We start from the raw sequence: 57,671 nt of genomic DNA, 5'->3' as shown, positions 1-57,671 counted from the left end.
GAATATGTGGCCAGAGAGTTAATCAGACCAATGTTCGGACCTTCAGGCGTTTCGATAGGACAAACACGACCGTAGTGCGTCGGATGCACATCGCGCACCTCAAAACCGGCACGCTCACGGGTCAGACCACCGGGGCCTAACGCGGAAACACGACGCTTGTGAGTCACTTCGGACAACGGGTTGTTCTGGTCCATAAACTGGGACAACTGGGAAGAGCCAAAGAACTCTTTCACAGCCGCAGCCACAGGCTTGGCGTTAATCAGATCCTGAGGCATCAGGCCTTCGGATTCCGCCATGGACAGACGCTCTTTCACTGCACGCTCGACACGCACCAGGCCAACGCGGAACTGGTTTTCCGCCATTTCGCCCACGGAACGCACACGACGGTTACCCAGGTGATCGATATCATCCACAACGCCTTTACCGTTACGGATGTCCACCAACGTTTTCAGAACGTCGACGATGTCGTCGTTAGACAGAGTGCCTTCACCGGTGTCTTCTTCACGCGCCAGACGACGGTTGAACTTCATCCGTCCAACGCTGGACAGGTCGTAGCGCTCCTGGGCAAAGAACAGGTTCTGGAACAGGGCTTCTGCAGACTCTTTGGTTGGCGGCTCGCCAGGACGCATCATACGATAGATTTCGACCAGGGCTTCCAGCTCGCTGCGGGTAGGATCTACGCGCAGGGTGTCTGAAATGAACGGGCCACAATCCAGTTCGTTGGTGTACAGCGTTTCCAGAGTATCCAGGCCAAGCTCTTCAACTTTTGCCAGAACTTCTTCAGTAATTTCGCTGTTACATTCAAACAGCAACTCGCCGGTGTTGGTATCCGCCAGGTCGCGCGCCAGGCTACGACCCAACAGGTATTCACGCGGCACCTGCATCTCATCCACACCCGCCTTCTCAAGCTGGCGAATATGACGGGCGGTAATACGACGGCCTTCTTCAACAATCAGGTTGCCTTTACCATCTTTAATGTCAAACGTAGCTACATCACCACGCAGACGGGCAGGCACCAGCTCAAAGCTGTAGTCACCATCTTTGATCGCAAATTTACTGGTGTCGTAGAACATCTCCAGCATCTGCTCAGAGGTATAACCCAGAGCGCGAAGCAAAATGGAAGCAGGTAATTTACGGCGACGATCGATACGAACGTACACCAGATCCTTGGGATCGAATTCAAAATCCAACCATGAACCACGGTAAGGAATTACTCGCGCAGAGTAGAGCAATTTACCCGAAGAGTGGGTTTTGCCTTTATCGTGATCAAAGAACACACCGGGTGAGCGGTGAAGCTGGGAAACGATTACTCGCTCGGTACCATTGATGACAAATGTACCGTTGTCTGTCATAAGCGGAATTTCGCCCATGTAGACTTCTTGCTCTTTGATATCTTTAATCGTTTTGTTCGATGATTCTTTATCGTAGATGATCAAACGAACTTTCACGCGCAGAGGCACAGCATAGGTGATGCCGCGTGATTGACATTCAGTAACATCGAATGCCGGCTTGCCCAACACGTAACTTACGTATTCCAGGGCAGCACTTCCCGAATAACTCACTATCGGGAACACAGATTTAAATGCAGCGTGCAGACCAACGTCCAAACGCGCCTCAGGCGACAAGTCTGCCTGAGTAAACTTCCGGTATGAATCCAACTGTATCGCCAGGAGGAACGGTACATCCATGACGTGCGGCAGCTTGCCGAATTCCTTGCGGATACGTTTTTTCTCAGTATATGAGTAAGCCATCAGTATTCCCCAGCTTGTTCACGGATAAGGCTTCATCTCGCCACAACGATTCGACTCAAGATCAGTCAACACACTCGCGTGGTATTTATCTTCGCAGAAGAGCATTCCCGGACCGAACCCGCTGTAAATCCTGCTGCCTACCGGTATACCCTGATAGCAACTGACCCTACAATGCACGGACAATCCCACTCTCTACTATGACCGTTCAGACGCTGAAAACTGAATCGTACAAGCCACGCCCTACACCTAGACAGGTATTGCGCCACTTCACCACTACATCATCAATTTAAAACATCCACCGCCAGTCACGGACGGCAAAAAGGCCGGCGGGCAACGGCCCACCAGCCTTAAAGTCACACAGCCTTTATTTTCAAAAGTCCGTTAGACCTTAGCGTTGTCTGCAACTGAATTACTTCAGCTCTACAGAAGCGCCTGCTTCTTCCAGCTGCTTCTGTGCATCTTCAGCCGCATCTTTACCAGCGCCTTCCAATACAGTAGCAGGTGCAGATTCAACCATAGCTTTGGCTTCTTTCAGGCCCAAACCGGTGATTGCACGAACAGCTTTAATAACGTTAACTTTCTTTTCGCCAGCGCCAGTCAGCACTACGTCAAAGTCAGTTTTCTCTTCAGCAGCACCACCAGCGTCACCGCCAGCAACAGCAACAGCAGCAGCAGCCGCGGTTACGCCGAATTTCTCTTCCATTGCTTCGATCAGTTCAACAACGTCTTTAACAGACATCTCAGCAACTGCATTGATGATATCGTCTTTAGTCAGAGACATAAGTCTATTCCTACAGTTTGTAGAGCAATTACGGTCTAACAGATAGAACCAAGCTCGATAAATCGTTTAAACAAACAAGCACTTTGTAACCGGTGGATAATTCCAAACCGTAACTTAAGCTGCTTGCTCTTCTTTTTGGTCGCGGATGGCTGCAATGGTACGAACCAATTTGCCAGCTGCTGCTTCTTTCATCACGCTCATCAGTTTTGCAATTGCTTCGTCGTATGTTGGCAAAGTTGCCAGCATTTTGATATCAACTACAGAACCTTCAAAGGCGGCTGCTTTCAGCTCCAACTTGTCGTTTCCTTTCGCGAACTCACCAAAAATGCGCGCACCGGCGCCTGGGTGTTCGTTAGAGAAAGCGATCAGGGTCGGGCCGATAAAAGTGTCGGTCAGACACTCGTAATCAGTACCTTCTACTGCGCGACGCGCCAGAGTGTTACGAACGACTTTAACCCAAACGCCGTTCTCACGAGCCTCTTTACGCAGGGCGGTCATAGCCGTCACAGATACACCACGTGCATCGGCAACAACCGCTGACAAAGCGCCCTTAGCAGCTTCCTGGACCTCAGCGACAATCGCTTTTTTGTCTTCGAGTCCTAATGCCACAAGATTACTCCTGGATTTGATTAGCTCAACTCAACCCACATAAGGTCAGGCGAGGAGCGCCAATCGTTATTTCAATCCCAACCTTAAACTTCAAAGCCGAGACGTTTCGGTGATCAAATCCAGCGAAGCCTGATCTCTTCAACCTCCAGCAAAACCAAGCGGCTCTGCTAGACTCAAATAGATCAAACCCCTAAAAACTGAATTGGGTCTCACCGTCTGCGCAGGACATTAAGAGCCCCAGTTGTTCGCCGCCAGTGTTTCACGACGCGCCGCTGAGTCTCACCTGCGGTCTTTGACGGCCTGGCCGCTCCTCGCCATCCACTCAGAGAGCGGAAAGTGAAGGTCCGGCCAGACCCCAAAGTACGTTAACCAGTCTGCTCAAATATCCGTTACTTAGATATCCAGAGTCGACTGATCCAAAACAACACCTGGCCCCATAGTGGTGCTCAAGGAAACCTTTTTCAGGTAAACACCCTTGGCAGAGGCAGGTTTTGCTTTTTTCAAATCTAACAGCAGTGCTTCCAGGTTTTCTTTCAACGCTTTCACATCAAAAGTCAACTTGCCGATAGCACCGTGAACGATACCACCCTTGTCTGCACGGTAGCGAACCTGACCTGCTTTTGCGTTTTTAACCGCAGTTGCAACGTCTGGAGTCACGGTACCGGTCTTAGGGTTAGGCATCAGGCCACGTGGGCCCAAAATCTGACCCAACTGACCGACAACGCGCATGGCAGCAGGATCGGCGATGACTACGTCAAAATCCATGTTGCCCGCTTTAACGTCAGCAGCCAGTTCGTCCATACCAACAATGTCAGCACCCGCTTCTTTAGCGAGCTCAGCATTGGCACCCTGAGTGAATACCGCTACGCGGACTTCCTTACCAGAACCATTTGGCAAAGTGGTCGCACCACGTACGGATTGATCGGATTTACGCGGATCAATACCCAGGTTGATGGCGACATCAACAGTTTCACCAAATTTAACAGCAGACACTTCTTTCAACAGTGCTACAGCTTCATCGATACCGTACTGTTTGGTTGCGTCCAGCTTTTCGCGGATAGCGCGTTGGCGCTTAGATAACTTAGCCATTAAACCACACCCTCAGTTTCCAGACCCATCGCACGGGCTGAACCCGCAATAGTACGTACTGCAGCGTCCATGTCAGCAGCAGTCAAATCCGGCTTCTTGGCGGTTGCAATCTCTTCCAGCTGAGCGCGAGTAATCTTGCCCACTTTCTGAGTGTTTGGACGGCTGGAGCCGCTCTTGATACCCGCTGCTTTTTTCAACAGGAAAGAAGCAGGAGGAGTCTTCATGGTGAAGGTAAAGCTGCGATCGCCGTAAACACTGATCACAACAGGTACCGGAGCACCGTTCTCCAGGTTTTGAGTCTGGGCGTTAAACGCTTTACAGAACTCCATGATGTTCACACCTTTCTGACCCAGTGCAGGGCCAACGGGTGGACTTGGGTTGGCCTGACCAGCAGGCACTTGCAGCTTAATATAAGCTTCAACTTTCTTAGCCATTGTTAATACTCCCAAAGTTGGGTGTTAGCGCCTCGAACTGCCTGTGGCTCAGACAATTGTCTTAGGCTCCCCTACCTCCGAAACCCATAATAGATTTTCGGAGACGCGAAAGCCCTCCTCTACCAGCGGCAGAAGAGGGCCAAAATTTCCTTTTGAACTGATTAGGCCTTTTCGACCTGACCAAATTCCAACTCAACCGGAGTTGAGCGTCCGAAGATCAACACTGCAACGTGCAGGCGACTCTTCTCGTAATTAACCTCTTCAACAACCCCATTAAAGTCATTGAAAGGTCCGTCAATAACACGAACCATTTCGCCCGGCTCAAAGATAGTCTTGGGCTTGGGCTTATCAACTGAATCATCCACACGCTGCAAGATTGCATTGGCTTCTTTTTCAGTAATTGGGGCCGGCTTATCCGCCTTGCCACCAATAAACCCCATCACACGCGGGGTTTCTTTAACCAAGTGCCAACTGTCATCAGTAAGTTCCATCTGCACCAGCACATAGCCGGGGAAGAACTTACGCTCTGACTTGCGCTTTTGACCGCCGCGCATTTCAACCACTTCTTCAGTCGGAACAAGAATATCGCCAAACTGGTCTTGCATACCTGTCAGCTCTACGCGCTCTTTTAATGCCGCAGCTACTTTCTTCTCGTAGCCCGAATACGCATGAACTACATACCAGCGTTTAGCCATGTCCGCCTCTAACCAATAATGAGGGATGCCAGCCAACCCAAAAAGGTGTCCAGCAACCAAAGAACGATCGACATCACGATAACAACAGCAACCACGATCAACGTAGTTTGATTCACTTCCTGACGAGTCGGCCAGACCACGCGGCGAAACTCTGCGCGCGCCTCAAGCAACAAATTCCAGAAAGTACTGCCCTTGGCGGTGTTTATCGCAACAAACATCGCCGCCGCACCACCAGCAACCAAAGCCAGCACACGGTAAAGAACAGCCACTTCGGAGTAATAGGAGTTGCCAACTACGCCTGCAGCAACCAACAGCACCACCAGCAGCCACTTAAGACCATCGAGGCGGTATTCTTTGGCTTCAACATTTGCGCTCATACTCTTGCAGCAACCTTCATTATTACTCTGAAATAAATATGGCAGGCCAGGAGGGACTCGAACCCCCAACACCCGGTTTTGGAGACCGGTGCTCTACCAATTGAACTACTGGCCTAGAAAATAAAAGCCGAACCCGAGATCAGAGCAAACCGCTCCAGCCCCGGCACCCGGCCTTTAAATCACCGATTACTCGATGATTTTAGCTACAACACCAGCACCAACGGTACGGCCACCTTCGCGGATAGCGAAACGCAGACCTTCGTCCATGGCGATTGGGTGAATCAGGGTAACAGTCATCTGAATGTTATCACCTGGCATTACCATTTCAACGCCTTCTGGCAACTCACAAGCACCAGTTACGTCAGTGGTACGGAAGTAAAACTGTGGACGGTAACCTTTGAAGAATGGAGTGTGACGACCACCTTCATCTTTACCCAGCACGTAAACTTCGCCTTCGAACTTGGTGTGTGGAGTGATTGAACCCGGCTTGGCCAGTACCTGACCACGCTGAACTTCTTCACGCTTGGTACCACGCAGCAGAACACCACAGTTCTCGCCCGCACGACCTTCGTCCAGCAGCTTGCGGAACATCTCTACACCCGTACAAACGGTCTTGGTGGTGTCTTTGATGCCCACGATTTCAATTTCTTCGCCGACTTTGATGATACCGCGCTCAACACGACCGGTAACAACAGTACCACGACCCTGGATGGAGAAAACGTCTTCGATTGGCATAATGAAAGCACCATCGATCGCACGCTCAGGCTCAGGAATGTAAGAATCCAGAGTCTCAACCAAAGTTTTAACCGCAGTGGTACCCAGACCATCGGTGTCTTCACCGTTCAGAGCCATCAGGGCAGAACCGGCGATGATTGGAGTGTCGTCACCTGGGAATTCGTACTGGTCCAGCAGCTCACGCAGCTCCATTTCTACCAGCTCCAGCATTTCGTTGTACTCTTCAGTACCGAAACCGCCACAGTCTTCAGCCAGCAGGTCAGCTTTGTTCAGGAAAACTACGATGTAAGGTACACCAACCTGACGAGACAGCAGGATGTGCTCACGAGTCTGAGGCATTGGGCCGTCAGTCGCACCACAAACCAGGATAGCGCCGTCCATTTGAGCAGCACCGGTGATCATGTTCTTAACGTAATCGGCGTGTCCCGGGCAATCTACGTGCGCGTAGTGACGAACCGGAGAATCGTACTCAACGTGAGACGTTGCGATGGTGATACCGCGCTCACGCTCTTCAGGAGCGTTATCGATACCGTCAAAAGCAACGGCTGAACCGCCCCATACTTCCGCACATACGCGAGTCAGAGCTGCAGTCAGAGTAGTTTTACCGTGGTCAACGTGACCGATGGTGCCCACGTTTACGTGTGGTTTTGAACGTTCAAATGCTTCTTTAGCCATTACGAGGGCCTCCTCAAATTACACACTCGCTGAGCGCAGCCGCCCAAAACAGGACAAGCAATACACCCAAACACACAAAAACGCCGTAAAGATACCTTATCTTTCACGACGCAAATACTGGAGCTCTTGAGCGGATTTGAACCGCTGACCTCACCCTTACCAAGGGTGTGCTCTACCAACTGAGCTACAAGAGCTTAATTCTTGCTTATAGCAGAACCTGGAGCGGGTAGCGGGAATCGAACCCGCATCATCAGCTTGGAAGGCTGAGGTTCTACCATTGTACCATACCCGCTAAACTTACCTTTTTAGCCCTACAGAGCTAGGCCTTGCGCGCCACTGTCGAAACACCTACTCTTTAGAGCTTATGCATCGACAGAAAATATGGTGCAGGGGGGTGGATTCGAACCACCGAAGCTTTCGCGTCAGATTTACAGTCTGATCCCTTTGGCCACTCGGGAACCCCTGCCAAAAAAAGAGGCGTTATTTTCCGCCTGTTTCCGGCAACTGTCAACCGATAATTCCAGAGAATTCACACGGTTACAGCAACAAGATAAAAAAATTTGGAGCTGGCGAGAGGAGTCGAACCCCCGACCGGCTGATTACAAGTCAGCTGCTCTACCAACTGAGCTACGCCAGCCCAAATCACCGAATCACGACCCCAAAGTTGGGACTCGCTTTAAGTGAGGGCGCGATTCTAGTGAAACTTTTCCCCGGACGCAACAGGTGAACAGAAATTTTGTCGTTTCTCCAGGCCGTCTTCCCGATTCAACAGCTCAAACCAGCGCTCATCAGCCACTTTTTCGGCCTCTCCCACCCCCAAAGACACCCAGATCTCTTCAAAAGTCCGGGGAATTGGCCGGACAGCCGCCTCATACCCGAGCGATAAAATCACCGCCAAGCGCTCTTCCGCCCTGGCGCGACTGCTGAAAACACCAAATGAGATACCATTTTCCAGCTCCCCCTTGGGGATAACGTAACTGTCGATATTTTTCGCCTGCATTTCATGCAAGCGCCGCAAAGCCGCCTTGCGGGAAGGTTCAGGGCTTTGGTACACCCAAAAATTGGGGTCGCCAGGCACCTCCACCTTGCGCACCTGAGCCGACACCTCCAGCGCCTGCAGGTTTTCCACCAGATATTCAGCGGGCAACATATCCTGAAAGGGGCCAACGTAAGTACAGAGGGGCCGGGAGTCGACAGCCAGCCCATCACCAGGCTGCCCTGCAGCAGACTCCGCAGCGACGCCTGCCCCCGCCTCGGCCCCAGACGCCTGAGAGACATCGATCCGCTCGCGCGGCAAAATATCTTCCGGCTCCAACTCGCCAAGCAACACCAACCGCTGCACACCAGACTCTACCGGCACCGCTGACTTGGGCGGGGCCAGATCAACCGCCGCCGGCCGAAACCACAGCACACCAAACAACCCCAAATTCACAACCACCAACGTTAAAAATATTGCACGCATAACATTTCCCAAAAACCGCCCGCCACCGAACCGGCACCTGCCTTCAAATCAACCCTTGACCACGATCCAGCGGACGGGATTCAGCCAGCGACAAGCCGTCAAGCACCAAATCCTCCACCACCAGAACCTCCATTTTGTCCGCCAGCAAAGCAACCAGCAGAGGGGCATCCCCTCCCGTCAAGAGGACTTTCCAGTGCTGGCCGCCTCCCCCTTGCGCCAACTGGCGCGACCAAACTTCGTTCACCAGCCCCGCCACCATAAGCGGTAACCCCGAACTGACGGCCGACACCGTATCGCGCCCCGGCAAACCCGACACCTGCCAATCCGGTACCACCCGCACCCGCGCCGTATCCTGAAACAACGCGGCATTCATTAATCGCAACCCCGGAACAATATAGCCTCCCCGGTGCTGGCTGCCACACAACACATCGACGGTTACCGCGCTGCCGCAGTCCACGACCACAACCCCGTCGGCCTGGTAGGCAGACGCCGCCAGCACGGCCAGCCAGCGATCGACGCCGAGCACTGCTGGGTTGTCATAGCCAACGTCCACCCCCGCAGCCCGCGGTGACACTACGGCAAACCGGGCCTCAACGTCGAAACACTGCCGCGCCCACTGATCAATGGCCACCGCCACTTCCGCAGCCGCCACCGACGACACCAGAACCGACTCCACGGCCGCTCCGGCCAGTGCGACCGCCAATTGCGCAAGCAGCTCGGGTGGCCCGGAGAAGTCAGACCAGACCAAAAAGCCTCGCGCCTTCACCTCATTTTGTGAACACAAGCGCCATTTCAGGCGGGTATTACCCACATCAATTTGCAACTGTGCACGACACAATGCCAAATCCGACATCAATCCGCTGCCCTCAAAGACACTTCACCGCCGTTAAACTCCTCAACAGTATCACCAATCGCCAGCCGCAATGCGCCCGAATTGGTCACACCCAGAGCCACGCCACTAACGACCTCATTGCCGATCATTAAGGTCACCTCCCGACCGGCAAACACATGCACCGCCTCCCACTCATCCCGACAAGCGGTGAACCCGGCCACATGGTAACCGGCCAACAGTGGCAGTAACTCATCCAGCACCGCCGTCGCCAGCTCATTGCGGGACAATTGCGGCAGAATCTGACTCATGTCTGCCCACGGCTGATCGATCCCCTCTGCGGATTGAGCCGCCATGCGGACATTCAGCCCCAACCCCACAACCACCTGGCAGACACCCGCCGGATCTCCGGTCATTTCCAGTAACACGCCCGCCAGCTTGCGCCCCTGCCAGAGCACATCGTTGGGCCACTTGAGACCGACACCCTCAGCCCCCAGACGCCTCAGGGCTCTCACCAGAGCCACCCCCACCGCCAGACTCAAGCCCTCCAGCGCGGCCGCGCCGCCATCAAACTCTGCAACGACCGAGCAGTACAAACTCTGCCCAAAAGGGCTGACCCAAGTGCGCCCGCGGCGACCGCGACCGGCGGTCTGGTGCTCCGCCAGGCACACATAGCCATGCCCGCCGCCAACACCGGCGCGCGCCATCGCCTGCACATTGGTCGAATCCACGCTCTGGCGCACATCCAACTCGGACAAAAAGCTTTTCGCCGCCCCGGCCAAACCCGACTCAATCCGCTCCGGGTCCAGCAATTCAATCCCGCCCGGCAAACGATAGCCCTTGCCCTTCACCGATTCCAGCGGGATCCCATAGGCCTCCAGCTTTTGCAAATGCTTCCACACCGCCGTACGGCTCACCCCCAGCAACTCACCCAGCACCTTGCCGGAATGAAACTCACCGTCGGCCATTAATGTCAAAATCGCCTGTAAATTCATAACTCAGTCTTTTGCCCCTTGCGACAAAACATCCAACAACCCTTTCAAATCCTGACGCAAAGCCCCGACATCAAGCCCCAGTGACCCCAGCGAGCCGGCCGCCTGACTCACCCAACTGGCCGCCGTCGCCTCCAGCGCACAGCCCTGCTCCGTCGCAGCCACCAACACCCGACGCTCATCTTCATCGTCGCGCCGCCGGGTCACCAGCCCCTGCTGCTCCAGCCGCTTCAACAATGGCGTCAAGGTTCCGGAGTCCAGCCGCAAGCGAGCCCCCAGCATCTTCACAGTCGGCTCCTGCGGCTGAGACTGAGCCCACTCCCACAACACCATCATGACCAGATATTGGGGGTAGGTTAAACCAAGCTCCTTGAGCATGGGCTGGTAGGCTTTTGTCATCGCCCGGGAACCGGCGTACAACATAAAGCAAAGCTGCTCATCCAGGCGAATCAAATCATTATTTCCCACAGGGACTGCCCACCTTATCTCTCATACACTCAATCATCGTCACCCCACCGCCCGGGCATCAACCCAGCCACGGCGCCCAGCGCCCAGCGCCCAATGCCCAATGCCCAATGCCCAATGCAGAGACCAGCAGTACCTGCGACAAGCCCAGGCGCACTCACCCCCATCAAACACAGTCAATTACAACAAGGCCTCAATGGCCGACTCCAGGCTTTCAGGCTTATCCTTGGGCGCAAAACGCTTAACCGACCCATCACGCCCAACCAGAAACTTGGTGAAGTTCCATTTGATGGATTCGGTCCCCAGCAGCCCTGGCGCCTGAGATTTCAACTGACGGAACAAGGGATGGGCATTGTCACCGTTCACCTCCACTTTCGCAAACAGCGGGAAAGTCACCCCGAAGTTGCGCTCGCAAAAACTGTCAATCTCCGCACTGTCGCCTGGCTCCTGCTTGCCAAACTGATTGCAGGGAAACCCCAGAATCTCCAGACCACGATCTTTGTATTTTTTGTACAACGCTTCCAACCCCTTGTACTGGGGAGTAAAGCCACATTTGCTGGCGGTATTCACCACCAGCACCACCTTGCCCTCATAATCGGCCAGCGAACGCTCTTCGCCGGACAAAGTTGCAGCCGAAAATTCCGTTAACAAACTCATTACAATACCCTCTTAGTAACATATAAATGCAAAATTAAATTGTGCACAATTAAAATAGTCTAAAAAGTGGTCTGTGGCAATGGGAAAATAGTAGCGAGTACAGCCTTGCAGGAGGTTGAGACCTCCTGCAAGGCTGTAGGCGGAATCAGTTCAAAACCACGGAGACGTTGTCGATCAGGCGCGCGCCGCTGGTGAACATGGCCCCCAGAATGGTGAGCTCGGAATCGTCGACGGCGGCGGCTTCGAGGGTTTTGCTGTCGGAGATGGTGAAGTAATCCACCTTGAAACCGGCCTCTTCGATCTGCTGCCTGGCCTCGGCCTCGAGCACTTCAAAATCGCGACGCCCGCTGACAATTTGATCGGCAACCCAGTTGAGACTCTTGTTCAACTGACTGACCCGGGGACGCTCTTCGTCGGTGATAAAGCCGTTGCGGGAGCTCATCGCCAAACCATCGGCTTCGCGGTGGATCTCACCGGCGGTGATCTGCACCGGCATACACAGGTCTTCCACCATGCGACGAATCACCGCCAGCTGCTGGTAGTCTTTCAAGCCAAAGACCGCCTCATCCGGTTGCACGATGTTGAACAATTTGGTCACCACCGTCGTCACGCCCTCAAAGTGCCCAGGGCGACTGGCACCACACAACACATCGGTCATGGTTGGGCAGATGACGCGGGTCTGGGTATCCATGCCATTGGGGTACATCTCAATGTCGTCGGGGTGAAACAGGTAATCACAGCTCGCGTCCCGCAAGCGCTGGCAATCGTTTTCAAACGTGCGCGGGTATTTGTCCCAATCCTCATTCAGGCCAAACTGAAGACCGTTGACAAAGATCGAGCACACCACAATATCGTTAGTCTCGCGAGCGCGCTCAATGAGTTGGATGTGGGCATCATGAAGATTCCCCATGGTCGGCACAAAACCAATGCGCTTGCCTGCCATGCGCTCTTTTTTCAAGGCGTCGCGCAGCGAAGCAATGTGATGGAAAATTTGCATGATCAGCTCTCTCTTTGGCAATTCCAGCAAGTTAAACAGGTTTCAGGGTCGGGCGATTTGAGGATCCCGCGGCGCACACCCCAGCGCCAGAGTCAGGCAAGAAGGTAAAATCAGAAGTCGTCAGCCTGACTGAAATACTCAGGCGCAAGGTTTTCAAAGCGTGTGAACTTGCCCACAAAGGCCGCCTTACTGGTTCCCACCTCACCGTTGCGCTGTTTACCCACAATCAATTCAGCCACCCCTTTATCCGGGCTCTCTTCGTTGTAGTATTCATCGCGGTAGATAAACAAAATAACATCGGCGTCCTGCTCAATTGCACCGGATTCCCGCAGATCCGAGTTCATCGGCCGCTTGTTCGGGCGCTGTTCCACCCCGCGATTCAGCTGCGACAACGCAATCACCGGACAGGAATACTCTTTCGCCAGCGCCTTGAGGGAGCGGGAGATCTCTGAAATTTCCTGAGTCCGGCCCTCACTCTTGCCCGCCACCTGCATCAGCTGCAGGTAATCGAGCATGATCATGGCTGGCCGGCTTTTCTCCTCCAGCTCTTCCTGCGTCAACCCCGGCTGCTTTTGCTGCAGCTCCACCAGGTAGGAGCGCGTAACACGCTTGACCCGAGCCCGCACCTCCTGCGGCGTTAACCCCGGGGTATCATCAATGAACAACGGCTTGTTCTTCATTTTGGCCACCGCCGCCGACAGCTTGGGCCAGTCCTCCTCGGTGAGAGAGCCGTCGCGCAACTTGCCGGCATCAATCCGACCGACCGACGACAACATCCGCATGACCAGCGAATCGGCCGGCATCTCCATGCTGAACACCAGTGACGGCTTGTCCTGGGTCATCAGTGCCGCCTCAACAAAGTTAAGTGCCAGCGCCGTCTTCCCCATAGAGGGGCGGGCGGCCAGAATAATCATTTCCCCGGGCTGCCACCCGGAGGTGCGCTCATCCAGTGCCGTCAGGCCCGTCGACAGGCCCGTGATCGTGGCGTCCGAGCGAAAGCGCTCATCAATCTTCTCTACCGACACCTTCAACAGCGAATTGACGTCCTGAAAACCACCTTCTTTGGGTCGATCCTCAGCAATTTCAGCGACCCGCTTCTCCGCCATTTGCAACAAGTCATCCGAATCCAGACCAGACGGGTTCTGACTGGAACGGCTGATTTCGTTGGCCGCATGAATCAACTGCCGCAGCGTGGCACGCTCGCGAACAATTTGAGCATAAGCCGCAATATTGGCCGCACTGGGCGTATGGGTCGCCATTTCGGACAGGTAACCCAACCCCCCCACGTGGGAGAGCAGGTCATGGCGATTCAGCTCTTCCGACAGGGTAATGATGTCCAGCGGCTGACCGGCATCATTCAGCTTGGCCATCATCTGATAAATCTGGCGATGGCTGTCGCGGTAAAAGTCTTCCTCAGAAATCACTTCCGCGACGTTATCAAAACGGTGGTTCTCGAGCATCAGCCCGCCCAGCACCGCCTGCTCCGCTTCAATGGAATGCGGCATGGGATCGCGCGACACCCCTCCCGGAGAACGGCCAAAGTCCTCCTCCCGATCCCGGCTGGCAGAGTAGTCGGATGGGTAATCAGACGAATAGTCGGATGAATAAGACTGCGGATCGGTCATAGTATGAGGTACGACTAAATTGTAGGAAGACGCCTATGAACAGGCGCGCGGGTTAGTTAGCCCAGGGGCAAGCGTGTATTGACCCAAGACTTAATGGGCTAGTTTGCATAGCACGGGGGAGATTAGCAAGACTTCTGCCCGGAGATATTGCAACCGTACGCGGGATGGCAACACACCTCAGCGGCGATCGCCGAACCCGCCCAGAAGCTTAAGGCCTTTGCGTTCGAAACCGGCCCGCCTGCTCGCGCCATGCCTTTCAGCGGCGAGAGCGACAACACCGACCCGAACAGCATCCACACCGAACAAACACCGTCGCCACAAACAACTCGGGCGCTGCTCCGGCACCGCTATCCTCAGACAGCGGGCGGAACAACGCCCGAATTGACAAGCCGCGCTCAGAGCCTGGGCCCTCAACGCCACTCAAATAACAGTCACCACTCCCAACCACTTATTCAGTAGCCCGTCATGCGCAACCGTCATCAGTCAGCCACTGACATTACTCAGCGGCCAATAGTGCTCAGTAATGGTATTACTCAGCAACTACGATCAGCTTAACCGCCTGAGTCACTTCAGCGTGCAACTGTACGTCGACGTCGTACTCGCCCACCTCACGCAGAGTGCCTTCTGGCAATTTCACTTCAGACTTGGTTACTGCGACACCAGCTTCGGAGATCGCCAGAGCCAGGTCACGGGTACCCAGTGAACCAAACAGCTTGCCTTCGTCGCCAGCATTGGCGGTGATGGTTACTGTAAGTTCAGCCAGCTTCTCAGCGCGAGCTTCAGCAGCAGTTTTCTTTTCAGCAGCGGCAGCTTCCAGCTCAGCACGGCGTGCTTCGAAGTCAGCAACGTTGGCTGCAGTTGCGGGAATTGCTTTTCCTTGCGGGATCAGGAAGTTGCGGCCAAAGCCTGACTTCACAGAAACCTGGTCACCGATGTTGCCCAGCTTTCCCACTTTTTCGAGCAGAATAACGTTCATTTCGTTAATCCTCTAAGTTAATTTCATAGTTCACGCATCGCGCTTAATCGTCCGAATCGTCCCTGTCACGCTCTTGGCGACGGCCCGACTTGGCTTCGATGCGCGAACGAAAGTCTGTCCACGTATCCAGTACTGCAATCACCAAAACCAGGGGACTTGCAAATACCAGAACCAAATAAAACAAGATCAACCATTGGCCACCCAACTTCAGGGTTTTCACCACATGGTGAGCGATGGCGGCACCGACCACCAGCAACGGGAAGCCAAACAGGCCCGCCCAATGCTGGTAATCCAACCCCCGCTGCCAGCAGTAAAAGACGGCAGCAAAGCAGGTCAACGTCGCCAGCGGCTTCAGCCGCAGCTGATGAAACTCCTGCTGCAAACCCCCCGGGTTGTACAGCAGAGCCTGCCACCAACGCGCCAACAGCAGGCTCATAAATGAACTTACCGCCATGACATAGGCAATCAAGCCAACCACGAAGGTCTCGGAAGGCGTCACAATAGTCGTGCCATCCGGCGCCTGAGCCTGCATCTGCTCAAGCATTTTACCCAACGCTTCTGTCATCCCCGCGACCGGGTCCGGGATCAACTGGGTCAGAGACAGTGCCGCCAGGGCACTGAATGCAACCAACCCCATCAGGGTTGAGCCCCAGGAGCTGCTGCTTCTCAGCAGCAGGGCGAACGCCATCGTCGCCAGCAATCCCGCTATGGTCACCACTGGCATCAGTGGTCCCATATCACTGATAACAAATGTCACCAGCGCCGGCAGTACCGCCCACAACAGGACCATCAGTCCGTCGAAGGGGCCGCGTCGCAATGTCACCAAGGCCACCGCAGCCGGGCTAATCAGTGGAAACCAGCTCCCGACGAGAGCCACCACTGAAGCCTGCGCGCGTCCACGCATAATAAATTCAGCCAGTGCGCGCACAATAATTGTTCTCTTGTATTACTGATTAATCGTGGCTATCCGTGTACGGCAGCAATGCCAGGTAGCGGGCGCGCTTGATAGCGGTAGCCAGCTGACGCTGATATTTAGCTTTGGTGCCCGTGATACGGCTAGGTACAATTTTGCCAGTCTCTGAGATGTAAGCTTTCAGAGTTTCCAGGTCTTTATAGTCAATCTGCTTAACACCTTCAGCGGTGAAACGGCAGAACTTACGACGACGGAAAAAACGTGCCATGGGTAAACTCCTTATTCTTCGCCAGCTTCATCAGCGGCAGATTCGTCGGCTGAAGCAGCTTCAGTAGAAGCGGTTTCAGTAGAAGCAGTATCAGTAGACTCTTCACGACGGTCCTGACGGTCCTGACGGTTAGCCTTGCGCTCGCGACTCTCTTTTTCCGCTTTCATGATCGGAGACTCTTCAGTTACAGCCTCGTCCATGCGAACCACAAGGTTACGCAGAACAGCATCGTTGTAACGGAAGTTGGTAGTCAACTCTTCCAGCACTTCTTCAGTACACTCAACATTCATCAGAATGTAGTGAGCTTTGTGAATCTTGTTGATTGGGTAAGCCATTTGACGGCGGCCCCAGTCTTCCAGACGGTGAACTGCACCACCTGCATCGTTGATAGATGCAGAGTAACGCTCGATCATGCCTGCTACTTGCTCGCTCTGATCCGGATGAACCAGGAACACAATTTCGTAATGACGCATTTTAGCTCCTTACGGGTTTAAGCCTCCCCATCACAAGATCGGTAAGGCAAGGAGGACTGAAGTTAAACAGACTGTTTCAAGCGTTCTGAAACAAACTCTTCAGCCATAATTAGGGCCGCGTATTCTAGGGGCGGGAATGAGGGAATGCAAGGATTTGTGCATTTTATGGTCGATAGACACCCATTTACCCCCGCCGCCGTACCCACAACGTCAGAGATTACAGTACACTCGCCTCACCTGGCGCGCCCGCGACCGGTTGCGCAACCGCACGCACAAGAACACTGGAGACACGCATGAAAATCTGGGTCGATGCCGACGCCACCCCCAAACCGGTGAAAGAGATTCTGTTCCGCGCCGCCCAGCGGGCCGGAGTAACCACCACCCTGGTGGCCAATCAGAGCCTCAGCGTGCCCAACTCCCCCTTCCTCAAAACCGTGCAGGTACCCAGCGGCTTTGATGTCGCCGACAACTACATTGTCCAGCAGTGTGAGAGCGGTGACCTGGTGATCACCGCCGACATCCCCCTGGCCGCCGAAGTGGTGGAAAAAGGCGCACTGGCCATCAACCCTCGCGGCGAGAAATACACCCCGGAAAATATCCGGCAGCGCCTGGCCATGCGCGACTTTATGGAGGAAATGCGCTCTTCAGGGCAGGTGACCGACGGCCCCAAGACCTACAACCAGCAAGACCGGCAAGCGTTTGCCAACACCCTGGACCGGCTGCTGGCGAAGCGATAACGGCCATCCAGTTCCAGACCTGGCGCGCTGCGAGGAGCTGCGCACGCGCACGGCCATCAAGCGTGCTCAATACGCGGCAGCGCCAGCGAACAAGCCGCCGCCAGCCCCACCATCAACGACGACACCAGCAGGCACGCCTCCAGCCCCCACACCTGATAGACCACACCGGACAGCAGCGTGCCAACCAAGCGCCCGGCCGCATTCGCCATGTAGTAGAACCCCACATCCAATGACACGCCCTCTTCCTTGGCGTAGGCCACGATCAGGTAAGAATGCACGGCCGAATTGATCGCAAACACCACCCCGAAGACCAGCAACCCCGCCACCACCACGACCTCGGGTGACCACTGCAACCACATCGCCACAGCAATCGTCAGCGGCAGACCGGACAACAGCAGCGCCCACTCCAGTGCGGTTTTACCGTCGGGCGCGTTGCCCGAGCGAATGCCGGTAAGCGCAGGCGCCTGTGCCTGAACCAGGCCGTAGACAATAATCCAGCCCGCCAACATCGCACCGACGGACACGTGCGACCAGCCCAGCTGCGATTGCAAAAACACCGGCAGAGCCACCACAAACCACACATCCCGGGCGCCAAACAAAAAGAAACGGGCGGCGGACAGCTTGTTGACGGCCGCGCTTTTGGAGAACAGGTCGCGGAACCTGGGCTTAAAGCGGGCCTTACCCAACTCACGGTCCAGCAGCGCCACACTGAACACCAACACCCCCAGCAACCCCGCCGCCATAACCGCAATCGCCCCGCGAAAGCCCAGCCACGCCATCAACAGGGCCCCCAGAAAAAACCCCACGCCCTTGAGGCTGTTCTTGGACCCCGTCAACAGCGCCACCCAGCGATAGAGCTTTTCACTCTGAGGATGGCCATCGGCCCCCGAAGGGATAAGCATTTTGATGCTGCTTTTGGCGCTCATCTTGTTGAGGTCCTTGGCAATACCGGACAGCGCCTGAGCCACCATCACGTAGGCCACACTCAACCACGAGGCATCCACCAGCAGCATTCCCAACGCCAGCACCTGCAGCCCCAACCCAATGTGCATGGTGATGTTGAGGCCGACGCTTGCCGCCAGCCAGCCCCCCACCAGATTGGTGACCACACCAAAGAACTCGTACAACAGAAACAGCATGGCGACTTCCAGCGGGCTGTAGCCCAAACCGTGAAAGTACAACACCACCAGCATGCGCAACGCGCCATCGGTCAAGGTAAACGCCCAGTAACTGACGGTCACCACCAGATACTGAGCCACTTCCCGCGGCAATTCAGCGAGCTTGCTCAAACGGGCATTCACAGCGAAGCCGCCACCTTCTGCACCAGCTCCATCATGCGATTGACGTAGCCCACTTCGTTGTCGTACCAGGCCAGTATTTTCACTTGCGTGCCATTAATAACCATGGTGGATGCGGCGTCGACGATGCTGGAGCGCTTGTCGTTGGTGTAATCCACCGACACCAGCGGCCGCTCTTCATAGCCCAGCACACCCGCCAGCGCGCCTTCTGACGCCGCCTTCAGCGCCTGATTGACGGCCTCTGCAGTGACGGGCTGCTCCAGCTCGAAGACACAATCGGTGAGGGACGCATTGGCCAGCGGCACTCGCACGGCAAGGCCATTGAGACGGCCTTTCAGTTCCGGAAAGATTTCCGTAATCGCGGTCGCCGACCCGGTCGAGGTGGGAATCAACGATTGTCCACAGGCGCGCGCGCGACGCAAATCCGAGTGATATTCATCCAGGATGCTCTGAGTGTTGGTGATGTCGTGAATGGTGGTGATCGAACCGTGCCGGATGCCAAACTGCCGGTGCATCACCTCGACCACCGGCGCCAGACAGTTGGTGGTACACGACGCCGCCGTGACAATGTTCTGCGAACCGTCGTAAAGGTGATCATTGACGCCCATGACGACGTTCAGGGTGCCGTCCTTGATCGGGGCAGAGACCACCACCTTTTTCACCCCGGCGTCAAAGTACGGCACCAGCGCCGCCTGACTCTTAAACTTGCCAGTGCACTCCACCACCAGATCAATGCCCAAATCACGCCAAGGCACGGATTGCAGATCGCCATGCTGGGAATAAGACAGCCGCTCACCGTCAATGCTCAGCGAGCCGTCAACGACCGCGACATCGCGATCCCAGCGACCGTGCACGGAATCAAACTCCAGCAGGTGGGCGGCCGCATCGACACCCCCCGCCTTTTCATTAATGTGCACGACCTGGAAGCCTTCCCAGCCCCAGGCCGCTCTCAGGGCCAGGCGCCCCATCCGACCAAACCCATTAATTGCTACTCGAACCGTCATGCTTACCCCTTCGTAGAATCAGCGCCTTCATCAAACTGCATATGCGTATAAACAAATATACACACCCAATATTGCAGTCACTTTTCACTGTTTAATCAGCAGCAACCCGCACCTTCTTTTTCCGCCAGCGTGCGCAGGTCACCCCTGACTGCCGGCGCGCTGGCCGCCTCCGTCTGAATCAGCGCCAACAACCCGGCCACAAACCCGGCCGTTTGCAGCAACTGATAGTAGACCCAGACGCCTTCACGGCGCGTCACCACCAAACCACTGTTGCGCAAATAAGCCAGATGGCGTGACACGACGCTCTGCGACACCCCCAAGACCGCCACAATGTCGCACACACACAATTCCCCGCTCTCCAGCAGCAGGCAGACAATGCGCAAGCGCACCGGCTCAGACAAAGCCTTAAACACATTGGCGTAATCAGAAATATCCATCGGCGAACTATATTCGCCAAGCCAAATACATGCAACGCCCGCAATACCGCAACCCACCTCCCAACGTCTAACCTGTATACAGCTAACAAAATCAACGGCTTAACAATGATTTTGAGTTAACACCAAATAAACCTGCCAATTCTGGCAAAATCTGCGTATAATTCGCGCCCTCTTGTAATCGGGATCATTGGCTAAGCGCCTTACTCTGGGCCGTTCGCGACATCCTTGGCGGATGGACGCAAACCGCGACTCTTTATTGTTATTGCATCATATTGCTTTTTGCATCTTTTGCATCGATACCGTCAGTTAAACCTTAACCACTCGTTAAGCTCTAACTCGTTATCGAAAGCTGCCTTCCAGGCGGTTGGATTTAAAGACATGCCCACGACTATGGAATGAGGGGAGATGTACCGGAACTTGTCATTGTGAACAAGCCGGCGCAGAGACTCCCACATCGTTACTGTGCTTTTTTATATAGGTAGTTGACTTATATAGGTGTACGGCGGCGATTCACTAAGGCTAACAGTCACTGCCCCCTCTAACCTAAGGTCTACCCATGTCTAATGACTCTATACGCTTTGCCGATCTCGGCCTGGCGGAACCTGTATTAAAAGCTGTCGAAGCCGTCGGCTATGAAACACCCTCCCCCATTCAGGCCCAGGCCATCCCGCACATTCTGGAAGGTAAGGATATTCTCGGCATGGCGCAAACCGGTACCGGTAAAACCGCCGCCTTTGCCCTGCCCCTGCTGACGCGCATCGATCCGCGCTCCAACAACACTCAAGTCCTGGTACTGGCTCCGACTCGCGAGCTGGCCATTCAGGTGGCCGAAGCCTTCCAAAGCTACGCCGCCCAAATGAAGGGTTTTCACGTCCTGCCCATCTACGGCGGTTCCGATTACCGCGGACAGATTCGTGGCCTGCAGCGCGGCGCACAAGTGGTTGTGGGCACGCCCGGTCGCGTGATGGATCACCTGCGTCGCGGCACCCTGAAACTGGACAACCTGCAAAGCGTGGTTCTGGATGAAGCCGACGAAATGCTGCGCATGGGCTTTATTGATGACGTCACCTGGATTTTGGATCAGACCCCGGCCAAGCGCCAGGTTGCCCTGTTCTCTGCCACCATGCCGCGTGAAATCCGCAAGGTTGCCGACACCTATCTGAGCAACCCGGAAATCATCAAGATTGAAGCGCAAACCCAGACCGTTGAAAAGATTGAACAACTCTACTGGCTGGTGCGCGGCGTCAACAAGCTGGACGCACTGACCCGGATTCTGGAAGTCGAAGAGTTCGACGCCATCATCATGTTTGTGCGCACCAAAAATGCCACCGCGGAGCTGGCCGAGAAACTGGAAGCGCGCGGCTATTCTGCGGCGGCACTGAACGGCGACATGAGCCAGCAATTGCGCGAGCGCGCCATTGAACGCCTGAAGAACGGCAAACTGGACATCATCATCGCCACCGACGTTGCCGCTCGCGGCATTGACGTTTCCCGTGTCAGCCACGTGATCAACTACGACATCCCTTACGATGCCGAAGCCTATGTACACCGCATTGGCCGCACCGGTCGTGCTGGTCGCACCGGCAAGGCGATTCTGTTTGTGGCCCCGCGTGAAAAACGCATGCTCTCCACCATTGAGCGCACCACCAAATCTGTTATCGCTGAACTGCAGCTGCCGAGCAAAGCCCAGGTGGCTGACAAGCGCATCACCCAGTTTAAACAACAAATCAGTGCCGCGGTCGAGGAGCAAGACCTGTCCTTTTTCCGCGAAGTCATCATGAACTACAGCGAAGAAACTCAGGCAGAGCCTTTGGACATTGCCGCCGCACTGGCGTACCTGGCACAGCTTGAAAAGCCTCTGCTGCAGCCCAAGGACATTGTGGAAGACAAGCCGGTTCGTCGCGAGCGCGATGACCGCGGTGAACGAGGTGAACGCCCAGACCGCAAGCGTCGCGAACGCGCCAACGACGCCGATCTGGAGACCTTCCGCCTTGAAGTCGGCCACAATTTCCACGTCAAGCCGGGCGATATTGTGGGCGCCATTGCCAACGAAGCCGACATTGACAGCAACTACATTGGACACATTAAAATTCGCGAGTCCCACACTTACGTGGACCTGCCGAAGGGCATGCCCAATGAATTGCTGCAGAGTCTGAAAAAAGTGCGCGTGCGCGGCCAGCAGATCAATCTGTCCCGCTTTGAGGGTGTGGTCGAAGAAGACACTTCACGCGGTCACAGTAAGCGTCCGTTTAAGAAAGGCCCCCCGCGCGGCGGCCAGAAGCCTGGCGGTCACCGCGGCAGTCGTCCACCTCGCGACTAGCTCCCCCTACGGGTTAATCCCCACCGGGATTGACTCCAGGGTGAACACAAAAAACGGCCGCTACTGCGGCCGTTTTTTGTGCGCGAATGAACATCCGACAGCATTACCCGGAAACCCCGGCGACCAGATACTGACTCAGGTCAACTTCATCAATCTGCGCCTGCGGCAAATAGCGTTGCGCGTATTTCAGATACACACCACGGCGCAAAAACAAATCAAACACCTGCGCATCCACATGCCCATTGGTCACCATCTGCGCCAGGATGTCGATGGCGACGCTGACCGGTTTGGCTTGTTTATAGGGCCGGTCAGCGGCGGTCAACGCCTCAAAAATATCCGCCAGCACCATAATGCGCTCCGGCACCGACAGCTGGTCCCCGGTAAGTTGTCGCGGGTAGCCGGTGCCGTTCATGGTCTCATGATGTGTGGAGGCATAGCGGGGTACTCTTGCCAGCTCCGGAGGAAAGGGCAGCTTATCCAGCATACGGATGGTGCTGATGACATGCTCATTAATTTTAAAGCGGTCTTCGGCGGTTAAGGTGCCGCGCTCAACACACAGGTTGTGCAACTCCCCCAGGTCATAAAGATGGGTCGGCACCGCCATGTTAATCCCCAGGCGCGGATCGTAGTCCACGTCATGTTGGCGCTCAACGATGTGTTCAGGCTTGTCAGCCAGCAACGGTTCTTCGCAGGGCAGTGTGGCAGAACCGGGGCCAGAATGACGATCCGGCAGCGACGCGATGCGAGCCTGCTCAACGGGGGACAACCCCAGCCGATCGTCAAAATGTCGCACCCAAGTGGTGGTCGCCAGCTGTTGCAGGCGCCGTTTTTTGTCGTCACTCAAAACTTCACCGCCGACATTCATCGCCGCCACAAACGCAAAATCGTCTTGTAACTGTTGCTGGCGGTCGAGCCATTGCTGCTGATACTCAGCCGCCTGGCTGGGATTGCGCAGACACTGTTGCCAGTATTCGATTTCAGCGTCCCGCCACAACACTTCAAAGCGCATCCGGACTTCGTGGATGCGATTGTAAATTGCCTCCAGCTTTGAACCCTTGTCGACAATATGCTCCGGCGTTGTGATCTTGCCGCAATCGTGCAGCCAGGCCGCCACCCGAAACTCCCGCCACTCATCCTCAGAGTGAAACTTAAACCCCTTAAAGCAACCCGTGGTGGCAGCTTCAGCCTCACGAGCCAGCATGAACGCCAGTTCCGGTACCCGCTCGCAGTGCCCGGCGGTGTAGGGAGACTTGTCATCAATGGCCTGAGCAATGACCTCAATGAAAGCATCCATCAACGCCACCTGCCTCGCCTCATGCGCCTCAATAGCTTCAGCCATTGTCGTCATGGAGCACCCCAGAGCATCAATTTCCTGGATATGGCTGCGCGGGACCGCCAACTGATCATAGGCACGCTGTTGAACTTTGGCATTTTCGACGGCCAGCTTTTGAATCGGCTTCACCATCGGCAAGGCGCACACCCAGGGCAAGGGCATTAGCAGAAGCAACCAGCCGGCGGTCAGCAGCACCGACCATTTGAGCTTTGCCAGCACTGGCGCCAGCACATCCTGCACCGGAATCGTCACCGAAAAAAATTCGCCGGTGCGGCTGTTGCCACCAAACGGGGTGACAAACATGAAATGCGGCTCCCCCTGCACCTCCACCTCATGCAATCGCCCCTGACGCCCGCGCGATTGCGCGATGGCCACCAACTGAGGGTCGGCAGCGGTTGCGGCCAGAGATTGAGACACCGGCAAGGCCCCCAAAGACAGACCAGGGCGTCCGCGGGAAATCACTGTGCCGTTTTTTTCAAACACGATCATGTCGGTGCGGTCACTGAAGCGGTTGCGGTGCAGATAGCGGTCTAACGTCGACAGCGTTATATCGACACCGATCACGGCCGCTGTGCCGGTGAGGCGCATCGAGTAAGTTTGTCCCGGCGCCGACAAGCTGCGCAACAGGTAGGGCTCGGTTTTATTCACCCGATCCGGCAGCGCCTGGCGATACCACGGCCGCTGACTGACGTTAAAATCGGTGGCTTCACGTCGCTCTGCTCGCAGTTGAAAATCCGTGTCGTAATAGCGGTAGTGGCGTTGGCGCGGCCCTGCCCCGGCAGGTACCGTCACCGTGACCCAGCGATCGGCAGCGGCCGCCCGCAGCTGTTTTCTGACCCCGGGTTCACTGTTGAGGTTGATGACCTCATAAAAACTGCCATTTTCCAGCCCCACATACATGGCATAGAACATCGGCTTGTTGTGCATCGCCTCCGCGAAGACGGTGCGGGCAGCCTCGCTCGCCCGCAGCCCCTCGACCAGGTTTGGGTAAGTGGACAGGATCTTGACCGTGTGTACGATGTCGCGATCGACCGACCTTAAAAACTGGCTGCTGGCAGACGCCAGGGCACTGAAGCGGGACACTGCCGCCTCGCTCGCCTGCACCCTGGTGAAATGATATTGCAGACCGACGGCCGCCGCTGCCGTCATCAAGGTCGCCACCACGAAAATAATAACGACCATCGCTCGCAGCGGGAGTTGCCATGGTTGCCGATCGGTCCGGGACGCCGCCCCAAAAGCAGACAAGGAAGGTTCCTCCATGAGCCACAGCCCGCGTCTGGACTGTTTCTGGATATGGGTGCTGCCGCCGTGACCGCAACGGACAACACCGCCGTGAGATCTGGCTTGTTTCGTGTTTATCGTCTTATGTATAGCTGGCGCAGATTGAAAGGACAATGTCGCCAGGCCAGCGTCAGGGCCGCAGGCACAGACAGATATTAAGCCGGGAAAGCCCTAGAGCGCAGGCGATTGCCATGCGATGGCAACCGCGCGGGACGAAGTTACACCGTCAAAAACATCCGCAGATCAGCGCTTTTGACTCCGCAACTGACGCTTGCGCCACCACAGATAAACGCCACTGCCGAACAGCAGCGCGGGCGCCAATCCCGTCAGCAGCAGTAAGTTGCGCCCCGGCAGCCCCAACACATCGCCGTTGTGCAACGGGAATTGCCACAGTAAAAACTGGCTACCCGGCGCCAGTGTGCCCAGCGCACGACGCTCAAGCACCTCGCCCGTGTATTGATCCAGCTTCAGCCGGCTGGCGCCATACGTACGCCAGGGTTCCTCGGGTAAATTAAAGGAAAAGCGGTAATAGCCTTTGTCGGATTTGGGCAAATCAATGCGGGTTAACTTGCCCTGCGGAAACACCTGCCGGGCCAGGTCGGTGGCAGCATCAATCCCCAAAGGTGCCGGCAAGGCCTCCTGCCCGTCAAAGGCGGTGACGGCAGAGGCAACAGCGCTGGCCGCCTCAACCGGCCAGATACTGCCCACCAGGGCCGCTACCTGGCGGGGAAAAACCAGACTGACACCGGAAAAGGCCACCACCAGCAACACCGGCGCCAAATACACACCGACCACTTTGTGCAGGTCAAAATAAAAGCGAAAGCGGTTGCCGTTGCGGCGTAGGGTCAGGGCGTTGCGCCAACGACCTTTGCGCGGCCACCAGATCACCAGGCCAGACACGGCAAACAACAACAGCGCAATGCCCATCAAGCCAACGACCGTTTTGCCGGTGTCACCGGACAATAAGGTGTAGTGCAAACGGTACAGCCAGGACATGGGGTATTCGCCCCAGGTGCGAACCGCCAGCACCGTGCCGTCGGCGGGAGACACACTCACTTCCAGCGGGCCGGCGGCACCGGCAGGCGCCGCAAAGCGCACCACGTGAGGACTGTGGCTGCCGCGCTGAAGATTGATGCGCTGCAGCGCTGGCTGCCCGGGCACGGCCGCCTGCGCATTGGCCAGCACCCGACTGAGCGGCGCCCCTTGCGCCACCGGCTCGAACGCCACGGTGTGCGGCGCCAGCCGTTCATCGAGGGCGTGGTCGAACACCAGCAGGCTGCCCGTCAGGCCGATGACGGCCAGCAGCAGACCCACTGTCAGGCCAGCGTATTTGTGAAGAGTAAAAAGCGCGCGACGCACGTAAACAGCTCCCGACCGCTAAGCCCCAAGGTTAAAACTGATAACTGTAGGATCAAAACTGATCGTTGTAGGATTAAAACTGATAGTTGTAACTCAGGCTCATACTGCGACCGATGCCTTTAAAATTACGCGCGTCATTGCCAACCGTTTGCGAGTAATAAGTAAAGTAGTCTTCGTTGGTCAGGTTCTGAATCCCCAACACAAACTGCCCACCCAGCGCCAGTAACTGCGCACTCACATCGAAGGTGGTGTAGCCATCGAACTCTGCGTATTTGACGCCGCTGGCGGCGTCAAAGTTGCGATCCAGCATCACATTGGCCTGCACCCGCGTGCTCAGGCGATCCCCCCAGCTGCGCTCCCAGCTCAGGTTTACTCGGTTGGGTGCAATGTTGGCACCATCGAGGTCAGTGTCGACACGGCCATCATCATCCGAGTCGTAGCGCCCTTTGGTGTAGGCTACCCGCAAGCCGAGGGTGTCAGACTCGGTGGCAAACCATTGACTGCTGAACTCAACACCATCAATTTCCGTTTGCTCGCGGTTAACGGTGTAAATACCATCCGCGCCCCGATTGAGGCGCTGACCGAAATCCGAATCCGACGCATAGTAGGCCAGTTGCGCGTTAAAGCGTTCGCCGTGAAACTCAACACCCAGCTCCTGATTTTCCGTGAGAATGGGCTCCAGATCGAGGAAGGTTTCCACGCTCTGATTCGCGACATTAATGCCCCGCAACACACGGCCCACATCCGGCATGGAGAAGCCTTCAGAATAGTTGGCATACACCCGCCAGCGCTCCGTGACCTGGTAGGTGGCGCCAATATTACCCAGCGTTTCACTGAAGTCGATATCGCCACCCTGCACAAATTGACTGCCGTAGGAAGCCAGCGTGGTAAAGTCATCCACTTCGAGGGTGGAGATTTCACGACGCAGACCGGCCGTCACACTCAGCTTTTCCACTCCGGTGAATTCACCCTGCACATAGGGAGCGACGTTTTTATACAACGTCGGCGGTACCCAGCTGCGACCGGTGAGGATCAACGCCTGCCAGGTTTCATCCTCATAGGCATCCACCCCGTAGACCAGATTCACCGGCAACCCGGCCACATCGTCTTTAATCAACGTCAGTTTTACGCCGTATTTTTCGGAATTATTCTGCGACTGATCGAACAGGGTGCCTACCGGCGCGATCGACGCGTCCTGAAAAGTACCGCTGGGCGTGCCGCCGTAGGTGCCTTCAAAGTCCTGGCTGAATGCCTGCAGGCGCAACTTGTGTCCCAGCCAAGCCTCGTGACTGTACTGCAGGTTGATCGTGGTCACCTCATTGGAAGGCTCTTTACCCGGCACGTCGGCCTCAATCGAGGACGTGGGAATACCGGCGTCCTGATCCCCATCAACCTGCAGCCAATTATTGTTGCCTTCAATGTTGTAGTGATTGACCGTCAGCTGCACGCGCTGTTCTCCCCAGCTGTGACCCACCTTGATGAAGGCGTTAATGGCATCGCTGTCCATGGTGTCGCCCTGGGTATTGTCAAAGCCGACCACCTCACCATCGGCATCGTAGCTGACCCCGGTGGAGCGATAGCTGACGCTGCCGAGAAAGTCGATCTCCGCCGCCTGGCCCGAGACACTGTAGCTGGCGCCATACCCGAGACTGTCACTGGCGTCTTCCGGCTGCAGGTTGGTTTCAAAACGCACCGCCTGCTGCAGGTCTTCCGTCGGTTCTTTGGTGATCAGGTTGATGATGCCGCCGGAAGCGCCCATCCCATGAATCGCGTTGGCCCCGTGAATCACCTCGACGCGCTCCAGCATTAAGGGGTCTATGGTGTGCCCGTCGCGCCCGCCATTGCGCAGCGGATTGGATTGCGGAACACCGTCAATCAGGTAGAGGGGCTTGCGGCCACGCAGGCTTTCGCCCGCATTGCTCATCTTTTGGCGGCTGGGGGAAAAGCTTGGGATCAGGTTGCCGAGCACCGAGGACAAATCATTGCTGATGCTCAGCTGTTGCGTCAGGTCCACCTGATCAATCAGCGTCACTGTATTCGGAATGGTGCTCAGCGGGCGCTCAACCCGGCTTGCGGTCACGACCACTTCTTCACTGATGGCCGCCCTTTTGTTCTTGGCAACCTGAACGTCAGTATCCGCAGCCAAAGCGCTGTGCCCCAGAGTTAAACCGGCAGCCAGAACCGCCAGGCCGAGCGGATGACGGCAAAAAAACTCTCTCATAACCATTTCCAAATTCCCCACAATGTGAAAAGCCATGCGCCGCAGAGAGGCCGCAAAAAACAGCCTGAGCCACTGCTGACGCGGAAGCTTAAAAAGCAAACTAAATGATATGTATTCTCAATAATCGGCGAATTATAGGGAGGATCGGGTTAAAAGTAAAAGCACATTCCCACCCCAGCCCCCAACAACTTGCCAAAGCGGGCAGATATCGTGAGAATCGGCCCTGCCCGATTGCATCAGGCCCCTGGCTCAGGAGGGTGACGCAAGCCCCTGACACCCAGCTGAAAAGACCCATCATCTCTAGCGGAGCCCTATTCTTCTCATGCCTACTGCTCGGAAGCCAGACAGCGATCGCGTCAGCCCGCGTTATCAAGCCATTGTCGATATCGCGCCATTGTCCCTGGCAGTGATCCCCTGGGGCTTGCTGACAGGCTCTCTGGCCATTGAGGCCGGGCTCAGCCCCTGGCAAGCTCAGTGCATGTCGCTGCTGGTCTTTGCCGGCGCTGCGCAACTGGCGAGCTTGAATATGGTCCAGATCGGCAGCCCTCTGGCGGCGATCCTCAGTACCACGTTTGTGATCAGTTCCCGGCACTTGCTGTACTCGGCGGTGTATCGCAACTTTGCGCTGCAACTGAAACGGCACCAACGCTATTTACTGGCGTTTGTGCTCACCGATGAGATGTTTGCGGTCGTGGAGGAGTACCGCAAGCAACACGGGCGCTTTCATTACCCTTACGCCGTGACGGCTGGCTTCACGTTTTGGCTGGTGTGGAATCTGGCCTCGCTGGCGGGCATCGTCCTCGGCCAGGTACTGGGGGACATGCAAGCCTGGGGGTTTGAGTTTGCCGTGGCCGCCATTTTTATTGCCATGGTGGTGCCCGCAGTACGCTCGCTGGCCATTCTGGTGACCGTTACGGCCAGCGGCGTGATGATGGTCATCGCCGAACTGCACAGCCTGCCAAACGGCATTTTGATCGCCGGCCTGGTTGGCATGACAGCCGGGTTCACCACCGAGCAGCTGCAGAACTTAAGACAGCGAGCGTCCTCATGATGACCTGGATCATGATTGGTCTGATGGCTGCGGTGACGTTCTACAACCGCTACGCGTTTTTCTCGCCCCACCTGAAATTTTCCATCGGTCCGCGACTGCAATCACTGCTGAGTTACACCGCGCCGGCGGTGTTAACCGCGCTGTGGGTGCCCATTGTTTTCGTACGCGATGCCCCGCATGCTGAAAGCAAAGCGCTTAACCTGGACCTCGACAACCCTTATTTCCTGGCGGGCCTGATCACTGTCGCCATCAGTGCCCTGGTGCGCAAACCGCTGGTCACCGTGGTCGCCGGTGTGGCCGTCTTCATCGGCTTATCCCAATTCTGAGCGATTCCTCCGCCACGGCTGGCGCCTACTGCCCGGCTCATCGCCGCTGCAATGTTTTGCTCCCGTGCGAGGCGCACAGCCGGGGCGGTCATTGTGTATGAATGTCCGGATCTGGCTAGTCGGTTCAGCCCAAGTGGAGTAAATTGCAGACATGAACACTCCTTGCAGCAGCGCTCATTTACCCACCGAATGGCAGCAGGCACGCCTCTCCCGCGATGCCCGCTTTGACGGCGTGTTTTACATCGGCGTCTTAACCACGGGAATTTTCTGCCGCCCCATTTGCCCCGCTCGCCTGCCCAAAGAAGACAACGTGCGTTATTTGCGCAGCCCGGCCGAGGCCACACAACAAGGCTTTCGGCCCTGTCGGCGCTGCCGTCCGGAATACTCCCCCACGGCGGCACAGCAATGGCCGGATGAGCGCCTGGACGCCGCCCTGCAAGCGATCGAAAACGGCTTTCTCGATCACTATGACGTTCCGAGCCTGGCCCGGACGGTAGACCTTAGCGACCGCCAGCTGCGCCGTTTGTTTCAACACAACCTCGGCATCACGCCCGCCCATGCCGGTGAGACCCGGCGCCTGCTGCTGGCCAAACAATTGCTGTGCGAGTCCAACCTGCCCATTACCGAGGTGGCACTGGCCGCCGGATTTAACAGCGTGCGGCGCTTTAACAGCAAAATACAATCGTTCTATCAGCAGACCCCGACCGACATCCGCAAGGCCAGACGGCATGCGCTCACCCCGATGGAGAACACGTGGGTGGTGGACCTTCCGCACTCGCCCCACTACCCCTGGCAACAAGTGTTCCGCTTTTATCAGCAGCGCGCCATTGAACACCTGGAGCGTGCCGGTGACGATTTTTTTCAGCGGGTGATCGTCCTGGACCAACAGCCACTGTTGTTATCCTGCGAAAAGCTCCCGCATCGCGCCGCGCTGCGACTGACCGTCACCGGAGCCCGGCCGGCACAACTGAGCCGCCTTATCGCCCTGGCTCGCAAAGCGCTGGACCTGAACAGCAACCACCTGGCGATAGCAGAGCATTTAAGCCACAGCCGCTGGCTCGCCTCCCGGCGAACAATAAGCGGTCCGATCGCGCTGCCCGGTGCCTGGGATGCGTTTGAATATCTGATTCGCGCGATTGTGGGGCAACAGGTTTCCGTCAAGGCGGCAAGAACCCTCACCCGCCGGCTGTTGGAGCGCTGTGGCGAAAAGGTCACCTTCGGCGAGCAGAGCTGGTATCTGTTTCCCACCGCAGGCGTGTTGGCGAGCGCAGACCTGAGCAACATGGGCATGCCGCGCAGTCGCATCGACACCCTGCAAAACGTCGCCCGCGCACAGCTGAATGGCGATATCGAGCTGAACATCACGCACAGCGGCTTGCACCCCGCAGATGCGCTTGCCGCGCTGCGGCACGCGTTGCTGGCGATCAAAGGGATTGGTCCCTGGACGGCGGATTATTTACTCATGCGCGGCTTTTATCAGCCGGACATCTGGCTGGATACGGACCTCGGCATCATCCATGCGCTGAAGCAGCGCGACCCACAACTGAACAAGCAGAGCCTGAGAACGATTGCGGATGATTGCGCCCCGTGGCGCTCCTACGCGGTGCTTGGGTTGTGGCAATCACTGTCAGGAGAGCAGTAACATGGCGACCATCAAGGCTGAAAGCCGGCGCATGTGTTTCGATACGTTCACCACACCGGTGGGCACCCTGATTGTGGTGCAGGATGAGCAGGGGCTGCGGTATATCGATTTTCAGGACGGCCCGAACCCGTTAACCCCCATGGACAGCTGGCAGCGGGATACGCACTTTTGTCAGGCGGCGCGGGAGCAACTGCTGGCGTACTTTGCCAGCGAGCTGCTGCGCTTTGAGTTGCCACTGGCGCCCATCGGTACGGCATTTCAGCAGCGCGTGTGGCGGGTGCTGGCGCAAGTGCCTTACGGCACCACCATGACCTATGGCGAGATGGCACAGCAATTAAACCAGCCCTCGGCGTCACGTGCGGTGGGCATGGCCAACGGCCGCAACCCGCTGGCCATCGTCTTGCCCTGCCACCGGGTGGTGGGCGCCAACCGCACCCTCACCGGCTACCGTGGCGGCCTGCCGATCAAAACGTGTTTATTGAAGCTGGAAGGCCTCGCCATTGACGAACCAAAAGGCCTCGTCATTGACGAGCAAGCCCGCATCAGTCCCTGAAAACGCGGTCACCTTGGCGCTGTAGAACCCACTAGCCCCATACATGCTGAACGATATCATCGCGTCATTGCAAGGCGCAGTGCACTGCTCGGGCTGGGGTGTCGTTACTCTTGAGTGCGGCTGCGCTCCGCCGGCACGAACAATTGCGTCAACATATACTCTTTGAATGCGGGGGCGTAAGGCTGTTCGGCCAGCGCTTTTTCCATACACAGTAACCACGCATCCCGCTCTGCCACACCGATGGACAGGTGCGAGTGGGCACGGGGAATCGCAATTGGGCCGTACTTTTCACGGTACAGCTTGGGCCCACCCAACCAGCCACTGAGAAAGCGCGCCAGTTTTTCTTTAGATTCCGTCAGGTCATCCCGATGCATGGCGCGAATGGTTTGCGCTTGCGGCAGAGTCTCCATATAAAAATAAAAACGCTCGGCCAGCTGTTGCAAGCCCTCGTATTGCCCGGCCGCCCGATAGGACGCATCGCCGTCACCGTATTGTCGCTGCTCTGTCATGGCCCCTCTCACTGTCAAATTCGGCTGCAATCAGCAGCGCCGGCATTCTACCCCTGGCCGCGCTCCGGAGTACAGATTGGAGCCACTGACAGGGTCGATGAATCGCGCTAATGAACAGGCCCAACCTATGCACGGTGAAGGAAGCCCCATTTAACCCCAACGGTTGCCTTCGGTATTCTGGTTCTCACACCAGACAAAGGAGGCATTATGTAAACGCTCTTTAGAACCCTTAACCGAGCCATAAACGACACAGCCCCGCTGTGCGCGGGTATAAATACTCGGCACAGATGAACCCATCACTCAGATCTGCGTGGCTACCGGGCAGGTATAAAACTTCCACTCCCTCTGGTTCGTGTCCAGCGCATCATACAACCGTTGCGCTGGCTCATTGTCCGGGGCGGTTACCCATTGCAACCGGGCGGCACCGCACTCTGCCGCGTATTCACGACAACGTTCGATCAACTGTCGCCCCACCCCTTGCCCTCGACAGTCCGCAAGTGTGAACAGGTCATTCATCACCGCGACCTTAGCGGCGATGGTGGAATTGAAGGTCAAATAGACGGTCGCAAAGCCAACCACCTTGCCGGATGATCGGTACGCAAACTGACACCCTGCCGGATTGGAGACACCAAACTGGGCGAAAAAAGCGGCATTGCGCGCATCCGTGATCTCGGTTACGCCATAAAACGCCTGATACTGCCGGATCAACGGCAGCACTTCGTGTAAATTTTCAGAGGAAACGGGTTCAATCATGTCACGCCCTTTTGGGCCTCCTTAACGGGGAACGGCTGTCCTTACATAGCAGGACAGCCTTTAAACTGTAGGGCTGCCCCAAATGTGTACTCGTATAGCGAGAAACTAGAAACTAGAAACTAGAAACTAGAAAAGATAACTCAGGTTTTACCACATCGACAAGGTTCCCCACCTTGCCCTCATTTGGTTGACACTGTCAACCACAACCCCTATAGTTGACACCATCAACTAAATGGGCTTTAAACACATGTCCTCATCGTCACTCAGTGAAACCTTACATCAGCTCACTCACGCCTATAAAAAGCAGTTGCGTGAGACCATCAAAGCGCACCGGATTGCCCTGCCGGTAACCCACATACGGGCTTTAAAAGGTATCTGCCGCAACCCGGAATGCACGGCCCAATCCATCGCCCAGCGGATGCAGCGCGACAAGGCACAGATCACCCGGGTCGTGAACGAACTGCTTCAGGCCCAGCTGATCATCAAGATCGACAACCCCAATGACCGGCGCAGCCAGTTATTGCGACCCACGCCCGAGGGCGAAAAAATCATGGCGCAGATCAACACCATTGAGCAGCAAACCGCCGAGCACATGACCCGACAGCTGCAGAGCGACGACCTCACGACCTTTATCCGCATCGCCAACACCATGTCTGACAGCGTCAACCGCTCTTAATGCAACGGACGAGCAGTCCTTTCAAGCAGGAAAAACACCTCATGGCCAGACCCACCCCCCGAGAACTGGAAGTGCTTCACTCCACTCACGTCACCCCCCATATGTTGCGCATTACGTTAGGTGGCAGCGCCCTGGCGGACTTTCCCGCCGGCCAGGAAAGTGCCTACATCAAACTGATGTTCCCCCAACCTGGAGAGGAGCGTCCGCTGGTCCGAACCTACACCGTGCGCCAGCAAGGGCCGGACAGCATCGATGTGGATTTTGCCCTGCACGATGCCTTTTCTCCGCAAACCCAAGGCCCCGCCTCCAGCTGGGCCGCCAACGCCCAACCCGGCGACCGCATTTTGGTGGGCGGCCCAGGACCCAGGAAACTGGTGAACCCGGAGGGCGACTGGTTCCTGATCGCGGGCGATATGACGGCCCTGCCCGCCATCAGCGTCAACCTGGCCTTACTGCCCGCCGATGCCCGCGGTTACGCCGTCATTGAAGTGGTCGATGCCGCAGACATCCAGCCGTTGGCGCACCCGGAAAACCTGGAACTGGTTTGGGTGGTGAACCCGCAGGCCAACGCCGGCGTCCACCCACTGCTCGACAGCATTAAAGCGCTGCGCTGGCTGGACGGTAACCCCGCCGTCTGGGCCGCGTGTGAATTCAACAGCATGCGCGCGATGCGCAAGTACTTTAAGCAACAACGGCAGATTCCGAAAAGCCACCTCTACATCTCCAGTTACTGGAAAATCGGCAGCAGTGAGAGCCAGCACAAGGTGGCCAAGAAACAAGATGAACAACAGGAACAATAGGAACAACAGGATTCGCAGCCTTAAGCCCACGCCAAGCCACCGCTTTTTACCGGACCGCCTTGCCGCTCTTTTCAGCCGGGTATCATTCTTGCCGGGGTAACGTAATAATGGGGGCTCATAAAAACGCCCAACATGGAAGAGGCCCCACCTGTGCTGAACCCCCTGACGACTTTCGCTTTAATCGGTGTCGCTGGCTTGGCCTGTCAATGGCTGGCCTGGCGAGTGCGCCTGCCCGCCATCCTGTTTTTGCTGATTTCCGGCATTACCCTGGGACCGGTGCTGGGCATGGTGCAGCCCGACGAATTATTTGGCGACCTGCTGTTTCCGTTTATTTCGCTGTCCGTCGCCATCATTTTGTTTGAAGGCAGCCTGACACTGCAATTGCGTCAATTGCAGGATATTGGTCCTGTCGTGCGCAACATGGTGTCTTACGGCGCGCTGATTAACGCCACCCTGACCACCGTCGCCGTGCATTACCTGGTCGGCATCAGCTGGCCGCTGGCGGCGCTGTTCGGCGCCATCATGGTGGTCACGGGACCCACGGTGATTGTGCCCCTGTTGCGCACTGTGAAACCCAATGCCCGCATCACCAACACGTTGCGCTGGGAGGGCATTGTCATCGACCCGCTGGGCGCGCTGTTTGCCGTACTGGTGTTTGAGTGGATCAGCGCACAACAGGGCCATGGCTCCTGGGTAGAGGCCACCGTCATCTTTGCAGAAACCATTGTGGTGGGCAGTCTGGTGGGGGCGGTGGCCGGGTATCTGTTCGGGTTGCTGCTGCGTCACCGCTGGCTGCCCGAGTATCTGCAGAACTTTGCCACGCTGGCGGTCGTCGCCGGGGTCTTTGCCCTGGCTGAAAACCTGCGCCACGAATCCGGCCTGCTGACGGTCACGGTGATGGGCATCTGGCTGGCCAATATGCGCGACGTGCACACCGAAGACATTCTCGATTTTAAAGAAAACCTGACCCTGTTGCTGGTCTCCAGTTTGTTTATTGTGCTGGCTGCCCGGATTGATTTCGCCGACGTGAAATTACTGGGCTGGGGCAGTTTGGGCGTACTGGCCGTCATGCAACTGCTGAGTCGGCCGATCAAGGTCTTTTTCAGCAGTCTGGGCTCGGTCTTTACCTTCAAGGAAAAGCTACTGCTCGCCTGGGTCGGGCCGCGCGGCATTGTGGCCGCCGCCGTGACCGCGCTGTTCGCCCTCAAGCTCGAGCAAATGGGTTACGAAGAGGCTTATTTACTGGTGCCGCTGGCGTTTACCGTCATCATGGGCACGGTGGTGATCCAAAGCATGACCGCCCGCCCCCTGGCTCTGGCCCTGGGCGTGGCCGAACCCGACGCCCGCGGTTACCTCATCATGGGCGCCAATCCCGTGGCCCGGGCAATTGCGGTGGCGTTGCGTTCGGCGGACTATCGGGTGCTGCTGTCCGACACCTATTGGGACAATATCGCCAGCGCCCGCATGCAGGATTTGCCGACGTTTTACGGCACCCTGCTGTCGGATCATGCCGACAAACACCTCGACCTGGTGGGTATTGGCGGCTTTCTCGGACTGTCTCATCACGCCGAGCGCAACCATCTCGGCGTCATGAAGTACCGCAATGAATTCCCTCAACAGAAGGTGCTGAGCCTGGCCAGCAGCCAGGACCATGCCCCCAACGGCAAGCGCAAGATCAGCGACAAGCACCGCGGTCAGACCCTGTTTGGCGAAGACATCACCTTCAGCAAGCTCGCCAGTTTAATTGCCAAGGGCGCCAAAATTAAAAGCACGACCCTGACCGACAGTTTCCATTTCGCAGACTGGCAGCAACACCACCACAACGCCAACAGCATTCCGCTGTTTGTCATCGACCCCAAGGGCAGCCTGTTTTGGTTCACCGCCCAGGCCGAATTAGCCCCCCAGAGTCAGTGGCAACTGTTCAGCCTGGTGCCCAGTGCGAGTGAGAGCAAGAATGTCAGTGACAGTACGCAGGCAGTTTCCAGCGATTCCCACTTGCCAAATAAGGATGACGCGTCAAAAAAGCACAACCTGCCAACCGACGATGATCGGCGAGGCGAAAAACGCGATTAGCAGATGGCGTCATCGCTGACGGGAGTTTCATTTGACCGGTGCTCTGCGCCTTCTCGTGCCAGCTTGACGCCGCCCTGACTGCGCCTTATCCGCTTAAAACACTCCCGGCCTGACGGCCATAGTTTGCAAGGCCGCCGTCCCCTGCAAGGCCACCTGCGCATTTCTGTCTATACTTACCCTCGTTCAACGGCATGTCACGAGCATGCTTATCGACGGACCATCGATGACCTTGATGCAGAGCCCGTTTACCTTGCCGCAATCACTTAAAGGAAGACCTCATGCCCTTACGACAGCTGCCCCTCAGACAATTCGCCCTCCTGCTGATCTTCGGGCTTTGTGCGGCTCTTGCCTCGGCGCAATCAAACAGACAGGACCCACTTCCCTCCTGGAACGAGGGCACGGTAAAGTCCACCATCATCAAGTTTGTCCAACAGGTCAGTACCGAGGGGTCACCCTACTTTGTGCCCGCCGCGGAGCGCATTGCCACCTTCGACAACGACGGCACACTTTGGGCCGAACAGCCGCTCTACTTTCAGGCCATCTTTGCCATTGACCAAGTCAATGAGAAGGCGGCAGATCACCCGCAATGGCGTCAGGAAGAGCCGTTTAAAAGTGCCATCACCGGCGACATTGCCGGCATCATGGCCACCGGCATGGAAGGCCTGGGAAAAATCATAGCCGCAAGTCACGCAAACCTGACTGCCGACGAATTTCGGACCTCAGTCCGCCACTGGTTGGCCAGCGCCAGGCACCCTCAGACCGACACCTTATTCACCGATCTCATCTACCAACCGATGCTGGAATTGTTACAGTACCTGCGCGCCCATGACTTTAAAACCTTCATTGTCTCCGGCGGGGGCATCGACTTTATCCGCGTGTTTTCTGAAGACACTTACGGCATCCCTCCCGAACAGGTGATTGGCACCACATCAGAGGCCAAATACGAAGTGATCAATGGCATCCCAACCATTGTGAAGACCCCTAACATCATCCTCGTCGATGACAAAGACGGTAAGCCCGTGGGTATTTATCGCCACATTGGCCGCCGGCCTATCTTTGCCGCAGGCAATTCCGACGGCGACAAACAAATGCTGGAGTACACCACCCTGCCACACGGCAGCGACGATCAAACACCCCGTTTGGGTCTCATCATTCACCACACGGATGCCAAGCGGGAGTGGGCCTACGATCGCCAGTCTGACATCGGCAAGCTGGACAAAGCCCTGGACGAGTCCCGCCAACACAACTGGGCCGTGGTGAACATGAAAAAGGATTGGCGCCAGGTTTTTCCGAAAGCACGCTGACCCAAAAATGTGGCGCCCCTGAAATGACCTCGTCGCGATGGCATCAGATGAGCGCCGTTTAAAGACACCCGTGAGGGCCGTACAAAGCCCTCGCCGACAAACCGGGCGCGGTTAACGCCCCCCTAACCACGCTTTCACCGCAGCCGTCTCCGGTATAGACCCGGCATGCACCAGCGTGCCATCAACCACGACCGCCGGCGTACGCATGACACCAAATTGCATCATCACTTGCGGGCTGGCTTCTTTCTCCACCTGTACGGGGATACCGCAACTGCTCGCCACGGACTCGATCAGTGCGGCGGTCTTAACGCATTTACTGCAACCACTGCCCAACACTTTTACTTGTATCATCATGACCTCCTTAAAACAGATAGATCACATTCAACGCCCAGCCCACCAGCGTGAACGCCAATAACAGCATCAGAAAAATAATCGCCAGCAATTTCCACTGCATAACTTGTTTCAGCAGAATAAATTCGGGAAAACTGGCGGCCACGGTACTCATGCAAAAGGCCATGGTGGTACCGAGGGGCAAACCTTTCAACAACAGGCTTTCCATCACCGGGATCACCCCGGTGGCATTGGAATACAGCGGTACCCCCACCAACACCGCCATCGGTACCGACCACCATTGACCACTGCCCAGATACTGTTCAAACCAGGCCTCGGGGACAAAGCCGTGTAAGGCAGCGCCCAGGCCCACGCCAATAAACACCCACTTCCAAACCCGACTCAGAATGTCCATGAGCTCCTGCCTCGCAAACGCGTGCCGTTGCTGTAAAGACAGCGCGGCAGGCGTCCCGCGTTGAGGATCCATGCGCCCGGCGTTTTGATAGGCTTTGTAAGCAAACGGTTGCAACAAGCGTTCAGCGTGAAGCAAATCGAGAATCAAGCCACACACTATGCCCACCACGAGCCCCACCGCGACGTACAGTACGGTTACCTTCCAGCCCACCAGACTGAACAGCAACAACACCGCCACTTCATTAATGAGCGGCGAGGTCAGCAGAAATGCCATGGTGATGCCCACGGGAATGCCGGCAGAAGTAAAGCCCAGAAACACGGGAATGCTGGAACACGAGCAAAAGGGCGTTATGGCCCCGAACAGGGACCCAGACACATAGCCAACGAATTTGTGCCGGTTGGCAAGGAAGTCCCGAACCTTCTCAACATTCAGCGATGCCCGCAATAACGCAATCGAGTAGATCATGACCACCAACAGAAAAAAGATCTTGGTCGTATCTTCCACAAAAAAATGCAGAGATTGCCCCAACCGGGATTCAGCAGAAAGCCCGGCCAGGGTATACACCAGCAAACTCGCCAGGTCGGTAAATATCGATAACATGCTGTCTCTTCCTAGGTGCAGCCCATGACGCTTAACCCGATCAATAGTGACACATTCACGCCGCGGACCTTTTGATTTATCTCATCAAAAACGGACCTGTCATGCGCATCAAAAAAGCCGTTATCAGGAGTGAGCCCAATCGGTCAGATAGACGACCGACACATAGCGCAAGGCTTTGCCGAACCCCACCAAAAGGATAAACAGCCACAACCGCACTTTCATGACGCCGGCGATCAGCGTCAGAGCGTCGCCGCCGATCGGCATCCAGGCGAGCAGCAAAGACCAGAAGCCAAAACGCTGATACCACGCCTGCGCTGTTTCAATTTGTTTGCGGGAAAAATAAAACCAGCGCCGATCCTGGAATTTCAACAGGTACAGACCGAGGAACCAGTTGACCACAGCCCCGAGAGTATTGCCGAGAGTGGCCACCACGACCAGCACGATCGGATCACCACCTTCGCGCAACAAGGCATACAAAAACACCTCTGAATAAAACGGCAATACGGTGGCCGCGAGGAATGAGGCCCCAAATAAAATCAAATACGACATCAGAAAGTGTTCAGCCTTATGAAGGTTTCATCATTCCGTGGTTGACAACTTAGCCTGTTAAACTCGTAACGTTTAAGCATCGCCGTTCTTGCACGACATCACTTTTCACATCACAGCATTGAAGATCATCATTGTTCATCGTCCGCTGTGTTCGGGGACAACAACCAGCGAAACAACGCCAGCTGACTGGGCAGATAAAACAAATATTCGGGGTGCCACTGCACGCCAATAACCCGTCGCTCCGAGGTACTCTCTATCGCCTGGACAATCGCATCCCGGTCCAGTCCGACCTCCTGCAATCCGTCACCGGCCTGTTTGACCGCCTGGTGGTGCAAACTGTTCACCCTCAGTTTGGTATGCTTACAGATGCGAGCCACCAGTGAATGACTTTTCAGGTAGACCCGTTTGGTGGGCAATAGCCCCGGATGATTGTGGGTGTGGACACGAATGGAGCGTATATCCTGATGCAGCGTCCCCCCCATGACGACATTGATTAGCTGGGCCCCGCGGCAAATTCCCAGCAGCGGCAGACCGTCGGCAAGTGCCTGCTGTATCCAACGCATTTCCAGCTTATCCCGGGCTGGATCCACTTTGATTTTGGCATTGATATCACCGCCATAATGTTCCGGCCCAATATCATTCCCGCCGCTGATGATGAGGGCATGCAACGGTTTGCCACTGGGAGGGTGGCGCACCGTAATACGCTCAGGCACAGCCCCCACCAGCCTCAACGCCAGCGCTGCACACCACCAACTCGGCGCCCAGCGCCGGCTGTTGCCGGTTACACCAACTCGTGGTCTTGAAGCCATTGATCCATAAACTCAACCCAGTCACTTCGACTTACATCGAGCAGCGGGCGTTCACTGTTTAAAAAATGTGTAGCCAGTTTTTTCAGATCTTGTGGGCGGCTGGCCAGCTTTTCCACCACCAGCCAGCTACTCCAGGGCACCTGCAATGACCAGTCAGTTTGCTCAATATGACAATCGGGCAGGCGATAATGAAACGCCGGGCGGGCTTTAATGCGGGGATCGTCCACGGCCCGCCTGACACGCTGCTCGTCAATTTCAGCGAGTAAGGGAAGCAAGTCCAGCGCCCGGTTGCGGCTGGGGTTATGTTGCAGGTAGGCGTCAAAAATCTGATCCATGGTCACCTCCGTCTGCAACAAGACCTGCTTAAGGTACGCCTCGGGATACAAATTGATGTACGGGCTGATACGACGTGCCACATCCACTTTATGCGTGTCCACTAACCACCATTGCAACAGGGCATAGGCCTGGATGTACGTCTGCAAGGTTGCGGCATCAAGGGCGGGAATCTCCGTGTTGATGTGCACACCGTAGGCTGATATCAAGGACTCCTCGGTACCCATAGCACCCGCCTCTTTTAGCGCGTTGACCATCGGAGAGAGTTCGACCAGGCGGGACACCGCTATCGGCGGACAAACCACTTCAATAGGCACCACCAGCTCGGCGGCCTGCTTCAACAGTTCGAGCCAATCCTGCCCCAGCTCAGTGACGGGGGGCTCAGCTGCCATGTGTTTGAGGTAGGCCCAGTCAATTTCCAAATTAAACGTGCCCAGCCCCTCCACCTTCAGTTCGACTTCGGCTTCCGTCTGGGCAGTGACCTCGCCCCCCAGCACAGCTCGCACGCAATCAACCGTTTGCGCCAAATCGATCCCCGAAAACTCCAGCTCGAAGCCAACACGTCTGGGCTTTCCGCCCTCAGTATTCTGCCGGGGCGGCATTTCAAAGGCCGTTGCATTGAAGTTGTTCATGAATGTCTCTTATCTTGTTCCAGATGAGTGGATGATCGTTGCACAGAATCTGGCAGCATTTTGTCGCGACAGTGTTAACAGCTTCTCACTTGATGGCTTTCTGACATCCGTTGACCGGCTCAACATGGCATTGTCAGAAAACAGCGTCAAGCCGGTGAGGCTGGAAATCCCCGGCAGCAGCACTCAACCGGGCCATCACGGCACGGAGGTTCGCATTGAACGACGCACGGTTTCAACCCGGCTGTGCGCCAAAGACAGATTGCCAGACAGAGGCGATCTGCTGATCGAACAAGTAGAAAACGATCTCGAGCCCTTGATACTTTTCAGCATGACACACTTTGCAGGCAATGTCGGCGGCCTCCTTTAGCGGATAACCATAGACTCCACAGGATATGGCCGGAAACGCGATCGTGGAACAATCGTGCTCCAGCGCCAGGTCCAGGCTGTGGCGATAACAGGACGCCAGCAGCGCTTCAGGGTGGCGGTGATAATGGTACTGTGGACCCACCGTATGAATGACAAACTTTGCTTTCAGCTGCCCCGCCGGGGTTATCCTGGCTTGCCCGGTGGGACAGCGAACGCCGTCTACCGGCGTTACCTTTCGGCATGCCGCCAGCAACTCTGGCCCCGCGGCCCGGTGAATGGCACCATCAACACCACCACCGCCCAACATCTTTTCATTCGCCGCATTCACAATAACATCAACATCGGCGGTGGTGATATCGCCAACTTTTATCTCAATATTATTTCCGACTTTCATCTCAACATTATTCCCAACGTTCACCTCTAAATTAGTCTAGTCGCTCCCGCCCTGCACCGGGATTAACAAAGTGAACACCCGGCAACCCTATTGTCGGCGGGTCAGGGCGAGTGGCCGCTTTCCGGCCCTAGCTAACCCGCCTGCTTGATGTGAACATCGCGCTGGGGAAAGGGAATGGTAATGCCAGCCTGGTCAAACGCCAGTTTCAACCGCTCATGGGTGCCAAAATAAACGTCCCAGTAGTGGGCTGATTCACACCAGGGCCGCACCAGAATATTAATCGAACTGTCCGCATGGGCGCTGATAAAGACATCCGGTTTGGGGGTATCCAGAATCTTTTGATCCTTTGCCAACTCGGTGCGGATGATCTCTTTGGCCCGCAAAATATCATCTTCATAACTGATGCCAAACGTCATATCAACGCGTCGCAGCGGCTCACAAAAAATATTTTTAACGCACCCATTGGACAGAGTACCGTTGGGAATGATGATCTTCTGGTTATCCCGGGTAATCAGAATGGTGTTGAAGATTTGTATTTCCCGAACCACCCCCTGATACCCCTGAGCTTCAATTTCATCACCGGCCTTAAACGGCTTGAAGAACAGAATCAGCACACCACCGGCAAAGTTGGCCAAACTGCCTTGCAGTGCCAACCCGACGGCCAGACCGGCCGCGCCCAGCAGCGCAATCAAGGACGTTGTCTCCACCCCCACCATGGAGGCGAAGATAACCAACATAATGGCTTTTAAGAAGATCGACAGGATGCTGTGAAGAAAGCGCGCCAGCGTGGGCTCTACGTAAGCCTTGTCCATGGCTTTTTCCATAACGCTGATCAGGCGACCAATCAGCCACCAGCCTATGGCCAACACCATCGCAGCGGTCAGCAACTTCACCCCGTAGGTCATGAACAACTCCAAAAAGCTATTGATAAACTCATCGCTTTTTAGGTTTTCCATAATGTCACTCATGGCTTGTCTCCCTAATTTTTCTTTTTCTGCCGATGCTCTTACTGAGGTCCGGCTACGGCGAAAGGCTCACCTCAACACCAGTATGGCAGCCACTCAACGGCGCTGCCTGACCGCTTCAAACAAACACACACCCGTAGCCACCGACACGTTGAGGCTGCTGATCTCCCCGGCCATCGGAATATTGATCAGGCCATCGCAACACTCGCGCGTCAAGCGGCGCATGCCCGGCCCTTCGGCGCCCATCACCAGAGCCATAGGGCCTTTCAGATCCTGCTGATACACCGACTGCTCGGCTTCGCCGGCCGTGCCGATGATCCACACCCCCTTTTCCTGCAACTGGCGCAGGCAGCGAGCCAGATTGGTCACAGGAATGTAGGGCAGCACTTCCGCCGCGCCGCAGGACACCTTGCGAGCGGTGGGCGTCAGGCTGGCGGAATTGTCCTTGGGGGCAATGACCGCGTGCACACCGGCCGCTTCTGCAGTGCGCAGGCAAGCCCCCAGGTTGTGCGGATCGGTCACCCCATCCAGCACCAGCAGAAAAGCATCTTCTTTCAGCTCATCAAGCAGCCGGTAGAGAAATTTTTCATCGTGCAACTCACCCGGGAAACTCATGGCAACCACCCCTTGATGATTGCCGTCGACCAATTTATCCAGTTCTTTCCGGCTGGCCTGGCGCACCTTGATGTCAGCGGCTTGCGCGGCAGCCAGGAGTTTTTGTAAACGCTGGTCCTGACGGCCCTGCAACACCAGAATTTCATTCACACGGTGAGGCGCACTTTTGAGGAGAGCTTGTACGGCGTGCAAGCCATAAACGGTTTCTAACTTTGCCACGGTGGTTCTCGAACGTTGGATCCAGAGCCTGCAGAAAGACTGACCCGGATTCGTAAAAGGAAAAAAAACCACTTCAGGGAAGTGGTTTTCAGGTTCATCACAAGTGCTTGATCGTCAGTGCCAGCGCAGCGCGGTAATCTCCAGGGCCTGATGCCATTCTGGAGAGATTTCCGCGCCAGGCTGCAATGACGACACAGACCTGGTCAGCGCTTTTTAGCGCCCGGCTTTTGCGGTGCCGCCTTGGTGGACTTGGCCTTGCGCACCAAATTACCTTTACTGGGCTTCGCCGACTTTTTGGCCGGATTTTTGTTCGCAGTCGTCTTGGGGGACGAAGAGCCCGACGACTTATTGCGACCCGATCCGGTAGACGTTTTGCTGCCGGAGCGGGATTTCGCCGATGCACCGGCGTTTTTACCACGGCCACTGCCGGACCGACTCTTGCCCGACTTTGCCCTGCCTGATCCATCGTCACTTTGGGCCAGCTTGCGCATATTGCCCTTGGTGTCGACCGGACGGGGCGCATTTTTGCCGCCTTTGGCCGCTGGCTTTTTGCGCGAACTGGATTTAAACGCCACCATTTCCAGATCCACTTTGCGGTCATCGAGATTGACCGAGGCCACCTTCACCGACAGCTCATCCCCCAGGCGGAACACCTGCCGGGTACGCTCACCCACCAAACGGTGTTGGGCGGCTTCAAAGTGGTAATAGTCGTGCGGCAGATTGGTGATGTGCACCAGCCCTTCGACGTACAGGTCCTTCAATTCCACGAACAGGCCAAAGCCTGTGACCCCCACCACCACACCGTCAAACTCATCACCGACGTGATCTTGCAGGTATTCGCATTTCAACCAGCTGGTGACCTCTCGGGTGGCTTCATCCGCACGGCGTTCCGTTAACGAACTGCGCTCGCCCATGGCCAGCATGTCGGCCATTTTGTAGGGGTAAATTTTGGCTTTGGCGATGGGCTCAGCCCCCTCCACGCGCTTCACCTGCTTGGTGTCGACGTTGGAGCGAATGATGTGTCGCAACGCGCGGTGCACCAGCAGATCCGGATAGCGGCGAATCGGCGAGGTAAAGTGTGCATAGGCCGTGTACGCCAAGCCAAAGTGACCCTTGTTGTCCGGCTGGTACATGGCCTGACTCAGGCTGCGCAACATCACCGTTTGAATCAAGTTGGAATCGCTACGCCCCTCAACGGACTGCAACAAAGCCTGATAGTTTTCCGGCTTGGGTTCATCCTGACCGGGCATACTCAGCCCCAGCTCGCCCAGAAACTCGCGCAGGTTGGCCAGTTTTTCTTCCCGCGGCCCTTCGTGCACACGGTAGAGGCCGGGCAACTCATGCTTTTCCAGAAAACGGGCCGCACAAACGTTGGCGGCCAGCATGCATTCTTCAATTAACTTGTGAGCGTCGTTGCGCACCACCGGTACAATTTGATCGATTTTACGATTTTCATCGAACAGGATGCGGGTTTCGACCGTTTCAAAGTCAATGGCGCCACGAGCGGTTCTGGCTACCCGAAAGGTCTGGTACAAACGGTGCAAACTGAGAATTTCTTGCGTCACCGGCAACACCGGATGTCCTTTAGGCAATTCGCTTTTCTTACCCAGCCCCAGCTTGTTCAGTATCTTGCGGCCGACCCCGATTTTTTCAGGGGCCAGTATGGCCAGCGCTTCACCCACCTGGGTGTACGTCAATCGTGCATGCGAGTGGATCACCGCTTCGTAAAACTGATAGCCACTGACACGGCCGCTTTCCGCCACGGTCATTTCACAGACCATGGCCAGGCGATCCACATGGGGATTCAGCGAGCAGAGTCCGTTGGACAGCGCTTCGGGCAGCATCGGCACCACAAAGTCCGGGAAGTAGACCGAGGTCCCCCGCTCCTGAGCTTCGCGATCCAGGGGACTGCCAATTTTCACGTAGTGGGAGACATCCGCGATGGCAACGTACAGGCGCCAACCGCCGGATTTTTTCGTTTCGCAATAGACCGCGTCATCAAAATCGCGGGCGTCTTCGCCGTCGATGGTCACGAACGGCAGCTGGCGCAAATCGACACGATGGGCTTTGTCCGCTTCATCCACGTCAACGGGTAATTGCCGCGCCGCGGCCTGAACATCAGTGGGCCATAAATGCGGGATACCGTGGGAGCGAATCGCCACGTCGATCTCCATGCCTGGAGCCATATGGTCGCCCAGCACTTCCAGAATCCGGCCCGCGGGCGGGTTTTTGCGGCCCGGCTGCTGAGTCACTTCGACCACCACAAACTGACCGCGTTTGGCCTTGCCCACATCGTCCGGGGCAATCAGCAGATCGTGGGATAAGCGGGGGTTGTCCGGGCAGACAAAATGGATGCCGTTCTCACTGAAGAAACGCCCCACCACCTGGTGGGTATGATGCGCCAGCACTTCCACAATGCTGCCTTCACGACGGCCTTTGACATCCTGGCCGGTTTCACGCACCAGCACTTCGTCGCCATCAAAAATGCGTCGCATCTCTTTGTAGCTGAGGTAGAGGTCATCGCCCCCTTCTGCGGGAATCACAAAGCCAAAGCCATCTTTATGGCCCTGCACTCTGCCCCGGATCAGGTCAAGCTTGTTGATGACGCCATAACCCTGCTTGCGGTTGCTGAGCAGCTGTCCATCACGGGACATGGCAATCAGCCGGCGGCGCAGGGCCTCAATAGAGTCTTCGTCCACCAAACCCAACTCGTCACATAAAGCCTCATGGGTCATGGGGCCTTTGGCGTGTTCCAGGGTTTCGATGATGTATTCCCGGCTGGGGATGGGATTCTCGTACTTCTCGGCCTCTTTGGCCAGATTGGGGTCAACGGGTACCCCTTTTTGTTTACTCAAGTAGTATTTCCTGTAATAAATCGCTTAAATGCGGTAATTGCTCGTTGACTATACCGGAAAACCGCTGGTTGCGCCGGTATAATCGTCGCACACACCCAGTTTCCGGGGATTACAGCCAGTATAGACGCTGTATTCGCAATAATTTGTCGTCTAGTCAGTTCTCCGGCCAACAGTTTCAGCCCGGACTGCAGACTTGGACATCGCCAACCCCCTTTTGACACCCGCGCCCTCGTTTTTATTTCCCTCCGGGCCGGCCCGCCATCACCAGTGGCGACCCTAAAATGCCAGCCGTCCTAAAATGCTACACGCTTGACCGGCGGGAGCATAGACAACGTCAGGGCACCCTTCGAGAATAGCCTGACAATAAATCTCGTCCACAGACTTGATGGTTGAGCGTCCATAACCCGCCCCCAAAAGACATCCCTTATGACAGTGAAACCCTTTTATCTCGGCATGTCACTACTGACCGCACGGGCCGTGACGCGCGCTGTCATCCTCATCCATGAAGTCTTCAAAGAGTGTCTCAAAAACGGGCATACGACACCTACGTCAGCGCGCAATACCCAATTGATGCGGACTCGTTTTGGTAAGTTGCCGCACCGCCATTGCGCCTGCCAAAGCTTCTGACTACTCTAGGTCCTAGCACGCCGAATTTGACGCGGTGCGTAGCTCGATCAAGACCGCACCACTTTCAGGAGTCCCCTATGAGTGATCCCACCTACACGCCCCCTGCCGTCTGGACCTGGGACCAGGAAAACGGCGGTGCGTTTGCCCACATTAACCGCCCCGTGGCCGGAGCGACTCACGACAAGACACTGCCAAGGGGCAAACACCCGTTACAGCTCTATTCGCTGGGCACCCCCAATGGGGTGAAGGTCACGGTGTTACTGGAGGAATTGCTGGCGCTGGGCTTTGAGGGTGCAGAATATGACGCCCATTTGATCCAAATCGATGCCGGCGATCAGTTTGGCAGCGATTTTGTTGGCATCAATCCAAACTCTAAAATTCCGGCCCTGCTGGATTACAGCTGCAAACCGGCCATTCGGGTGTTTGAATCCGGTTCAATCCTGCTCTATCTGGCCGAGAAATTTAATGCTTTCCTGCCCACGGACCTGGCCAAGCGCACGGAATGCTTGTCCTGGCTATTCTGGCAGATGGGCAGTGGGCCCTTTGTCGGCGGGGGCTTCGGCCACTTCTATGCTTACGCGCCGGAAAAATACGAATACCCCATTAACCGCTACACCATGGAAGTTAAGCGCCAGCTTGACGTACTGGACCGCGATCTGGCCGAGAAGCCTTACCTGTCAGGCGAGGACTACACCATTGCCGACATCGCCTGCTGGCCCTGGTACGGCGCGCTGGTGAAAAACCGGGCTTATGACGCCGGTGAATTTCTGTCCGTACAGACCTATAAAAATGTCATCCGCTGGGCCGATGACATCGCCCGGCGCCCCGCCGTGAAACGCGGACGCATGGTGAACCGCACCTGGGGCGAACCCGAAACCCAACTGCACGAACGTCACGACGCCAGCGATTTTGACCTAAAAACCCAGGACAAAATCCTGGGCCAGGACGAATCGTAAGATACGCGAGTCAAAGCCCTGTGAACGCAGGGCTGCCAGACCCCACCTGGGGACGGTGATCCACTCAGACGGCCGGTTCGTGCGCAATGACCGGCGCTTTGGCGTAATCGCGCCCAATCAACAGATACACCGCTGGCAGCAGATACAGGGTAAAAGCCGTACCGATGGTCATCCCGGCCGCAATCACCACCCCCATGGAAAAACGGGACACCGCCCCCGGCCCGGTTGCCAACAGCAATGGCACCATCGCCAACACCAAAGCCGCCGTGGTCATCAGTACCGGACGCAGGCGCACCGACGCCGCCATTTCGATCGCCTCGCGCTTGGTGTGCCCCTCCTGCTGCAGCTTGTTGGCAAACTCAACGATCAATATACCGTGCTTGGAAATCACCCCGATCAGCGTCAACAAACCAATTTGCGTGTAGATGTTCAGCGTCGTGCCCGGCACCTGAAAAATCCCCAGCACATTCAGCACCAGCAGTGCGCCACTGATCGACATGGGCACCGTCATTAACATAATGAACGGATCCCGAAAGGACTCAAACTGCGCCGACAGCACCAGATAAATAACCACCAGGGCAAAAAAGAAGGTCGCCACCAGCGCCGAGCCTTCGGTTTTAAACTGCCGGGCTTCACCGGCATAATCCACCGTATAGCCCTTGGGCAAAATTTCGCCGGCCGCCTCTTCCAGTATCGCCAGGGCTTCACCCAGGGCAATGCCCGGTCGCTGCATGGCACCGATGGTGACACTGTTGAGCTGCTGAAAACGGCTCAACACCTGCGGCTGCACCGAATCCTTGAGCGTCACCACCGTGGACAGGGGCACCAGTTCTCCCGACTGGGTGCGAGTGTAATAGGACTGCAGCTGCTCCGGCGTCAGCCGATCAGAGCGCATCACCTGGGGAATCACTTTGTAGGAACGGTTCTCCAGTGAAAAACGGTTCACATAGCCCCCCGACAACATGGCCGACAGGTCCGCGGACAATTGAGACATATCGATACCCAGCTGTGAAGCCTTGTCCCGATCGATCATGATTTCCGTTCTGGGCTTGTCAATTTTCACATCGGTATTGAGGAAAATGAATTTCTTACTCGCCTTGGCCTTGGCCAACACCTGATCGGCAAACTCTTTCACCACGGCTGCCGGCGCGGTAGAGAGTATGACGAATTCAATCGGCATGCCGGTACCGCCGGTGGGCAGCGCCGCGGGAATGATCGCCGCCACCTTCAAGCCGGCGACCTGCTCAAACCTCGGTGTTACCAGGTCCTTCATCACTTCCGCCAGGGTCTCTTCGCGCTCACTCCAGGGGGCTAAAATCAACCCGCCAAAGGCGCCATTATTGGAACCCGGTGCGGTCAAACTGATGCCGTTAAATTGAAAATCCCCGGCAATGGCATCACTGGCCTGGTTGATCGCCCAAGCCTCACTGGAAAAGCGCTCCACATATTCCAGCGTCACGCCAGGATCCGCTTCGGCCAGGTAAAACGCAAACCCGGTATCCTCGGCGGGTGCCAGCTCGGACGGTGACATCACAAACAGGAAGTAACAGGACAGCAACACAATCACCCCGAACAGGGTCAAACCCACACGCTCATCCAGTACGGTGTGCAGATCCCGTTGATAACGGTGTTGCAGCTTTTCAAATTGACGATCAAGCCATTGCTCCAGGCCCTTATTGTCGCCATCTTTAGTGTCCTCGCCTTTATGCGAGCGCAACATCTTGGCACACATCATGGGCGACAGCGTCAACGCCACCACACCGGAAATCAGCACGGCGCCGGCGAGGGTAAAGGCAAACTCCACAAACAGCACGCCGGTGATGCCGCTCAAAAAACCAATCGGCAGATAGACCGCCACCAGTGTGGTGGTCATGGCCACCACCGGCCAGGCCAGCTCGCGAGCGCCCTTGATCGCGGCCTGGTGTGGATTCATGCCCTCTTCAATGTGGCGGTGAATGTTTTCCAGCACAATAATGGCATCATCAACCACAATACCAATCGCCAACACCATGGCCAGCAGGGTGAGCAAATTCAGCGAGAAGCCAAACAGCAACATCAAAAACAGCGCGCCAACCAGCGATAACGGCACCGCAATGGCCGGAATCAGCACCGAGCGCAGGGACCCCAGAAACAGAAAGATCACCACGATGACAATGACGATCGCCTCGGCAATGGTCTGCTTCACTTCGCCAATGGCATCGCGAATGTAGATCGAGCTGTCGTAGCTGAAATTGGCGTTTAACCCTTCCGGCAACTGGGGCACCACGTCGTTGTCCCACACGTCGCGCAACCGGTCCAGCGCCTCAATGGCGTTCGCATCCGGGGTCAGGTAGATCGCAAAAAAGGTTGCCGCCTGGCCGTTAAAGCGGGCAGAGCTGTTGTAGCTCTCAGCTCCCAGTTCTACGTCGGCCACATCTTCCAGACGAATGATCGAGCCTCGTTCCGCCCGCACAATCAAATTTTTAAACTGCTCAATATCCCGCAGGTCGGTATCGGCTTTAAGGTCAATGGAGGTCATCGAGCCTTTCGTGGCCCCCACCGCCGACAGCACATTGTTGGTTCTCAGGGCGGCATTGATGTCCGAGGCCGTCAGATCAAACGCGCGCATGCGCTCGGGCTTCAACCAGGCCCGCACGGCAAAGGTGCGGCCACCGTTGATATCGGCACGCTGAATACCGGCGACCGTGGCCAGCCGCGGCTCCACTTCGCGGATCAGATAATCGGTAATTTGATTGGTGCTCAAACTGTCACTGTAAAACGACAGATAAGCGTGGGCAGCAGGATCACCCACACGCAGATCAATCACCGAGTTTTCCGCCGACGCCGGCAATTCACCGCGCAGCTTATTGACCTTGGCAATGACCTTGGTGAGGACCTTGTCGGGGTCCGCATCCAGCTTCACCTGAGCGCTGACCGTCGACAAACCCGCCACGCTGGACGAGGTCATGTATTCAATGCCGTCCACGGTCGCCACCTGGCGCTCCACCGGGGTGGTGATAAAGCCCTGCACCAGATCGGCATCCGCGCCGACGTAAGCCGTGCTGATATTCACCACGGCGTTTTGCAGTTCGGGGTATTGCCGGACATTCAACTCGGTACCGGCCCGCAACCCCATCAGCAGGATGACCAAACTTACCACCGTGGCCAGCACCGGCTTGCTAATAAAGAGATCCGTAAATTTCACTGCTGTTACCTCAACCGTTTTCCGGTACCGGTGCTGCCTCAGCTTCAGGCTGAACGCTGTTATTAATCGTCACCATATCACCACTGCTTAATTTCAGCAGACCACTGGTCACTACCCGCTCACCCAGAACCACACCCTCATCAATCGCCACCAGGCTGCCGCGCGCTTCGCCGGTTGTCACAAATCGTTGTTTGACCTGAAACAGCGGCTTGCCGTCCTCACCCTGTTCATCGCTGGGCGTGAGTATGTAGACGGAATTGCCATACGGCTTGTAACTGATGGCCGTGCGAGGCACGATCAGAACATTGCGCTCCTCACCCACATTCAGCGCAATCCGGGCAAACATCCCCGGGCGCAAACGCTGCTGCGGATTCTTAAACGTCGCCTGCAATTTAAAGTTGCGGGTGTCCGCGTCAATCACCGGCTCAATCGCCGTCACCACCCCGGTAAAAGCTTCCTTACCCAGCGCATCCAGATGAGCAGTTACGATCATGCCTTCGTGCACATCGCCATAACGCTGTTCCGGCAGAGTAAAGTCCACAAAGATCGGATCCAGTGCCTGCAAGCCAATCATTGGATCACCGGCACTGACAAATTCCCCCACATTCACCTGACGAATCCCCAAGCGCCCGGAGTAAGGGGCACGCAGCACTTTTTGTTCGATCCGGGCCCGTTGAGCCACCACTCGAGCCTCGGCCTGCTCCAACTGGCTCTGACGCTGATCGTATTCCGACTGGGACACACTCTTGCGCTGCAACAGCTCCTTAATTCGGTTGCGCTCCAGCTCCGCCAGTCGCGTTGCCGCCTGCAAGGTCTTCAGCTCAGCCAAATCGGTAGCGCTGTCCAGCGTCATCACCACATCGCCCGCCTTGACCTCACTGCCGTTGTCAAAATGAATGGTTTCCACAATGCCACTGACCTGAGTCGCCAGTTCGGCACCTTGTACCGCCACCAGAGTCCCCACCGCCTTCACTTCGCTGATCCAGTGATCTGACGACACCTGTGTCGCCGATATCGCCACCGCCGGTGTGGGCATGTCGTCAAAAAACTCATTCATCATGCGATTGATGTAGGCCTTTGCCCCCAGCACACCACCAAACACCACCACCGCTGCCGCCAGCAGCACCATCATCCTTTTACTCATGTCATTACTTCCAGCATCATTAGTCAGAGTCTTTTAAGGCAACCACCGGACAGGCGGTCTTCGGAAAATCAACAAACACTTCGTCCATAATCTGCAACAGCACGGCATTTTGCTGCGCCACATCATCCAGAGCCACCTCGGGCCGCCACTGCTGGCCATTCAGCCAGGCATTAGCGCTTGCCATTAATAATTGAAAAGGGCGAGGTACGGAATGGGCCTCCAACAAACCGGCGGCACTCACCAGCGAGTGCATGCCTTCACACATGGCCCACAAACCGGCGGAAAGTTCACGCGCCGACAGGCCATACAGTCGGACATCCCCGCTCTGCACCGCATCTTTGACAATATTTTCAACCGCGGCACCCAAAGGCTGTGAAGCTTCCAGCGCCGCTTCGCGACGGGGACCCGAAGCCGCCATCCAGATGGTGTGGGTTGAGACGTACTGCGCCAGGCGAAAATATTCAGGCGCCTTTTGGGCAATCAACACATCGGCCAGCAAAATGGCCAGCATCCGGTGGCGACTGGGGGCCTGCCATTGCGAGGCTCGCTGATAGAGCTCCAGGCGTTCCCCCACACTGCGCGTAGCCAGAGCCACTAGCAGATCTTCTTTGGAGGAAAAGTGCTGGTACAGCGTGCCGACCGAATACTCACAGGCACTGGCCAAGCGCGCCATTTGCAGATTCAAGACCCCATCGGCCTGGATCATTGCCCAGGCCTGATCCAGAAAAGACTGCTCCCGCTCCGCCAACTGCCGCTTTTTTCGTTCGCGAACACTCACTCACACTGCTCCAATCTCTCGAACATCTATTAACGAAGAGACAATTATGAATGAGATTCAAAAAACATCAAACGTTCATTTTTTGACTAAGACTCAAATAACAACGCATTTCAGCCACCTCAACCACCCAACGGCAATTCGGTCTTCTTAACCACCTCCCGCAGTACAAAGCTGGAATGCACGCCGGTGACGCCTTCGAGCTTGGTCAGCTGCCCCAATAAAAACTGCTCATAGTGTTCCATATCCCTGACCACCACCTTCAACAGAAAATCCGCCGACTGGCCTGTGACAATCAGGCACTCCAGCACTTCGGGCATCTGCCCGACTGCCTGCTCAAACGCCTCAAAGCGATCCGGGGTATGCCGGTCCATGGAGATGCCCACCATGGCCGTCAATTTCAGCCCCAGGGCCTTGGGGTTGAGCAGGGTCACATGGCGATCAATCAGCCCACTCTCCTCCAGCCGCTTGACCCGCCGCGAGCAGGGCGTGGGCGACAACCCCACCTTATCCGCCAGCTCCAGGTTGCTGATGCGCCCATTGCGCTGCATTTCCTGCAGAATTCGCCTATCAATTCGGTCCAGACTAACGACTTCTGTCACCCGACAACCCCTTAAAAGTTAATATCACTCAGAATAGACCAAATATTAGAGAATAGATGCATGAGGACGCAAAATAAAGAGCAACTTTGCAGACATTCCCTACGCGCACCGCCGTATAGTAACCATCATCAAAGAGCTTCAACGCGCGGGGCGAGTCACCCACAAGGCAGACTCGCAGCCACTGGCCGAATCGCGGCCAGGTAACAGGGTCCACCAGACCCGAGTCCTCTGCGGACCATCAAGGGCGCCACCAGCGCCTATCACCCGCCCGCTCTTGATTTCAACACTGCATCGAATTCAACCCCAACACGCTCGAATTCGGCCCCCAACACTTCCGCTCAGAGTCAAGGATATGAAACCCTTCAACGCCAACTTCAATCACCAGAAGTACCGCCCATTTGCACCGGTTCAGAAAGCCGATCGCCGCTGGCCCGGTAACATCATCGAAACCGCTCCGCACTGGTGCAGTGTCGACCTGCGTGATGGTAACCAGGCGCTGATGGAACCCATGACCCCCAGCCAAAAGCTGGAGATGTTCAAGCTGTTAGTGGATGTGGGCTTTAAGGAAATTGAAGTGGGCTTCCCCGCCGCCTCGCAAACTGATTTCGATTTTGTCCGCCAGTTGATCGAGGAAGATCTGATTCCGGACGACGTCACCATTCAGGTGCTCACCCAGGCGCGCGAACACCTGATTGCGCGCAGCTTTGACGCGTTAAAAGGCGCACGCCGTGCCATCATGCACCTGTACAACTCCACCTCGGTGGTGCAGCGCGAGCAGGTCTTTAAACTGAGCCGCGAAGAGATTAAAGCCATTGCGGTACAGGGTGCCGAGTGGGTCAAAACCTATGCCGCCCAGCAACCGGAAACCCAGTGGCAGTTTCAGTACTCGCCCGAGAGCTTCACCGGCACCGAAATCGACTATGCCGTAGAAGTCTGCGATGCCGTGACGGACATCTGGCAGCCGACGCCGGAGCACAAGGTGATCATCAACCTGCCGGCCACGGTGGAAGTCTCCACCCCCAATGTGTACGCCGACCAGATTGAAACCGTGTGCGACACCATCGCCCGCCGCGATGCCCTGATCATCAGCCTGCACACCCACAACGACCGCGGCTGCGGTGTCGCTGCTGCCGAGCTGGGCTTGCTGGCTGGCGCCGATCGCCTGGAAGGCACCTTGCTGGGCAACGGTGAGCGCACCGGCAATATGGACATCGTCACCGCGGCCATGAACCTCTACAGCCAGGGCATTGACCCCGAACTGGACTTGTCCAACATGGACCGCATCATCAGCACCGTCGAGCGCTGCACCCAATTGGCCGTGCATCCACGTCACGCCTACGCCGGCGAGCTGGTGTTTGCCGCCTTCTCGGGCAGCCACCAGGACGCCATCAACAAGTGCATGGCCATTGACGCCGCCCAGCGCGCCGAGGACCCCGAAAGTCACTGGCAAGTGGCTTACCTGCCCATCAATCCCCGCGATCTGGGCCGCAGCTACCAGCAGGTGATTCGCATCAACAGCCAGTCGGGTAAAGGCGGCGTGGCCTACGTGATGGAACAGGATTACGGCGTGCAGATGCCGCGCTGGTTGCAGGTGGATTTCAGTGGTTACATTCAAAAGCGCGCCGAAGACAGCGAAACCGAAGTCTCGTCTGCGGATATTTTCGACACCTTCACCAGCACCTACCTGGTGAACCAGAGTCGCATCGACAGCTATTCGCTGAACCGCTCCAAAGACGCCGATCAACTCAGCGCGACGGTCGCCACCGACGGCGGCGAGCTGGACATTGCGGGGGCCGGCAAAGGTGTGCTGGACGCCTTTGTCAGTGCGCTGTCCGCCAACACCGGTTGCGACATGGTGCTGATTGACTACAGTGAGCACACCCTGGGGCACGACGAGCAGGCCGAAGCCATGACCTACGTCCAACTCAGCGTCGACGGCCAGCGCTTCTGCGCGGCGGGCAAGAGTGAAGACATTGTCGGCGCCTCACTGCAAGCCGTGCTGAATGCGGTGAGCCGCAGCGGCGCAACGCTGCAGCACGAAACAACCAAAGAGAGCGAGGCCGCCGAAGCTTAAGCCTGCGCGGTACCGGCCTGTCAGGCTCAATCCATAACCCATGCAAAAAAGCGCGGCCTGACTGGTCGCGCTTTTTTGCATGGCTGACCTGTTGAACGGCACAGTGTTGTACACCGCACGGTCGGCGCACTGACGCCAACGGTCAAACCGGTCACGCTCACACTTCTTTTGGTTAAAAACCCTTCGCCACAAACGACGTGGATCAACCTCCAGTAACGCCGCCCCTCGCGTTGTCTCGGGCGCGATCCAGCGTCACACGCCCCGGCCATCGCCATAGAGCCGCAAGTGCAAGCGATCACCGTACTTGAAGCCGTACTGCAGGCATTTTTTCGCAACCTCAATCTCATTCCCTCGCAGCTCATTGGCGTCCAGAGCCCTGGGCATCAAATACACCCGCTCGGCCTCAATGCGGTAACGGTCAATCAAGGACAGCACCTCGTCCATATCCTGGTCCGTTTCAACCACAAATTTAAAATAGGACTTCGGTGAACGGGCAAACCATTGCATGGCATCGTCTTTGATTCTCAGCGGCTCGGGCACTTGGGAATTGACCAGTTTGGGCGAGCACACATAGGTCGTCACATAACCGTCAAAGGCCTCTGTGGGCACAATGGTGGCGTTGGTTTCAATGTCGACCTGGTAATCGGCCACGGCGGTCAAGGCTTCCAGAAAAGTCGCCAACGGCCCCATCTGCGCCAGCGGCTCCCCGCCCGTGAGCACCAGGTTCTTGCAGCCAAACCCCTCAAC

General features: G+C 56.4%; 53 protein-coding genes and 5 tRNA genes (2 of these 58 cut by a window edge). 12 read left to right on the top strand and 46 right to left on the bottom strand.

Features of this window, described 5'->3' with window-relative positions; genetic code table 11:
- The 24 genes from rpoB to rpsF all read right to left on the bottom strand — a co-directional run.
- Nucleotides 1-1,751: the start of a DNA-directed RNA polymerase subunit beta gene (gene rpoB, locus G8770_RS12230; protein ID WP_167186861.1), read on the bottom strand. Its footprint begins 2,335 nt before the window's first position; 1,751 of the gene's 4,086 nt are visible here — the first part of the coding sequence; it begins with the start codon at nucleotides 1,749-1,751; the stop codon falls past the left edge of the window.
- 409 nt (nucleotides 1,752-2,160) lie between these two features.
- Nucleotides 2,161-2,532 carry a 50S ribosomal protein L7/L12 gene (rplL, locus tag G8770_RS12225; RefSeq protein WP_167186860.1) on the bottom strand — a complete coding sequence of 124 codons (372 nt, stop codon included), beginning with the start codon at nucleotides 2,530-2,532 and terminating at the stop codon, nucleotides 2,161-2,163.
- A 114-nt stretch (nucleotides 2,533-2,646) separates the two neighbouring features.
- Nucleotides 2,647-3,141 carry a 50S ribosomal protein L10 gene (gene rplJ / locus G8770_RS12220; protein WP_167186859.1) on the bottom strand — a complete coding sequence of 165 codons (495 nt, stop codon included), beginning with the start codon at nucleotides 3,139-3,141 and terminating at the stop codon, nucleotides 2,647-2,649.
- Nucleotides 3,142-3,534: 393 nt separating this feature from the next.
- Nucleotides 3,535-4,230, bottom strand: a complete 696-nt coding sequence (rplA, locus tag G8770_RS12215) for a 50S ribosomal protein L1 (protein ID WP_167186858.1) — start codon at nucleotides 4,228-4,230, stop codon at nucleotides 3,535-3,537.
- The gene (gene rplK, locus G8770_RS12210; RefSeq protein ID WP_167186857.1) at nucleotides 4,230-4,664 is read right to left on the bottom strand and encodes a 50S ribosomal protein L11; all 435 of its coding nucleotides are present in this window, start codon (nucleotides 4,662-4,664) and stop codon (nucleotides 4,230-4,232) included. The genes rplA and rplK overlap by 1 nt, the downstream gene beginning before the upstream one ends.
- Nucleotides 4,665-4,825: 161 nt before the next feature.
- On the bottom strand, nucleotides 4,826-5,359 hold the full coding sequence (gene nusG / locus G8770_RS12205; RefSeq protein ID WP_167186855.1) for a transcription termination/antitermination protein NusG: 534 nt from the start codon (nucleotides 5,357-5,359) through the stop codon (nucleotides 4,826-4,828).
- Between the two features lie 8 nt (nucleotides 5,360-5,367).
- Nucleotides 5,368-5,736 carry a preprotein translocase subunit SecE gene (gene secE, locus G8770_RS12200; RefSeq protein ID WP_167186853.1) on the bottom strand — a complete coding sequence of 123 codons (369 nt, stop codon included), beginning with the start codon at nucleotides 5,734-5,736 and terminating at the stop codon, nucleotides 5,368-5,370.
- 39 nt (nucleotides 5,737-5,775) lie between these two features.
- Nucleotides 5,776-5,851 (bottom strand) — tRNA-Trp (locus G8770_RS12195).
- 71 nt (nucleotides 5,852-5,922) lie between these two features.
- Nucleotides 5,923-7,146 (bottom strand): elongation factor Tu, encoded by a 1,224-nt coding sequence (gene tuf, locus G8770_RS12190; RefSeq protein ID WP_167186850.1) that lies wholly within the window; start codon nucleotides 7,144-7,146, stop codon nucleotides 5,923-5,925.
- 118 nt (nucleotides 7,147-7,264) lie between these two features.
- Nucleotides 7,265-7,340, bottom strand: a tRNA-Thr gene (locus tag G8770_RS12185).
- A gap of 24 nt (nucleotides 7,341-7,364) precedes the next feature.
- Nucleotides 7,365-7,438: transfer RNA gene (locus G8770_RS12180), tRNA-Gly, on the bottom strand.
- A gap of 90 nt (nucleotides 7,439-7,528) precedes the next feature.
- Nucleotides 7,529-7,612 (bottom strand) — tRNA-Tyr (locus tag G8770_RS12175).
- 95 nt (nucleotides 7,613-7,707) lie between these two features.
- Nucleotides 7,708-7,783 (bottom strand) — tRNA-Thr (locus G8770_RS12170).
- A gap of 57 nt (nucleotides 7,784-7,840) precedes the next feature.
- Nucleotides 7,841-8,608, bottom strand: a complete 768-nt coding sequence (locus G8770_RS12165; protein ID WP_167186847.1) for a hypothetical protein — start codon at nucleotides 8,606-8,608, stop codon at nucleotides 7,841-7,843.
- Nucleotides 8,609-8,651: 43 nt separating this feature from the next.
- Nucleotides 8,652-9,461 carry a type III pantothenate kinase gene (locus G8770_RS12160; RefSeq protein ID WP_167186844.1) on the bottom strand — a complete coding sequence of 270 codons (810 nt, stop codon included), beginning with the start codon at nucleotides 9,459-9,461 and terminating at the stop codon, nucleotides 8,652-8,654.
- Nucleotides 9,461-10,432, bottom strand: a complete 972-nt coding sequence (gene birA, locus G8770_RS12155) for a bifunctional biotin--[acetyl-CoA-carboxylase] ligase/biotin operon repressor BirA (protein ID WP_167186841.1) — start codon at nucleotides 10,430-10,432, stop codon at nucleotides 9,461-9,463. Before birA ends, G8770_RS12160 begins: the two co-directional genes overlap by 1 nt.
- Nucleotides 10,433-10,435: 3 nt before the next feature.
- Nucleotides 10,436-10,897, bottom strand: a complete 462-nt coding sequence (locus G8770_RS12150; RefSeq protein WP_341771143.1) for a MarR family winged helix-turn-helix transcriptional regulator — start codon at nucleotides 10,895-10,897, stop codon at nucleotides 10,436-10,438.
- A 177-nt stretch (nucleotides 10,898-11,074) separates the two neighbouring features.
- Nucleotides 11,075-11,551, bottom strand: a complete 477-nt coding sequence (locus G8770_RS12145) for a glutathione peroxidase (protein ID WP_167186838.1) — start codon at nucleotides 11,549-11,551, stop codon at nucleotides 11,075-11,077.
- A gap of 145 nt (nucleotides 11,552-11,696) precedes the next feature.
- Nucleotides 11,697-12,548 carry a pantoate--beta-alanine ligase gene (panC, locus tag G8770_RS12140; protein WP_167186836.1) on the bottom strand — a complete coding sequence of 284 codons (852 nt, stop codon included), beginning with the start codon at nucleotides 12,546-12,548 and terminating at the stop codon, nucleotides 11,697-11,699.
- A gap of 110 nt (nucleotides 12,549-12,658) precedes the next feature.
- Nucleotides 12,659-14,173, bottom strand: a complete 1,515-nt coding sequence (gene dnaB / locus G8770_RS12135) for a replicative DNA helicase (RefSeq protein ID WP_425050392.1) — start codon at nucleotides 14,171-14,173, stop codon at nucleotides 12,659-12,661.
- 529 nt (nucleotides 14,174-14,702) lie between these two features.
- Nucleotides 14,703-15,149 carry a 50S ribosomal protein L9 gene (gene rplI, locus G8770_RS12130; RefSeq protein ID WP_167186833.1) on the bottom strand — a complete coding sequence of 149 codons (447 nt, stop codon included), beginning with the start codon at nucleotides 15,147-15,149 and terminating at the stop codon, nucleotides 14,703-14,705.
- A gap of 43 nt (nucleotides 15,150-15,192) precedes the next feature.
- On the bottom strand, nucleotides 15,193-16,077 hold the full coding sequence (locus G8770_RS12125) for a YybS family protein (RefSeq protein ID WP_167186830.1): 885 nt from the start codon (nucleotides 16,075-16,077) through the stop codon (nucleotides 15,193-15,195).
- Between the two features lie 25 nt (nucleotides 16,078-16,102).
- Nucleotides 16,103-16,330: a 30S ribosomal protein S18 gene (gene rpsR / locus G8770_RS12120; protein WP_167186828.1), complete on the bottom strand. Its 228-nt coding sequence runs from the start codon at nucleotides 16,328-16,330 to the stop codon at nucleotides 16,103-16,105.
- A gap of 11 nt (nucleotides 16,331-16,341) precedes the next feature.
- Nucleotides 16,342-16,803 (bottom strand): 30S ribosomal protein S6, encoded by a 462-nt coding sequence (rpsF, locus tag G8770_RS12115; protein ID WP_167186825.1) that lies wholly within the window; start codon nucleotides 16,801-16,803, stop codon nucleotides 16,342-16,344.
- 293 nt (nucleotides 16,804-17,096) lie between these two features.
- On the opposite strand from rpsF, the gene G8770_RS12110 reads away from it, so the two are divergent.
- On the top strand, nucleotides 17,097-17,540 hold the full coding sequence (locus G8770_RS12110; RefSeq protein ID WP_167186823.1) for a YaiI/YqxD family protein: 444 nt from the start codon (nucleotides 17,097-17,099) through the stop codon (nucleotides 17,538-17,540).
- 56 nt (nucleotides 17,541-17,596) lie between these two features.
- Here the strand turns inward: G8770_RS12110 and arsJ are convergent, their stop codons facing one another.
- From arsJ to G8770_RS12095, 3 genes are all read right to left on the bottom strand, one after another.
- Entirely contained in the window at nucleotides 17,597-18,841 is a 1,245-nt protein-coding gene (arsJ, locus tag G8770_RS12105) for an organoarsenical effux MFS transporter ArsJ (RefSeq protein WP_341771142.1), read from the bottom strand.
- On the bottom strand, nucleotides 18,838-19,842 hold the full coding sequence (locus G8770_RS12100; RefSeq protein ID WP_167186821.1) for an ArsJ-associated glyceraldehyde-3-phosphate dehydrogenase: 1,005 nt from the start codon (nucleotides 19,840-19,842) through the stop codon (nucleotides 18,838-18,840). The genes arsJ and G8770_RS12100 overlap by 4 nt, the downstream gene beginning before the upstream one ends.
- 95 nt (nucleotides 19,843-19,937) lie before the next feature.
- On the bottom strand, nucleotides 19,938-20,279 hold the full coding sequence (locus tag G8770_RS12095) for an ArsR/SmtB family transcription factor (RefSeq protein ID WP_167186818.1): 342 nt from the start codon (nucleotides 20,277-20,279) through the stop codon (nucleotides 19,938-19,940).
- A gap of 556 nt (nucleotides 20,280-20,835) precedes the next feature.
- On the opposite strand from G8770_RS12095, the gene G8770_RS12090 reads away from it, so the two are divergent.
- Nucleotides 20,836-22,599 carry a DEAD/DEAH box helicase gene (locus G8770_RS12090; RefSeq protein WP_167186816.1) on the top strand — a complete coding sequence of 588 codons (1,764 nt, stop codon included), beginning with the start codon at nucleotides 20,836-20,838 and terminating at the stop codon, nucleotides 22,597-22,599.
- A gap of 103 nt (nucleotides 22,600-22,702) precedes the next feature.
- On the opposite strand, the gene G8770_RS12085 is transcribed toward G8770_RS12090, so the two are convergent.
- The 3 genes from G8770_RS12085 to G8770_RS12075 form a co-directional block, all read right to left on the bottom strand.
- Nucleotides 22,703-25,192, bottom strand: a complete 2,490-nt coding sequence (locus tag G8770_RS12085) for an HD domain-containing phosphohydrolase (RefSeq protein WP_167186814.1) — start codon at nucleotides 25,190-25,192, stop codon at nucleotides 22,703-22,705.
- Between the two features lie 264 nt (nucleotides 25,193-25,456).
- Nucleotides 25,457-26,572 carry a PepSY domain-containing protein gene (locus G8770_RS12080; RefSeq protein WP_167186811.1) on the bottom strand — a complete coding sequence of 372 codons (1,116 nt, stop codon included), beginning with the start codon at nucleotides 26,570-26,572 and terminating at the stop codon, nucleotides 25,457-25,459.
- Nucleotides 26,573-26,645: 73 nt separating this feature from the next.
- Nucleotides 26,646-28,793, bottom strand: coding sequence for a TonB-dependent receptor (locus G8770_RS12075; protein ID WP_167186808.1), 2,148 nt, complete (start codon nucleotides 28,791-28,793; stop codon nucleotides 26,646-26,648).
- Between the two features lie 322 nt (nucleotides 28,794-29,115).
- On the opposite strand from G8770_RS12075, the gene G8770_RS12070 reads away from it, so the two are divergent.
- From G8770_RS12070 to G8770_RS12055, 4 genes are all read left to right on the top strand, one after another.
- Complete coding sequence (locus G8770_RS12070) at nucleotides 29,116-29,844, top strand: AzlC family ABC transporter permease (protein ID WP_167186806.1); 729 nt, start codon at nucleotides 29,116-29,118, stop codon at nucleotides 29,842-29,844.
- Complete coding sequence (locus G8770_RS12065; protein ID WP_167186803.1) at nucleotides 29,841-30,170, top strand: AzlD domain-containing protein; 330 nt, start codon at nucleotides 29,841-29,843, stop codon at nucleotides 30,168-30,170. The genes G8770_RS12070 and G8770_RS12065 overlap by 4 nt, the downstream gene beginning before the upstream one ends.
- Before the next feature lie 151 nt (nucleotides 30,171-30,321).
- Nucleotides 30,322-31,812 (top strand): DNA-3-methyladenine glycosylase 2 family protein, encoded by a 1,491-nt coding sequence (locus G8770_RS12060; RefSeq protein ID WP_167186800.1) that lies wholly within the window; start codon nucleotides 30,322-30,324, stop codon nucleotides 31,810-31,812.
- A 1-nt stretch (nucleotide 31,813) separates the two neighbouring features.
- Nucleotides 31,814-32,365 (top strand): methylated-DNA--[protein]-cysteine S-methyltransferase, encoded by a 552-nt coding sequence (locus G8770_RS12055; protein WP_243760460.1) that lies wholly within the window; start codon nucleotides 31,814-31,816, stop codon nucleotides 32,363-32,365.
- 104 nt (nucleotides 32,366-32,469) lie between these two features.
- Here G8770_RS12055 and G8770_RS12050 read toward each other — a convergent pair whose 3' ends face one another.
- Together G8770_RS12050 and G8770_RS12045 are read right to left on the bottom strand one after the other, a co-directional pair.
- Nucleotides 32,470-32,874: a group II truncated hemoglobin gene (locus G8770_RS12050; RefSeq protein ID WP_167186797.1), complete on the bottom strand. Its 405-nt coding sequence runs from the start codon at nucleotides 32,872-32,874 to the stop codon at nucleotides 32,470-32,472.
- Between the two features lie 300 nt (nucleotides 32,875-33,174).
- Nucleotides 33,175-33,627 (bottom strand): GNAT family N-acetyltransferase, encoded by a 453-nt coding sequence (locus tag G8770_RS12045; RefSeq protein WP_167186794.1) that lies wholly within the window; start codon nucleotides 33,625-33,627, stop codon nucleotides 33,175-33,177.
- Between the two features lie 247 nt (nucleotides 33,628-33,874).
- Between G8770_RS12045 and G8770_RS12040 the strand changes: the two genes are divergently transcribed.
- The 4 genes from G8770_RS12040 (at nucleotide 33,875) to G8770_RS12025 (ending at nucleotide 38,480) form a co-directional block, all read left to right on the top strand.
- Nucleotides 33,875-34,303, top strand: a complete 429-nt coding sequence (locus G8770_RS12040) for a MarR family winged helix-turn-helix transcriptional regulator (RefSeq protein WP_167186792.1) — start codon at nucleotides 33,875-33,877, stop codon at nucleotides 34,301-34,303.
- 41 nt (nucleotides 34,304-34,344) lie between these two features.
- Nucleotides 34,345-35,103, top strand: coding sequence for a siderophore-interacting protein (locus tag G8770_RS12035; protein ID WP_167186789.1), 759 nt, complete (start codon nucleotides 34,345-34,347; stop codon nucleotides 35,101-35,103).
- 150 nt (nucleotides 35,104-35,253) lie between these two features.
- Nucleotides 35,254-37,176: a cation:proton antiporter gene (locus G8770_RS12030; protein ID WP_341771141.1), complete on the top strand. Its 1,923-nt coding sequence runs from the start codon at nucleotides 35,254-35,256 to the stop codon at nucleotides 37,174-37,176.
- A 278-nt stretch (nucleotides 37,177-37,454) separates the two neighbouring features.
- Entirely contained in the window at nucleotides 37,455-38,480 is a 1,026-nt protein-coding gene (locus G8770_RS12025) for an HAD family hydrolase (protein ID WP_167186783.1), read from the top strand.
- Between the two features lie 111 nt (nucleotides 38,481-38,591).
- Here the strand turns inward: G8770_RS12025 and G8770_RS12020 are convergent, their stop codons facing one another.
- From G8770_RS12020 to rnr, 9 genes are all read right to left on the bottom strand, one after another.
- The gene (locus G8770_RS12020) at nucleotides 38,592-38,831 is read right to left on the bottom strand and encodes a thioredoxin family protein (protein WP_167186780.1); all 240 of its coding nucleotides are present in this window, start codon (nucleotides 38,829-38,831) and stop codon (nucleotides 38,592-38,594) included.
- 10 nt (nucleotides 38,832-38,841) lie between these two features.
- Nucleotides 38,842-39,825, bottom strand: a complete 984-nt coding sequence (locus G8770_RS12015) for a permease (RefSeq protein ID WP_167186777.1) — start codon at nucleotides 39,823-39,825, stop codon at nucleotides 38,842-38,844.
- Nucleotides 39,826-39,948: 123 nt separating this feature from the next.
- The gene (locus tag G8770_RS12010; protein ID WP_208022221.1) at nucleotides 39,949-40,374 is read right to left on the bottom strand and encodes a YqaA family protein; all 426 of its coding nucleotides are present in this window, start codon (nucleotides 40,372-40,374) and stop codon (nucleotides 39,949-39,951) included.
- 128 nt (nucleotides 40,375-40,502) lie between these two features.
- Entirely contained in the window at nucleotides 40,503-41,183 is a 681-nt protein-coding gene (locus G8770_RS12005) for a gamma-glutamyl-gamma-aminobutyrate hydrolase family protein (RefSeq protein ID WP_167186774.1), read from the bottom strand.
- A complete protein-coding gene (locus tag G8770_RS12000) occupies nucleotides 41,156-42,148 on the bottom strand; it encodes an amidoligase family protein (RefSeq protein WP_167186772.1) in 993 nt (330 codons plus the stop codon). The genes G8770_RS12005 and G8770_RS12000 overlap by 28 nt, the downstream gene beginning before the upstream one ends.
- 232 nt (nucleotides 42,149-42,380) lie before the next feature.
- A complete protein-coding gene (locus G8770_RS11995) occupies nucleotides 42,381-42,908 on the bottom strand; it encodes an O-acetyl-ADP-ribose deacetylase (RefSeq protein ID WP_167186769.1) in 528 nt (175 codons plus the stop codon).
- Between the two features lie 131 nt (nucleotides 42,909-43,039).
- Entirely contained in the window at nucleotides 43,040-43,876 is an 837-nt protein-coding gene (locus G8770_RS11990) for a mechanosensitive ion channel family protein (RefSeq protein WP_243760459.1), read from the bottom strand.
- A 93-nt stretch (nucleotides 43,877-43,969) separates the two neighbouring features.
- The gene (gene rlmB, locus G8770_RS11985) at nucleotides 43,970-44,707 is read right to left on the bottom strand and encodes a 23S rRNA (guanosine(2251)-2'-O)-methyltransferase RlmB (protein WP_167186766.1); all 738 of its coding nucleotides are present in this window, start codon (nucleotides 44,705-44,707) and stop codon (nucleotides 43,970-43,972) included.
- Between the two features lie 203 nt (nucleotides 44,708-44,910).
- Nucleotides 44,911-47,562 (bottom strand): ribonuclease R, encoded by a 2,652-nt coding sequence (gene rnr / locus G8770_RS11980; RefSeq protein ID WP_167186763.1) that lies wholly within the window; start codon nucleotides 47,560-47,562, stop codon nucleotides 44,911-44,913.
- A gap of 704 nt (nucleotides 47,563-48,266) precedes the next feature.
- On the opposite strand from rnr, the gene yghU reads away from it, so the two are divergent.
- The gene (gene yghU / locus G8770_RS11975) at nucleotides 48,267-49,145 is read left to right on the top strand and encodes a glutathione-dependent disulfide-bond oxidoreductase (RefSeq protein WP_167186760.1); all 879 of its coding nucleotides are present in this window, start codon (nucleotides 48,267-48,269) and stop codon (nucleotides 49,143-49,145) included.
- A gap of 64 nt (nucleotides 49,146-49,209) precedes the next feature.
- On the opposite strand, the gene G8770_RS11970 is transcribed toward yghU, so the two are convergent.
- The 4 genes from G8770_RS11970 to G8770_RS11955 form a co-directional block, all read right to left on the bottom strand.
- Nucleotides 49,210-52,329 carry an efflux RND transporter permease subunit gene (locus G8770_RS11970; protein ID WP_167186757.1) on the bottom strand — a complete coding sequence of 1,040 codons (3,120 nt, stop codon included), beginning with the start codon at nucleotides 52,327-52,329 and terminating at the stop codon, nucleotides 49,210-49,212.
- A gap of 10 nt (nucleotides 52,330-52,339) precedes the next feature.
- Nucleotides 52,340-53,473 (bottom strand): efflux RND transporter periplasmic adaptor subunit, encoded by a 1,134-nt coding sequence (locus tag G8770_RS11965; RefSeq protein WP_167186754.1) that lies wholly within the window; start codon nucleotides 53,471-53,473, stop codon nucleotides 52,340-52,342.
- Nucleotides 53,474-53,492: 19 nt separating this feature from the next.
- Nucleotides 53,493-54,251 carry a TetR family transcriptional regulator gene (locus G8770_RS11960; RefSeq protein WP_167186751.1) on the bottom strand — a complete coding sequence of 253 codons (759 nt, stop codon included), beginning with the start codon at nucleotides 54,249-54,251 and terminating at the stop codon, nucleotides 53,493-53,495.
- 119 nt (nucleotides 54,252-54,370) lie between these two features.
- Entirely contained in the window at nucleotides 54,371-54,850 is a 480-nt protein-coding gene (locus G8770_RS11955; protein ID WP_167186748.1) for an Lrp/AsnC ligand binding domain-containing protein, read from the bottom strand.
- Between the two features lie 352 nt (nucleotides 54,851-55,202).
- Between G8770_RS11955 and leuA the strand changes: the two genes are divergently transcribed.
- On the top strand, nucleotides 55,203-56,924 hold the full coding sequence (gene leuA / locus G8770_RS11950; RefSeq protein WP_167186745.1) for a 2-isopropylmalate synthase: 1,722 nt from the start codon (nucleotides 55,203-55,205) through the stop codon (nucleotides 56,922-56,924).
- 252 nt (nucleotides 56,925-57,176) lie between these two features.
- Here the strand turns inward: leuA and G8770_RS11945 are convergent, their stop codons facing one another.
- Nucleotides 57,177-57,671: the 3' portion of a 7-carboxy-7-deazaguanine synthase QueE gene (locus G8770_RS11945; RefSeq protein ID WP_167186742.1), read on the bottom strand. Its footprint extends 264 nt past the window's final position; 495 of the gene's 759 nt are visible here — the last part of the coding sequence; the start codon falls outside the window, past its right edge; its stop codon occupies nucleotides 57,177-57,179.

It is taken from the genome of Pseudomaricurvus hydrocarbonicus (assembly GCF_011602365.1).
In the GTDB taxonomy this organism is placed as follows: Bacteria; Pseudomonadota; Gammaproteobacteria; order Pseudomonadales; family Cellvibrionaceae; genus Pseudomaricurvus; species Pseudomaricurvus hydrocarbonicus.
The sequence above is the reverse complement of the archived record's forward strand: the minus strand, read 5'-3'. Positions and strand labels throughout refer to the sequence as shown.

Excerpts from the sequence above, each read along its gene's own strand:
- G8770_RS12000 (WP_167186772.1), bottom strand. The coding sequence starts at position 42,148 with ATGAACAACTTCAATGCAACGGCCTTTGAAATGCCGCCCCGGCAGAAT.
- G8770_RS12145 (WP_167186838.1), bottom strand. The coding sequence starts at position 11,551 with ATGAGTTTGTTAACGGAATTTTCGGCTGCAACTTTGTCCGGCGAAGAG.
- G8770_RS12005 (WP_167186774.1), bottom strand. The coding sequence starts at position 41,183 with ATGGCTTCAAGACCACGAGTTGGTGTAACCGGCAACAGCCGGCGCTGG.
- G8770_RS12085 (WP_167186814.1), bottom strand. The coding sequence starts at position 25,192 with ATGGAGGAACCTTCCTTGTCTGCTTTTGGGGCGGCGTCCCGGACCGAT.
- nusG (WP_167186855.1), bottom strand. The coding sequence starts at position 5,359 with ATGGCTAAACGCTGGTATGTAGTTCATGCGTATTCGGGCTACGAGAAG.
- G8770_RS12160 (WP_167186844.1), bottom strand. The coding sequence starts at position 9,461 with ATGTCGGATTTGGCATTGTGTCGTGCACAGTTGCAAATTGATGTGGGT.
- rplA (WP_167186858.1), bottom strand. The coding sequence starts at position 4,230 with ATGGCTAAGTTATCTAAGCGCCAACGCGCTATCCGCGAAAAGCTGGAC.
- G8770_RS12045 (WP_167186794.1), bottom strand. The coding sequence starts at position 33,627 with ATGATTGAACCCGTTTCCTCTGAAAATTTACACGAAGTGCTGCCGTTG.
- G8770_RS12050 (WP_167186797.1), bottom strand. The coding sequence starts at position 32,874 with ATGACAGAGCAGCGACAATACGGTGACGGCGATGCGTCCTATCGGGCG.
- G8770_RS12075 (WP_167186808.1), bottom strand. The coding sequence starts at position 28,793 with ATGAGAGAGTTTTTTTGCCGTCATCCGCTCGGCCTGGCGGTTCTGGCT.
- leuA (WP_167186745.1), top strand. The coding sequence starts at position 55,203 with ATGAAACCCTTCAACGCCAACTTCAATCACCAGAAGTACCGCCCATTT.
- G8770_RS12060 (WP_167186800.1), top strand. The coding sequence starts at position 30,322 with ATGAACACTCCTTGCAGCAGCGCTCATTTACCCACCGAATGGCAGCAG.
- dnaB (WP_425050392.1), bottom strand. The coding sequence starts at position 14,173 with ATGACCGATCCGCAGTCTTATTCATCCGACTATTCGTCTGATTACCCA.
- secE (WP_167186853.1), bottom strand. The coding sequence starts at position 5,736 with ATGAGCGCAAATGTTGAAGCCAAAGAATACCGCCTCGATGGTCTTAAG.
- G8770_RS12020 (WP_167186780.1), bottom strand. The coding sequence starts at position 38,831 with ATGATACAAGTAAAAGTGTTGGGCAGTGGTTGCAGTAAATGCGTTAAG.
- rplK (WP_167186857.1), bottom strand. The coding sequence starts at position 4,664 with ATGGCTAAGAAAGTTGAAGCTTATATTAAGCTGCAAGTGCCTGCTGGT.
- panC (WP_167186836.1), bottom strand. The coding sequence starts at position 12,548 with ATGCAAATTTTCCATCACATTGCTTCGCTGCGCGACGCCTTGAAAAAA.
- G8770_RS11965 (WP_167186754.1), bottom strand. The coding sequence starts at position 53,473 with ATGAGTAAAAGGATGATGGTGCTGCTGGCGGCAGCGGTGGTGGTGTTT.
- rpsR (WP_167186828.1), bottom strand. The coding sequence starts at position 16,330 with ATGGCACGTTTTTTCCGTCGTCGTAAGTTCTGCCGTTTCACCGCTGAA.
- G8770_RS12090 (WP_167186816.1), top strand. The coding sequence starts at position 20,836 with ATGTCTAATGACTCTATACGCTTTGCCGATCTCGGCCTGGCGGAACCT.
- G8770_RS12165 (WP_167186847.1), bottom strand. The coding sequence starts at position 8,608 with ATGCGTGCAATATTTTTAACGTTGGTGGTTGTGAATTTGGGGTTGTTT.
- birA (WP_167186841.1), bottom strand. The coding sequence starts at position 10,432 with ATGAATTTACAGGCGATTTTGACATTAATGGCCGACGGTGAGTTTCAT.
- G8770_RS12025 (WP_167186783.1), top strand. The coding sequence starts at position 37,455 with ATGCCCTTACGACAGCTGCCCCTCAGACAATTCGCCCTCCTGCTGATC.
- G8770_RS12065 (WP_167186803.1), top strand. The coding sequence starts at position 29,841 with ATGATGACCTGGATCATGATTGGTCTGATGGCTGCGGTGACGTTCTAC.
- G8770_RS12015 (WP_167186777.1), bottom strand. The coding sequence starts at position 39,825 with ATGTTATCGATATTTACCGACCTGGCGAGTTTGCTGGTGTATACCCTG.
- G8770_RS12010 (WP_208022221.1), bottom strand. The coding sequence starts at position 40,374 with ATGTCGTATTTGATTTTATTTGGGGCCTCATTCCTCGCGGCCACCGTA.
- rplL (WP_167186860.1), bottom strand. The coding sequence starts at position 2,532 with ATGTCTCTGACTAAAGACGATATCATCAATGCAGTTGCTGAGATGTCT.
- G8770_RS12095 (WP_167186818.1), bottom strand. The coding sequence starts at position 20,279 with ATGGATATTTCTGATTACGCCAATGTGTTTAAGGCTTTGTCTGAGCCG.
- G8770_RS12035 (WP_167186789.1), top strand. The coding sequence starts at position 34,345 with ATGGCCAGACCCACCCCCCGAGAACTGGAAGTGCTTCACTCCACTCAC.
- G8770_RS12110 (WP_167186823.1), top strand. The coding sequence starts at position 17,097 with ATGAAAATCTGGGTCGATGCCGACGCCACCCCCAAACCGGTGAAAGAG.
- G8770_RS12070 (WP_167186806.1), top strand. The coding sequence starts at position 29,116 with ATGCCTACTGCTCGGAAGCCAGACAGCGATCGCGTCAGCCCGCGTTAT.
- G8770_RS11995 (WP_167186769.1), bottom strand. The coding sequence starts at position 42,908 with ATGAAAGTCGGAAATAATATTGAGATAAAAGTTGGCGATATCACCACC.
- G8770_RS12040 (WP_167186792.1), top strand. The coding sequence starts at position 33,875 with ATGTCCTCATCGTCACTCAGTGAAACCTTACATCAGCTCACTCACGCC.
- G8770_RS12055 (WP_243760460.1), top strand. The coding sequence starts at position 31,814 with ATGGCGACCATCAAGGCTGAAAGCCGGCGCATGTGTTTCGATACGTTC.
- yghU (WP_167186760.1), top strand. The coding sequence starts at position 48,267 with ATGAGTGATCCCACCTACACGCCCCCTGCCGTCTGGACCTGGGACCAG.
- G8770_RS12100 (WP_167186821.1), bottom strand. The coding sequence starts at position 19,842 with ATGACGGTTCGAGTAGCAATTAATGGGTTTGGTCGGATGGGGCGCCTG.
- G8770_RS11990 (WP_243760459.1), bottom strand. The coding sequence starts at position 43,876 with ATGAGTGACATTATGGAAAACCTAAAAAGCGATGAGTTTATCAATAGC.
- tuf (WP_167186850.1), bottom strand. The coding sequence starts at position 7,146 with ATGGCTAAAGAAGCATTTGAACGTTCAAAACCACACGTAAACGTGGGC.
- rpsF (WP_167186825.1), bottom strand. The coding sequence starts at position 16,803 with ATGCGTCATTACGAAATTGTGTTCCTGGTTCATCCGGATCAGAGCGAG.
- rplI (WP_167186833.1), bottom strand. The coding sequence starts at position 15,149 with ATGAACGTTATTCTGCTCGAAAAAGTGGGAAAGCTGGGCAACATCGGT.